We start from the raw sequence: 57671 nt of genomic DNA, 5'->3' as shown, positions 1-57671 counted from the left end.
CTTCCCCACCGAGATCGTCTCCACCGTCAAGGTCTACAAGACCCCGTCGGCGGACCTGATCGCCGGCGGCATCGCCGCCACCGTGGACATCTCCACGATCAACCCGCTCGATCACACCGGCCCGACCTTCGTCGCCACCGCCGGTCCGGTCTACTACGACGAGGCCAAGGACGCGCGCGACTACTCGCCGTGGGGCCAGCGCCTGGGCGCGAGCTGGATCCACCGCATCAACGACAACCTGGCGGTCGCGCTCGGCGCCACCTACCAGAAGCAGAAGAACGCCGGCGTCTCGATCGGCAGCTGGGGCTACACCGACGACAGCAACGCACGCGATGTGGATGGCGACGGCAAGGTCGACTACACCCCCTGGGGCGCGGCCGACCAGCTCAAGCTGACCGAGCAGACCCGCACCGGCGCCATGGGCACCGTGCAGTGGCGCTCGGGCAACCTGGAACTCAAGCTCGACGGCCTGTACTCGCGCATCCGCATCGACGAGGACCAGCGCCAGAACTGGTTCAACAACCTCGGCTACAGCATCTACTCGGCCAGCAATCCGTACACCACCCCGGGCTCGTCCTACACCATCGTCGACGGCGACGTCGTCGCCGGCACCCTGGCCAATTCCAACCTCCAGGTGGACCACGTCATCGCCAACTACAACGAGGTCAAGACGCTGGCGGCCGGCGGCCTCAACGCCAAGTGGAGCGGCGACGTGTGGACGCTGGGCAGCGACCTGTCGTTCTCGCAGGCCAAGCGCGACAACGACTGGCGCGCGGTGCGTTTCGGCAGCAACCCGGACACGGTGTCGTTCGACTTCCGTCATGGCGTCACCCCCACCATCAGCACCAGTTCCGACGCGCCGGAATGGGGCATCAGCGGCCAGACCGAGCCGCAGGCGCTGCGCGACCGCATCGCCGCGCTGGCGCTGAGCGCCAGCCGCGCGATCGAGAACTCGCCGGTCACCGCGCTGGAATTCGGCGCGCGCGCCTCACGCCGCGAGAAGCAGAACCGCCACTTCACCAGCTTCCAGTCCGGCTACAGCCAGCCGATCTCGGCCTACCAGGACCTGATCTATCCGGTGACGATGCCGGACCTCAACGTGCCGACCCTGACCGGCGGCGACCTGGACGCGATCGCCAAGCTCGGCTTCGGCGGTTTCGATCCGAGCCTGGCCACCGAGCAGCGCCTGGATCACTGGAATGTCGAGGAGAACGTGCGCGAGGCCTTCGCCAAGGCGGTGTTCAGTTCGCAGTGGTTCGGCGTCGACGTCACCGGCAACGCCGGCGTGCGCGTGGTCCATACCGACACCGACAGCCATGGCTACGACACCGTCGGCGGCGTGGTGCAGCCGAGCAGCGCCGGCAAGACCTACACCGACGTGCTGCCCAGCGCCACGGTCAACTTCCTGATCGATCCCGAGCGCATCCTGCGTGTGTCGGTAGCCAAGGTGATGGCGCGGCCGCCGCTGGACGAACTGCGCACCGGGCGCGCGCTCGACGACCCCAACACCACCGTCGGCCAGCTCACCGGCAGCGGCGGCAACCCGCAACTCAATCCGTTCCGCGCCACCCAGCTCGACCTGTCCTACGAGTGGTACTTCCACAAGGAAGCGCTGGCGGCGCTGGCGCTGTACCGCAAGTGGGTGGATTCGAGCATCGGCTACAAGACCCAGCACGAGACCATCGACGGCCGCGACTACCTGATCAGCGGCCCGTTCAATGGCGGCGGCGGCTACATCAACGGTGCCGAGCTGACCTTCCAGACCCCGTTCTTCTTCATCCCGCACATGGAGAACTTCGGCATCTACTCGAACTACTCGTACGTGGAATCCAACCTGCACGAGTTCTCGCCGGCGGACAATCCGCTGCCGCTCAGCGGCCTGGCGCGCAACACCGGCACGCTGGACCTCTGGTACAACAACAGCAAGTTCGAAGCGCGGATCGGCTACAAGTACCACAGCCCCTACACCGTGGTGTACGGCTGGAACGCGGCGCGACTGGCGCGACTGGAAAGCGAAGGCACGGTGGACCTGAGCCTGGCCTGGCGCTACAGCGAGCACCTGGGCTTCAAGTTCCAGGTCGGCAACCTGACCAACGAACCGCTGCGCGCCTACAGCGACAACAAGCGCAACCGGCTCGCCAACCAGGACGATGGCGGCTACCAGCTGTTCGGCCGCCGCTTCGCCCTGGAAGCGACCTACACGTTCTGAGCCGGTGGAGACCCGCATGCGATCCAGACGCACCTGGCTGCCGGCGCTCGCGCTGGCCCTCGCCACCGCCCTCGCCGCGCCCCTGGCCGGCGCCGGCACGCTGTACCTCGGCGCCGACCTGTCCTACGTCAACGAGATGGAGGATTGCGGCGTGCAGTACCGCGACCACGGCGCGGTGCGCGACCCGTTCGAGCTGTTCCACGCGCACGGCGCCAATCTGGTGCGCGTGCGCCTGTGGAACGATGCGCGCTGGACCCGCTACAGCGACCTGAGCGACGTCAAGAAGACCATCCGCCGCGCGCGCGCACAGGGCATGCAGGTGCTGCTGGACTTCCACTACTCCGACGACTGGGCCGACGGCGAGAAGCAACTGATCCCCAAGGCCTGGGCCAACATCACCGACCAGGACGAACTGGCGCGCACGCTGTACGGCTTCACCTACGACACGCTCAGCGCGCTGGACCGCGCCGGGCTGATGCCGGAACTGGTGCAGGTGGGCAACGAAAGCAATTCAGACCTGATGGACAGCCAGCCCTGGGACAAGCGCCGGCCGATCGACTGGACTCGCAACGCCAAGCTGTTCAACGCCGGCATCAAGGCGGTGCGCGACGCCGGCGCGCGCTCGTCGATCAAGCCCAAGGTGATGCTGCATATCGCCCAGCCGGAGAACGTGGAGCCGTGGTTCGCCGACGCCGCAAAGGCCGGCGTGCGCGACTTCGACTTCATCGGCATCAGCTACTACCGCAAGTGGTCGCGCGAGACCATGGACCAGCTTGGCGCCACCATCAAGCGCCTGCGCCAGCGCTATCCGGCCGAAGTGATGGTGGTGGAGACCGCCTATCCGTGGACGCTGGAAAGCGGCGACCCCTCGCCCAACCTGCTCGGCGCCGACTCGCTGATCAAGGGCTACCCGGCCACCCCGCAGGGCCAGTTGAACTACCTGGTCGACCTCACCCAACTGGTGGTCGACAACGGCGGCAGCGGCGTCGTGTATTGGGAGCCGGCCTGGACCAGCAACACCTGCAAGACCCGCTGGGGCGTCGGCTCCTCGTGGGAGAACGCCAGCTTCTTCGATTTCCGCCACGGCAACGAACTGCTGCCCGGCATCGGTTTCATGCAGCACGCCTACCGACCGGCGCCGGCGACGACGGCCGGCAAGAGTGCCGCGCCGGCGCAGGACGCGCAGCCATGATCGAACTGAGCCGCCGTGACCTGCTGCGCTCGCTGGTCGCCGGCGGCGTGCAGGTGGCGGTGCCCGGCGCCGCCGCGGCGCTGGCGCCGGCCGCGCTGGCGGCCACGCCCACCGGCAGCAATGCCATTGCGCCACTCTCGCTGGATCTGGACGACGATGCTCCGCGCCAGCGCCTGCTGTGCGACGGCGGCTGGCGCTTCCATCTCGGCCACGCCGACGACCCGGCACGCGACTTCAATTTCGGCACCTTCCAGCGCACCTACGCCAAGGCCGGCAAGGACACCGCCGATGCGGCCCTGCTCGGCTTCGACGACAGCGCATGGGAGCGCATCGACCTGCCGCACGACTGGGCGGTGGCACTGCCGCCGCGCCAGGATCCGACCTCCACCCTGATCGACGGCGAAGACCCGGCCGCCGCGCACGGCTACAAGCCGCTGGGCCGCACCGATCCGCAGACCAGCATCGGCTGGTACCGGCGCGTGCTGGAGATTCCGGCGGAGCATCTGGGCAAGCGGATCAGCCTGGAATTCGACGGCGTGTTCCGCGACTGCATCGTGTTCTGCAACGGCCACATCGTCGGCCGCAACGGCAGCGGCTACTGCGGCTTCGAAGTCGACCTCAGCGATGTGCTCGACTACGGCGCCAGCAACATCATCGCCGTGCGCGTGGACGCCACGCTCGGCGAAGGCTGGTTCTACGAAGGCGCCGGCATCTACCGCCACGTCTGGCTGCGCACCACCGACGCGCTGCACGTGCCGATGGACGGCGTGTACGTGCGCAGCGTCTGGGACGGCGGCGACGCGCAGGCGCTGGTGGAGACCGAACTCGGCAACCACGGCGCGACGCCGCGGCAGTGCAGCGTGGTCTCGGTGATCCGCGCGCCGGACGGGCGCATCGTCGCCCAGGCCAGCTCCGCGCCGATCACGGTCGAGCCCGGCGTGGTGCAACGCGTGCAGCAGACCCTGGACCTGGGCACGCCCGCGACGTGGTCGCCGGAACACCCGCAACGCTACACGCTGTCCACGCGCCTGCTCGGCGACGGCCGTCCCTGCGACGCGACCACCACCCGCTTCGGCGTGCGCCGCCTGCAGTTCGATCCGCAGCGCGGCCTGCTGCTCAATGGCGCGGCCTACAAGCTGCACGGCACCAACAACCACCAGGACCATGCCGGCGTCGGCACCGCCATTCCCGACCGCCTGCACGAATGGCGCCTGCGCCAGCTCAAGTCGATGGGCTGCAACGCCTACCGCAGCGCGCACAACCCGGCCTCGCCGGCGGTGCTGGAACTGTGCGACCGGCTGGGCCTGCTGCTGATCGACGAGACCCGGCGCATGTCCTCCGACGACGAGGCCATGGCCGAACTCACGTCGATGGTGCGGCGCGGCCGCAACCATCCCTGCGTGATGCTGTGGTCGCTGGGCAACGAAGAGCCGCAGATGGTCACCGCGCGCGGCGCACGCATCGTCGCGCGCATGCAGCGCCTGGTGCGGCGCCTGGACCCGAGTCGCCCCACCACCTTCGCCATGGACAAGGGCTTCGACGACGGCGTCGGCCAGGTCGTGGACGTGGTCGGCTTCAACTACCGCACCACGCAGATGGACGCCTTCCATGCGCGCCATCCGCAGATTCCGGTCTACGGCAGCGAGACCGGCAGCACCGTCGGCGTGCGCGGCAACTACCGCACCGACGACGTGCGCGGCTATGCCCGTGCCTACGACCTCGACTACCCCTGGTGGGCCAGCAGCGCCGAAGCCTGGTGGAGCTACGTCGCGCAGCGCCCGTACATCGCCGGCGGCTTCGTCTGGACCGGCTTCGACTACCGCGGCGAGCCGACCCCGTACAACCGCTGGCCGAACGTGGCCTCGCAGTTCGGCATCCTCGACAGTTGCGGTTTCCCTAAGGACAACTACTGGTACTACCGCGCGCAATGGACCGCCGCGCCGGTGCTGCACCTGTTCCCGCACTGGAACTGGGACGGCCTGCTGGACGAGCGCGACAACGGCATGGTCGACGTGTGGTGCCACAGCAACCTGGACGCGGTGGAACTGCTGGTCAATGGCGTCAGCCAGGGCCTGCAGCAGGTGCCGGCCTACGGGCACGTCGAGTGGCGCGTGCGCTACGCACCGGGCCGCATCGAAGCGCGCGGCTACCGCGGCGGCAAGCAGGTGCTGACGCAGCTGCGCGAGACCGTGGGCGCCCCGGCCGCGGTGCGCCTGCGCTGCGAACGGGCGAATCTGCTGGCCGACGCCGAGGACGTGGCCGTGGTCGCGGTGGAGATCGTCGACGCCAAGGGCCGCGTCGTCCCGACCGCCAGCGACGCCGTGCGCTTTGCGGTCCGCGGCCCTGGCCGCCTGATCGGCGTGGGCAACGGCGACCCGTCCAGCCACGAACCCGACAAGGCCGACCAGCGCCGCGCCTTCAACGGTCTGTGCATGGCCTTGCTGCAGACCACGCGCGATGCCGGCACGCTGACACTGGAAGCGACCGCGCCCGGATTGGCGCCTGCGCGGCTGGCGCTGAAGAGTGTGCGCACCAGGCCGCGGCCGTTCGTGGCCTGAGGCGGGCGCGCGCTTTCGAGGCGCTGCGCGGCGCCATCGTCATGCGCGCCCGACTCGGTGCTCCTACGACTCTTCATTCCGAAGCCGATCTACGACGCCTCGCCAGCATCGCCGCAGCCACGACGCTGCATCGCCCCGGCGATGCGCGCTCCCCCACCGCGCATCGCGGCGAGGGAGCGCCAGGCCTCACCGCAAGCGCGAGAAGGCACCGATCCCGGCGATCGCCAGCCGCTCGGCGGGCAGCGCCGTTTCGGCGAACGACAGCCGCAGGTAACGGATCTGCCGGACCTCGGGGAAATTCAGCCGCTGGGTCGAGAGCGCGTAGGCGATATTGGACAACTCGCCGCCGCCGGCCGGCTGCCAGTGCTGGCCATCCTCGCTGCTTTCGGCGCGATAGCCCTTCGGCGGCGCCGCACCGTTCATCACCGTGCGCGAGGGGGTGAGGCTGAAGCCGGCGACCTGGCGCAGCGCACCGAGGTCGATGGTCACCTGCACGGGATGGCCCGGCGTGGGAGCGGGCACGACCCAGATCGTGCCGGCATCGTCGTCGAGCAACTTCTCCGCTCCCGGCGCGCTGGCCGCGACGATGCGCCAACCCGCGGTGGACAGCACGTCCGGCGCGTTCGTCGCGGGCCGCGCGACCGCAACGGGCGCCACCGCGCGGAACAGCGCGAATTCGCTGATCGCCGGACAGACCGGTGCCTCAAGCACACGCAGGCGCACACGGCGCGCGGCGACCGGACGATCGAGCCGCAGGATCCGCTGCGCGCCGATGCATTGCGCTTCGGCCAAGCGCTGCCATTGCCCATCCACCTCGGCGTCGACCGCGAAGCGGGTGACGCGCACGCCCAGCGGCAGGTATTCGCGCAGCCGGATCAGGTCGAAGCTATGCGCCGCCGACAATTCCAGCGTCAGCGTCGGCGTGGTGACGTCGTCCGGCGTGGACCAGTAGCTGTCCGGCTGGCGGTCAAGCACACGCTCCGGCTCGAACCCCGAACCGCGCGACGCGCTGGCGCTGGCCTTGGCGCCCTTGGCCAGATCGATGGCGAAGCTGGCGCGGATCGCGTCGCCGAAGCTCTTCAACACCGCGACGTCGTGGTCGGCGATGCGGCCGCGTCGGTCCGGCGGAAGATTGAGGTTCATGTTGGTGCCGCGCGCGACCGAGGTATCGAAGTAGCGCACCAGATTCTCCGGGCTGCGCACCTTGCCGTCTTCGTCGGTATGGTAGAACCAGCCCGGGCGGATCGAGGTGTTGGTTTCCGCAGGCCACCACAGGGCCCCGCCACGCACGCCGGCGTTGCCGTTTTCCTGCGTGTAAGGCGCATTGGGCATGGTCGGCCAGCACGGATCGCCGGCCACGCCCTCCTCGTTGCCGACCCAACGGATATCTGCGCCCAGCGGGTCGAAGGTGCAGGCCATCGGCTGGTGTTGGTGCACCAGCTCGATCATCCGCGGCCAGTTGTAGTAGGCGGGGGCATCGATCTTGCGGGTTTCGCGCGCTCCACCGTAGTAACCGTCGCCACCATTGGCGCCGTCGAACCAGAACTCGAACAGGTCGCCATAACCCGTGCACAGCTCGACGATCTGCTTGCGGAAATAGTCGAGATAGCCGGGACGGCCATACTCGGCGTGGTTGCGATCCCAGGGCGAGAGATAGATGCCGAAGGCCAGACCGGCACGCCGGCACGCCGCGGCCATTTCGCCGACGATGTCGCCCTTGCCGTTCTTGTAGGGCGAATTGCGAATGCAATGCTCGGTCAGGCGCGTCGGCCACAGGCAGAAGCCATCGTGGTGCTTGGCGGTGAAGATGATCCCTTTGAGGTTGCCGGCCTTGGCCGCGGCGACGATCTGATCGGCGGAGAAATCGCTGGGATCGAATCTGCGCGGGTCTTCGTCGCCGTAGCCCCATTCCTTGTCGGTGAAGGTGTTCATCGCAAAATGCACGAAGGCGTATTGCTCCCACCGGTGCCACCGCAGCTGCCGCGCGCTTGGCACGGCGCCCCACGGTGCCGGCCCTTTCGGGCGCGGCGCGGCCACGATCTGGGCGGCGGATGCGCTGAAGCCCGCGGCGACGGCCACGACACCCGTGGCAAGAAAGGTACGACGATCGATCATGGACGCCTCCGGCTCTACACAAGCCCGGATCTTAGCTTTTCCAACGGCGAAACAGTCCTGCCCGAAGCGACACACAGGCATTCAAAGGACACAACGTCACCGTGTGGCCGATCCTCCGCCGCATGCTCGGGAATTGCACTGCGCACTGTCGCCGATCCACTTTTTTACGGACAATTGCAGCTGGCGCCGAGACGACTCGCACGCGGCTGCTGCGGACTCGGCATTGCACGTGCTGCGTGCGCACCGGACATTCGCTGTCTCGCGATTGACCTTCCTGCCGTTGCCCGTGGCAACGGTGCGACCCCGGCGTTGCACCGTTGATCGGCAGGTGGCGCATCGAACCATGCACCGGGCTGGCGCCGCGCCACGCTGTCATTTGCTGCGGGCACCCGTCCATACTTGTCCACGGAAAGCCACCCCGAAATTCATTAAGCCACTGAATCAGATGCAGAATCGAGAAAAAACCCAAGCTCCTGGAAGCGCAGCGGAGCACACCCCGCTGATGAAACAGTTCTTCGCCGCAAAGTCCGAGTACCCGGACCTGCTGCTGTTCTTCCGCATGGGCGATTTCTACGAACTGTTCTACGACGACGCGCGCAAGGCCGCGCGGCTGCTGGACATCACCCTGACCCAGCGCGGCAGTTCCGGCGGTGCACCGATTCCGATGGCCGGGGTGCCGGTGCATGCCTACGAGGGCTATCTGGCGCGGCTGGTGGCGTTGGGCGAGTCGGTGGCGATCTGCGAGCAGATCGGCGATCCGGCGCTGGCTAAGGGCCTGGTCGAGCGCAAGGTGGTGCGCATCGTCACCCCCGGCACGGTGACCGACGAGGCCCTGCTGGACGAGCGCCGCGACACCCTGCTGATGGCGATCGCACGCAACAAGCACGGCTACGGCCTGGCCTGGGCCGACCTGGCCGGCGGCCGCTTCCTGGTCAACGAGGTCGACAGCGAGGACGCGCTGGAAGCGGAACTGGCGCGGCTGGAGCCGGCCGAACTGCTGGTGCCCGACGAGGACCAGTGGCCGGAATTCCTGCGCGAGCGCCGCGGCGTGCGCCGCCGGCCGCCGTGGCTGTTCGATGCCGACAGCGGCCGTCGCCAGTTGCTGGCGTTCTTCCAGTTGCACGATCTGAGCGGCTTCGGCATCGACGACAAGCCACGCGCCACCGCCGCCGCCGGTGCCCTGCTCGGCTACGTGGAGGAAACCCAGAAACAGCGCCTGCCGCACCTGACCGCGATCGCGATGGAGACCGCCGGCGAGGCGATCGCGATGAACGCGGCCACGCGACGCCACCTGGAACTGGACACGCGCGTGGACGGCGACACCCGCAACACCCTGCTCGGCGTGCTCGACAGCACGGTCACGCCGATGGGCGGGCGCCTGCTGCGGCGTTGGCTGCACCGTCCGCTGCGCCTGCGCGAGGTGCTGGTGCAGCGCCACCACGCGGTTGGCACGCTGATCGACCGCGGCGCCGACGCCGACCTGCGCGAGGCATTCCGCGCGCTTGGCGACGTCGAGCGCATCCTCACCCGCGTCGCGCTGCGTTCGGCGCGCCCGCGCGACTTCTCCACCCTGCGCGACGGCCTGGGCCTGCTGCCGAAGGTGCGCGCGATCCTCGCCCCGCTGGATTCGCCGCGGCTGGCAGCGTTGGCGGCGGAACTGGGCCAGCACGACGAGATCGCGCACCTGCTGGCGGCGGCGATCGCCGAACAGCCGCCGCTCAAGCTCAGCGACGGCGGCGTCATCGCCGCCGACTACGACGCCGAACTGGACGAGCTGCGCCGGCTCAGCACCAACGCCGACCAGTTCCTGATCGACCTGGAAGCGCGCGAACGCGCCAACAGCGGCATCGCCACGCTGAAGGTCGGCTACAACCGCGTGCATGGCTACTACATCGAGATCAGCAAGGGCCAGGCCGACAAGGCACCGGTGCACTACAGCCGGCGCCAGACCCTGACCAACGCCGAGCGCTACATCACCGAGGAACTGAAGAACTTCGAGGACAAGGTGCTGTCGGCGCGCGAGCGCGCGCTGTCGCGCGAGAAACTGCTCTACGAAGGGTTGCTGGATACATTGGGCGAGCGCCTGGAGCCGCTCAAGCGCGCCGCCGCCGCGCTCAGCGAGCTGGACGTGCTGGCCGGCTTCGCCGAACGCGCACAGGCGCTGGACTGGACCCAGCCGGAACTCGAGACCGGCGCCTGCCTGCGCATCGAACGCGGCCGCCACCCGGTGGTGGAAGCGGTGCGCGAGCAGCCGTTCGAACCCAACGACCTGGACCTGCACCCGGATCGACGCATGCTGGTGATCACCGGCCCGAACATGGGCGGTAAATCGACCTACATGCGCCAGAACGCGCTGATCGTGCTGCTCGCGCACATCGGCAGCTACGTGCCGGCGCGGCGCGCGGTGATCGGCCCGATCGACCGCATCCTCACCCGCATCGGCGCCGGCGACGACCTGGCGCGCGGCCAGTCCACCTTCATGGTCGAGATGGCCGAGACCAGCTACATCCTGCATCACGCCACCGCGCAGTCGCTGGTGCTGATGGACGAGATCGGCCGCGGCACCTCCACCTACGATGGTCTGGCCCTGGCCGACGCGGTGGCGCGTCACCTCGCCCACCACAACCGCTGCTACACGCTGTTCGCCACGCACTATTTCGAACTGACCGCGCTGGCCGACGAATCGGTCGAGGGCGGCCCCAGCGGCATCGCCAACGTGCACCTGGACGCGGTCGAACACGGCGACCGCCTGGTGTTCATGCATGCGGTCAAGGACGGCCCGGCCAACCGCAGCTTCGGCCTGCAGGTGGCGGCGCTGGCCGGCATGCCCCGGACCACCGTGGCGCAGGCGCGGCGACGCCTGGCGGAACTGGAACAACGCGGCGGCGAGAGCCACGCCTCGCAGATGGCGCCACAGGCGCTGGACGCACCGCAGCAGTTCGGCCTGTTCGCGGCCACGCCGTCCGCCGCGCAGGAAGCGCTGGCCGCACTGGATCCGGACGAACTCACGCCCAAGCAGGCGCTGGAAGCACTGTACCGGCTCAAGTCGCTGCTGTAGGCGGCCTGCGGCTTTAGCCCCTCTCCCCCCGGGAGAGGGGTTGGGGTGAGGGTCCGGCGCGAAGCGTCTCGCAGCATTAGGACCCATGAGGCTGCGCCCGCACCCTCATCCGCCCCTTCGGGCACCTTCTCCCGATGGGAGAAAGGGAAGCGCCAAAGCCCCTCTCCCCTCGGGAGAGGGGTTGGGGTGAGGGTACGTCGCGAAGCGTCTCGCAGCGTCAGGACACACGAGGCTGCGCTCGCACCCTCATCCGCCCCTTCGGGGCACCTTCTCCCAATGGTAGAAGGGAAGCGCCAAAGCCCCTCTCCCCCCGGGAGAGGGGTTGGGTTGAGGGTACGGCGCGAAGCGCTTCGCAGCGTCAGGACACACGAGGCTGCGCCCGCACCCTCATCCGCCCCTTCGGGGCACCTTCTCCCAATGGGAGAAGGGAAACGCCAAAGCCCCTCTCCCCCCGGGAGAGGGGTTGGGGCGAGGGTCCGGCGCGAAGCGTCTCGCGGGGTCAGGACGCACGAGGCTGCGCCCGTACCCTCATCCGCCCCTTCGGGGCACCTTCTCCCGAGGGGAGAAGGGAAGCGCCGAAGCCCCTCTCCCCTCGGGAGAGGGGTTGGGGTGAGGGTCCGCCCACACGGCACACCTAACTGCCAGTAATCCAAATCCGCTAGGCGCTCGCCGGCACGGCGCTCGGACGCGGCATGAACGGATTCGGATGCGCCGCCAGCAGCGCATCGTCGATGGCCGCCGCCCGCTGCGCCGCCGGCCGCGCCATGTGCCGCTGCGCGAACGCGACGAACGCCGGCCGCGCCTGCAGCACGCCGATGCGCGTGTAGAAGCCGAGGAACGCGGCGGCATACAGGTCGGCCGCACTGAAGCGGTCGCCGGCCAAGTACTCGCGACCGGCGACGCCCTGCTCCAGCATGTCCAGCAGATCCTCGCCATGGCCGTAGCCGGCACTGTGCGCCGGTGCCAGCGTGCCGTGCTGCTTGGCGGTCAGGAAGGCTTCGGCCGGTCCGGCCAGCAGGAACAGCCAGCGATAGTAATCGCCCCGCGCCGGCGATCCCGGCGGCGGCGCCAGTTGCCGTTCCGGCACCAGGTCGGCCAGGTAGGCGCAGATCGCCGCGTTCTCGGTGACGACCGTGGTGCCGTGGACCAGCGCCGGCACCTTGCCCATCGGGTTGATCGCCAGATACGCCGGCGCCTTCATGCCGGTGCCGTAGTCGAGGATCTGCGCGCGGTACGCCAGGCCGGTTTCTTCGAGCATCCAGCGCGCGATGCGGCCGCGCGACATGGGGTGGGTGTAGAGCACAAGATCGTGGGACATGGTCGGACTCCGTGGTGGACGCCGCACAGTCTGCGCGGACCCTGCTGACACCTGCTGTCAGGAGCCGACGCCGTATCCGGTGGCGGCGCGCCAACGACGGATCAGCTGATGCCGCCGCGTCGGGTAGCGCTCGCCGTCGTCGCGCAGCGCCAGCACCCGGTCGGCACGGAAGTGGCGGAAATCGCCGCGCAGTTCGCACCACGCCGCGATCATGCCGTAGCCGCCCAGGAAGGCCATCGCGAACGGCCAGACGCGCCGTTGCGAGGCGCTGCCGCCGGCGTCGGCATAGTCCATGTGCAGCACGTGTTCCAGGCGGATGCCGCGGCGCAGGACCGGCAGCCACGGCGCCGCCGGCTGCGCTGGCGTGGCCGCGGGCACCAGCAGCCCGCTGGTCTCCAGCGCCAGCCGCAACGGCGCCGGCAGCGTCGCGCCGATCCGGGCGATGGCGCGCTGCGCGGCCTGCGCCAGTTCCGGGTCGGCCTGACTCGCCACCCAGCGCGCGCCCAGGGTCAGCGCTTCCAGTTCGTCCTCGCTGAAGTTCAGTTCCGGCAGCAGGAAGCCGGGGCGCAGCACGTAGCCCACGCCGGGATCGCCGAGGATGTCGGCGCCCTGCCCGCGCAGGCTGGCGATGTCGCGATACAGCGTGCGCAGGCTCACCCCCAGGTCGGCGGCGAGTTGCGCCCCGGCCACGGGCCGGCGGCGCCCGCGCAGGGCATCGAGCAGGCGCAGCAGGCGGGTGGCGCGTTGGGTCATCACGACAGGATAGCGAGCGCAGCCGACCCAGCGCACACGGGCCGGATACAGCGACACGTGCCCGGGGGTTCAAGCGGCCAGCCATTCCATCGAATGCAGCGATAGCCAATCGCTATCGATTGATTAGAAGAATTCGAATTCTATAGATGACCGCTTGCGCCTATCGTGTCTCCAGTTTCACCGCAGCGCCGCCGTATGATCGCGGCGCCACGCCACCACATCGTCCATCGAGACAGAGGCAGCCTCCAATGACCAGCGAATCGAAATGCCCGTTCCATCAGGCTGCCAGCGGCAGCGGCACCAGCAATCGCGACTGGTGGCCCAAGCAGTTGCGCGTGGACCTGCTCAACCAGCACTCCACCCGCTCCAACCCGCTGGATCCGCAGTTCGATTACGCCAAGGCGTTCAAGCAGCTCGATCTCGAAGCGCTCAAGCGCGACCTGCACGCGCTCATGACCGATTCGCAGGATTGGTGGCCGGCCGACTTCGGCCACTACGGCCCGCTGTTCGTGCGCATGGCCTGGCATAGCGCCGGCACCTACCGCACCGGCGACGGCCGCGGCGGCGGCGGCCGTGGCCAGCAGCGTTTCGCCCCGCTCAACAGCTGGCCGGACAACGTCAGCCTGGACAAGGCGCGGCGCCTGCTGTGGCCGATCAAGCAGAAGTACGGCCAGGCCATCTCCTGGGCCGACCTGATGATCCTCACCGGCAACGTCGCGCTGGAATCGATGGGCTTCAAGACCTTCGGCTTCGCCGGCGGTCGCGCCGACACCTGGGAGCCGGACCAGGACGTGTACTGGGGCCGCGAAACCAAGTGGCTGGGCGGCGACGAGCGCTATGCGCACGGCTCGCCGGGCGTGGACGAGGCGCACGGCGTGCTGGTGAAGGACGACGACAGCGAAGTGCGCCATACCCGCGACCTCGAGAACCCGCTGGCCGCGGTGCAGATGGGCCTGATCTACGTCAATCCGGAAGGCCCGGACGGCAATCCCGACCCGCTGCTGGCGGCCAAGGACATCCGCGACACCTTCGGCCGCATGGCGATGAACGACGAAGAGACCGTGGCGCTGATCGCCGGCGGCCACACCTTCGGCAAGACCCACGGCGCCGGCCCGGCCGACCACGTCGGCGCCGAGCCGGAAGCGTCCGACCTGGAGAGCCAGGGCCTGGGCTGGTCCAACAGCTTCGGCAGCGGCAAGGGCGGCGACACCATCACCAGCGGCCTGGAAGTCACCTGGACCACCAAGCCGGCGCAGTGGACCAACGAATTCTTCGAGCACCTGTTCAAGTTCGACTGGGAACTGAGCAAGAGCCCGGCCGGCGCGCACCAGTGGGTGGCCAAGAACGCCGAAGCGGTGATCCCGGACGCGCACGATCCGTCGAAGAAGCACCTGCCGACCATGCTCACCACCGACCTGGCGCTGCGCTTCGACCCGGCCTACGAGAAGATCTCGCGCCGCTTCCTGGAGAACCCGGAGCAGTTCGCCGATGCCTTCGCCCGCGCCTGGTTCAAGCTGACCCACCGCGACATGGGCCCGCGCGCGCGCTACCTCGGCCCCGACGTGCCGGCGGAAGAACTGCTGTGGCAGGACCCGATCCCGGCCGTGGACCACCCGCTGGTCGACGCGCAGGATATCGCCGCACTGAAGAAGACCCTGCTCGATTCCGGGCTGAGCGTGGCGCAATTGGTGTCCACCGCCTGGGCCGCGGCCTCCACCTTCCGCGGCTCGGACATGCGCGGCGGCGCCAACGGCGCACGGATCCGCCTGGCCCCGCAGAAGGATTGGGAGGTCAACGAGCCGGCGCAGCTGGCACAGGTGCTGGCCACGCTGGAGGACATCCAGGTGCGGTTCAACAGCGCCCAGCAGGGCGGCAAGCGGATCTCGCTGGCCGACCTGATCGTACTCGGCGGCGTCGCCGCGGTGGAACAGGCGGCCAAGCTGGCCGGGCAGACCGTCCAGGTGCCGTTCGTGCCCGGCCGCATGGACGCCTCGCAGGAACAGACCGACGTGGAATCGTTCGCGGTGCTGGAACCCATCGCCGACGGCTTCCGCAACTACGCCAAGCGCCGTTACGCGCTGTCGGCCGAAGCGCTGCTGATCGACAAGGCGCAGTTGCTGACCCTCACCGCGCCGGAGCTGACCGTGCTGGTCGGCGGCCTGCGCGTGCTCGGCGCCAACAGCGGCCAGTCCGCGCATGGCGTGCTTACCGATCGCCCGGGCGTGCTCAGCAACGACTTCTTCGCCAACCTGCTGGACATGGGCACCGAGTGGAAGGCGACCTCGGAGATGAAGGACGTCTACGAGGGCCGCGATCGCAAGAGCGGCGCGTTGAAGTGGACCGGCACCCGTGCCGACCTGGTGTTCGGCTCCAACTCGGTACTGCGCGCGGTGGCCGAGGTCTACGCCAGCGCCGACGCGCAGGCGAAGTTCGTGCGCGACTTCGTCGCCGCCTGGACCAAGGTGATGCAGCTGGATCGCTTCGACCTGGCCGCCTGACGGCCGCAGCGCGCGTCGCGACAACGCCCCGCTCGCCGGGGCGTTGTCGTTTCTGCGGCGGGCAATCGCCATGCTGCGACCGCATGGCGGAACAGCAGCGTGCGCCGATGCGGCGGAGGCGTGGTCGCCCGCCTCAGGCCGGCTTGAACCACAGCGTCGCCACGACGCCCTTGGTGGCGCCCGGGCGCACGTTGACCTGCCAACCATAGAGATCGCACAGCCGGCTGACGATCGACAGGCCGATGCCGCCGCCCTGCGAATGCCCGGCATGGGTGCCGCGATAGCCGCGCTGGAACAGCTTGGCCGCATCCTCCTCGCTCAGGCCGGGGCCGGAATCGATCACCTGCACCGCATCGCTCAGCACCCGCACCACCACCTGCCCTTCCTGGGTGTACTTGACCGCATTGCCGATCAGATTGCCCAGCGCCACCGACAGCGCCGCTTCCGGCGCGTCGATGGTGAGGTTGCGCTCGCCTTCCAGCAGCAACTGCAGGGGCTTGCCGCCCAGCTGCGCGCGATGCGACTCGATCAACTGCTCGGCGACCTTGGCGACGTTGCTGTGGCCCTGGCCGCGCTCGTTGCGCGACAGCAGCAGCAGCGATCCGATCAGGTCGCTGCACTGCTGTTCGGCGCGCTGGATGCGCTGCAGGCGCTGCAGCACCTTGTCGTCGAGATTGGGCCGGGTCAGCAGCAGTTCGGTGGCGCCACGGATCACCGCCAGCGGCGTGCGCAACTCGTGGCTGACGTCGGCATTGAACTCGCGATCGCGCTGCACCACTTCGGTCAGGCGCGCCGAGTAGTCGTCCAGCGCCTCGGCCAGCTGGCCGACCTCGTCATCGGGAAAATGCGGCGCCAGCGGCTTGGGATCGCTGCTGCCGCGATAGGCGCGCAGACGCGCGGCCAGGTCCGACACCGGCCGCATCACCCGCGACGCCGACCACCAGCCGATCACCAGCGACAACGCGCTGAACACCAGCACCGACAGGATCAGGGTGCGCTTGAGCTGCACCTCGCCCTGCATGGTCTGGGTCATGTCGTAGGCGAGGAAGAACCAGACATTCGGGGTCTTGCGCACCGCCACCTTGTAGGAGAACGGCTTGCCGGTTTCATCGCGACCGGACACGTTGTGGATGCCGTCGGAGAAGTTGTACCACTCCGGCTGCTCACGTCGCAGCGCTTCAAAGCGGTCGCTCTTCACCACCCGCCCGACCATCTGCTGCACCGGCAGATCCGGATTCTTCGACGGATCGGAGAAGAACCGGTGCGAGTATTCGTCGATGTTGCGGTTCAGCACCACCTCGACCAGCTGGTTCTCCACGCGCGCGCGCGCCCAGTTGGTGGCGAACGCGAACAGCGCGGTCAGGCCGAAGCCCAACAGCACGAACGAGAGGATGATGCGGCTGCGGAGACGGCGGCGGTAGCGCCCGCGCCGCCGCACGACCCGCGGCAACGCCGGCGTTTCAGGCATCGGGCGCGGCGATGCGGTAGCCGATGCCGTGGCGGGTCTGGATCATCGGCACGTCGAACGGCTTGTCCACCACCGCGCGCAGGCCATGGATGTGCACGCGCAGGGAGTCGGAGTCGGGCAATTCCTCGCCCCACACGCGGGTCTCCAGTTCCTGCCGGGTCACCACCGCCGGCGCGGCTTCCATCAGCGCCTGCAGGATCTTCAGCGCGGTGGGATTGAGCTGCAGCAGCTTGCCCTGGCGGCGCACTTCCAGCGTGTCCAGGTTGTATTCCAGGTCGCCGGTCTCCAGCACCCGGGTGTGCACGCCCTTGCCGCGGCGCGACAGCGCGTTGAGCCGCACTTCCACTTCCTGCAGCGCGAACGGCTTGATCAGGTAGTCGTCGGCGCCGGAATCGAAGCCGGCGAGCTTGTTGTCCAGCGAATCGCGCGCGGTGAGCATCAGCACCGGGGTCTGCTTGCGCGCTTCGTTGCGCAACTTGCGACACACCTCGATGCCGTCCATGCCCGGCAGGTTGAGATCGAGCACGATCGCATCGAACTCGTGCACCACCGCCAGGTGCAGGCCAGTGACGCCGTCGGCGGCGAAATCGACGGTGTGGCCGCGATCCTCGAGGTAGTCGCCCAGATTGGCAGCGATATCGCTGTTGTCTTCGATCACTAGAATTCGCACCAACATTTACCCCGTCAGTCGTACTTGCCAGTTGGATTGCGCCGCATCAGTTCCTGCGCATCCTCGTTGTCGCGGCGGCGTTCCGCCACGGTCTTGCATTGCGTGGTGGTGCGCAGCGAACCGGTGACGGCCTCGCGCCTGCATACCATCCGGCTGTCCGCCGCCGCCTTGGTCAGCAGCGTATTCACCGTTTCCTGATCGTTGAACAACGCGACCTTCTGCTCCTCTTTCAAGGTGCCCACGTCCTGGTGGGCATCGAGTATCGCAGCCATTCGCGCCAATGCAGCTTCGACCTTGCTGCGATCGTCAGCATTGATTTCGGAATAGGTCTTGCCGTCGTTCAATTGCTGCCGGATTGTACTGAGTTGCTGCGCGAACGCTTTCTTCACGTTCATGGGCGCCTCACCTTTGGGCGCTGCCACCGCCGCGCTCGCCAGGAGCATGCCCAACACCAATGCCATCGACCGTTTCATCCCCTTCCCCTTGCAGACTGGACCCAGCCGGCAATGTAGCCCCCGCCCAAACGCCGCGGCAAGCAGCACCCGCTGCGCGGCCCGGTGAGCGATCGCCAACAAAAAGACCCAGGCAGCGGGGCTGCCTGGGCCGAAAGTTTTCTATCCCGATTACCGTTCCTGCTGAGGAGGGCAGAGCTGCGGTCCGATGAAGCTTACGCAGGGCGGAATTAAACCGGTGTTAAGCCAGAACCCGCGGCCACAGATTCGGCTAAGCCACTGATTTCTTTCGCTTCAGGCAGGCTTCGAGGTGTTCGATGACCTTGCCGGCGATATCCAGCCCGCAGACCGTCTCGATCCCTTCCAGGCCCGGCGTGGAATTGACCTCCAGGACCAGCGGACCGCGTCGCGAGCGGATCAGGTCGACGCCGGCCACGCCCAGGCCCAGCGCCTTGGCCGAGCGTACCGCCACCTCCTGCTCGCCACGGCTGGCCGCAGTCTTCTCGGCGGTGCCGCCCAGATGCAGGTTGGAGCGGAAGTCGCCCTCGGGCGCGGTGCGGCGCATCGCCGCCACCACCTGGTTGCCGACCACGAAGCAGCGCAGGTCGGCGCCCTCGGCCTCGCCGATGAATTCCTGTACCAGGAAATTGGCGTACAGCCCGCGCAGCGCCTCGACCACGCCGCGCGAGGCGCTGGCCTTCTCGGTCAGGATCACCCCGGTGCCCTGGGTGCCCTCGTTCAACTTCACCACGTGCGGCGGCGGGCCGAGCATGGACAGCAGATCGCCGGTGTCGTCCGGGTTGTCGCCGAACACGGTCATCGGCATGTCGATGCCCTTGGCCGCCAGCAGCTGGTGCGCACGCAGCTTGTCGCGCGCGCGCAGGATCGCGTCGGACGGGTTGGGCGTGCACACGCCCATCATCTCCAGCTGCCGCAGCACCGCGGTGCCGTAGCGGGTCACCGAATTGCCGATGCGCGGGATCACCGCGTCGTAGCCGGTGATCGGCTTGCCCTTGTAATGCATGGTGAAGGCGCCGGCGGCGATGCGCATGTAGCAGCGCAGCGGGTCCAGCACGCGTACCGTGTGCCCGCGTTCGCGGCCGGCCTCGACCAGGCGCCGGGTCGAGTACAGCTTGGTGTTGCGGGACAGGATGGCGAGCTTCATCGAAGGCGGCGGCGGTGGCAGGCCCGGCATCATACGTCGCGCCACCGGCACTGCGATGCCGCGCGTCGCCGCCGCCGTCGCCCGCGCGGCAAGGCCGGGATCGGCGGTGATCGCCATCACCCACGTTCCGCGTGCTGTCCCACAGCCGACATCGGACCGCCCCGAAACGTTCACAAAACCGTTGCATCGTGGCGGGCGGGCCGCGTACCGGCCCGGTGCCGGCTGCCCGCGCCCCGCGCGGCAGGACCGGAACGTCTCCCCCTCATGATTGGTGACTTTCGATGACCCCCACTTCCAGATCCTTGCGCCCGCACGCGCTGGTGCTCGCCGTCGTGTCCGCCCTGCCGGCCTTCGCCGCGCTGGCCGAGACCGCGCCGGCCGACGCCACCGCAACCGCCGATGCGGCGGCCAGCGCGAGCGGCAACGATGCCACCATGCTCGACGCGATCACCGTCGTGTCCAGCGGCACCACCCGCCAGGTGCAGCGCATCACCCGTGAGGACATCGGAATCGCCGCCCCCGGCACCAGCGCGCTGAAGGTCCTGGACAAGCTGCCGGGCGTGCAGTTCCAGTCGGCCGACCCGTTCGGCGCCTACGAATGGTCCACCGCGATCAGCCTGCACGGGTTCGACCAGAGCCGCCTCGGCTTCACCCTGGACGGCGTGCCGCTGGGCAACATGAGCTACGGCGTCACCGACGGCCTGCAGGTGACCCGCGCGATCATTTCCGAGAACGTGGCCTCGGTGGAACTGGCGCAGGGCGCCGGCGGCCTGGGCACGCCGTCGAGCAGCAACCTCGGCGGCACCGTGCGCTACTACTCGGCCGATCCGGATGCCGACGCCGGCTTCCGCTTCAGCCAGACCCTCGGCTCCGACAGCACCCGCCGCACCTACCTGCGCGGCGACACCGGCGACATCCACGGCTTCTCGCTGTACACCTCGCTGGTGCACGGCGAAATGGACAAGTGGAAGGGCTACGGCAACAACGAGTACAACCAGGCCAACGCCAAGGCGCTGTACCAGTGGGGCGACGGCAACCGGGTCAGCCTGTACCTGGACAGCTCGCACCGCAAGGAATACGACATCATGGACCTGTCGCTGACCTCGCAGCGGGTCCTCGGCTGGGATTGGGACTACCTGATGCCGGACTGGAACAGCGCGGTGCAGATCGCCAACGCGCTCAACGGCAAGGGCAGCTACCCGGCCAGCCTCAACGGCCTGCCGGCCGACTACGACAAGGCCGACGCGTCCTACTACTCCGGCGCCGGCCTGCGCCGCGACAACCTGGCCGCGCTCAGCGGCACGTTCAACCTCGGCGGCAGCGCCACGCTGAACCTGACCGGCTACTACCACGACAACAACGGCGAAGGGCAGTGGACCACGCCGTACGTCGCGTCCTCGGCCAGCGTGCCGCTGTCGATGCGCACCACCGACTATCGCCTCAACCGCCATGGCGTCACCGGCTCGCTGAACTTCACCGTGGCCGGCAACGAGATCGAGGTCGGCGGCTGGTACCAGAACGCCAAGACCGTGCAGGAGCGCAACTACTTCCTGCTCGATGGCCCGTTCACCGATCTGTACTACTTCAACAAGAACGGCACCCTGTTCGCGCGCGGCTTCGCCCAGCACTACGACACCGATACCACCATGGTCTACGCGCAGGACACGCTGCGCCTGATGGACGAGCGTCTGACCCTGAACTTCGGCGCCAAGAAGCTGATCGTCGACACCACCGCGCAGTCGCAGGTGCCGTCCGCGTCCAACGCCGCCGGCGAGATCAAGGCCGACTCGGACCTGCTGCCGCAGGTGGGCGTGAACTTCAAGATCGACGAGCACCAGGAGGTCTACGCCTCCTACAACAAGAACATGGCCGGCTTCGGGTTTACCCCGTTCCAGGAATCGCAGGCCGCGTTCAACGCGATCAAGGGCTCGCTGGAGCCGGAGACCGCGCAGACCTACGAACTGGGCTACCGCGTGCGCGGTGCCGGCGTGGAAGCGTCGCTGGCGCTGTACCACACCACCTTCGACGACCGCCTGCTGGTGACCTCGCCGTGCAGCGCGATCCAGACCTGCTCGGCCACGCTCAACAACGTCGGTTCGGTGCGTAGCCAGGGTGCCGACCTGGCAGTGATCTGGCGCCCGATCGAACAGCTGCGCTGGCTGAACTCGCTGTCCTACGACGACTCGACCTACCAGGACGACTACCTCAACGGCGGCGTGGTGGCGACCTCCGGCAAGCGCGTGGTCGGCATCCCCGAGTGGATGTTCTCCAGCAGCCTGGCATACGAGAACGCCGGCTGGCACGCCTCGCTGGACGGCAAGTACACCGGCCGCCGCTACATCAGCTACCTCAACGACTCGTCGGTGCCCAGCTACTGGCGCTTCGACCTGAGCGCCGGCTACGACTTCGGCCAGGTCGGCATGTTCCAGAACCTGGGCCTGAGCGCGAACGTCACCAACCTGTTCGACAAGCGCTACTTCGCCACCGTCGGCACCAACGGCTATGTCATCTCCGACCCCAACGGCTACAACCAGACGCTGATGGCCGGCGCGCCGCGCCAGTTCTTCGTCACCTTCAGCGGCAAGTTCTGAGCCGACGCGACACGGCCAGGGAAGGCATCACGCGCCGCCGCTGCTCATGCAGCGGCGGCGTTTGCTTTTTGGGGCCAGGCAACCATGTGTCGTGCGATAGGCAGTCAAGCAGGATGGACCGGCGTTGCGATCGCATGCGTTCGGAGCCGTCGCGGCTGAAGCCGCTCCTTGTATCTGGACATGTCGCCCCTAGACAGGCGTCATGTCTTCCGACTGATCATCGGAGGAGGTGTGGGAGGTCCAGTCGCTCCTAAAGCTTCGAGCTTGCATCGTAGATCGGCTCCGCCCTCCACATGCTGGCCTTTGTGTGTCCGAACGGTATCCAGAGTCCGCCCCCGGGCGTGAACTCGCATCGACAAGGCAGGACCGGGCCCAGCGCCGATCATGACCCTGACACGATGGAGGAATCGCGTATGTCTCCCGTCATCGGCATCGACGTCGCCAAACGCAGTTTCGATGTGGCCATCGATCTGACCAATGGCAAGCACCGTACCAAGGCCAAGTTGTCCAACGACGCCAAGGGCTTCCAGGCTCTGCAGGCATGGCTGCAGACGCATGCGCAGCCCGATAGCTGGATCGCCATGGAGGCCACCGGCACCTACCACCAGGCGCTGGCCGAGTTCCTCCACGCACGCGGCTATCGGGTGTGCGTGCTCAACCCGGCGCAGACGGCCGCGTACGCACGCAGCCAGCTTAGCCGGGTCAAGACCGATCGCAGCGATGCCAAGCTGATCGCCAGTTATGCCCTGCGTCACCGCGAGCAGTTGCGCCGTTGGCACCCTGATCCGCCGGCGCTCAAGCAGCTCAAAGCGCTGGTGCGCCGGCGCCAGGATCTGCAACAGATGCTGCAGATGGAGCGCAACCGGCTGGAGGTCGCTCCGGCCCAGGTGAAGGACTCGATCCAGGTCCATCTGGCCGATCTGCAACACCACATCGCCCAGATCGAGCAGGCCATCGATGACCATATCGACCAGGATCCGACCTTGCGTGGGCAGCGCGAGCTGCTGGTGAGCATCCAGGGCATTGCCGACACCAGCGCGGCCTTGATGCTGGCCGAGCTTGGCGATGTGAGGCGCTTCGCCGATGCCTCGGCGGTTACCGCCTTCGCGGGCCTGAATCCGTGCCTGCAGGAGTCGGGCGAGCGCAAAGGCCACGTCTGCATCTCGCGCACCGGCTCGCCCCGCCTGCGCGCGGGCCTGTTCATGCCGGCCCTGGTGGCCATGACCCACAACCCGATCATCCGGACGCTGAAACAGCGGCTGAGCGAACGCGGCAAAGCCGGCAAGCAGATCGTGTGCGCCGCTATGCGCAAGCTCCTGCACCTGGCCTACGGGGTTCTCAAATCGGGCACCGCGTTCGATCCGAAAAGGGGCCTTGCCTGCTAGGGGGTAAGACGGTATCTACGACAGCCGCACGGCCCGTAGGAGCGGCTTCAGCCGCGACCGGATACAGCTAGAAATCGCGCGCCCGTGCTGGAACGCCGCGCGTGCTACGCGTCGACCGCGCGGCCGATCGCCGGGTCGCTCATGCTCGGACGGCCGGTTTCGATATGCCCGGCCAGGCGCCGCCGCCATTGCGGAAACGCCTCGCTGTCGATGGTCAGGTCGTACCAGTGGTGCTGCGCCTGCAACGGCAGACGCAGCACGGTGCGAGCGCCGGCGGCCAGCGTGAGCGCCTGCTCGCCGCCATCGCCACGATACCCGTCGTGCACCCGCAGCGTGCACGGCTGCGTGCCGGCATTGCCGAGCGTCAGCAGCAGGCACTGCGCGGCGGCATCGTAGTCGGCCTCCGCGTGCAGCCCGGCATCGCCGATCCCGTCGCCATGGAACTCGCGCAGGAACCCGTTGGGCCCGTGCACGCACAACGCGTAGCCGGCATCGGCGGCATCGCCGCGCCACGCGCGCACATCCTGCAACTCGCTGCCGGCGGCGAGCGTGTAGAACCACGGCCCGGCCATGCCACCGTCGGCATAGGCATTGAACGCCACGCCAGCGTCGCCGCGATTGCGCATGCGCAACACCCGCGCATCCGCCTGCACCTGCAGCCGCACGTCGAAATCGTAGGGCAACGCACGCGCCGGGCGCTGGCCGGGCTCCTGCACCGGCAGCGCCTGCTGCGCGGGACGCTGCGGCGGCGGCAGCGTCGCGGTGGCGTCGATACGGGCGATGTAGTCGCGGGTGTCCGGCAACGCCACCGGTGCCGGATCGTGGCCGACGAAATCCAGCGTGGAGGTCAGATCGCCGGCGACGGCGCGGCGCCAGGGATTGATGTTCGGCTCCATCACGCCGAAACGGCGTTCGAGGAAGCGCAGCACCGAGGTGTGGTCGAACACCTGCGAGTTCACCCAGCCACCGCGGCTCCATGGCGATACCACCAGCATCGGCACCCGCGGCCCCAGGCCGACCGGCACGCCGTGATAGTCCTCGCCATGCAGGTCCACGTTGCTGGCGCCCAGCTCCGGCCGGATCGCCGGCAACGCCGGCGGCACGTGGTCGAAGAAGCCGTCGTTCTCGTCGTAGTTGATCAGGAACACCGTCTTCGACCAGACCTCCGGCGAGGCCGCCAGCACTTCCAGCAGGCGTGCGCTCAAGGATTCGCCATAGGCCGGGGTGGCCTCGGGATGCTCGCTGAGCAGGTATGGCGCGACGATCCACGACACCTGCGGCAGCGTGCCGGCGCGCACGTCGCGCGCGAACGCCGCGACCAGGCGCTCGCCACGCGAGGCCTTGGCATTGTCGGCGGTGGAACCCGGCACGATCGCGCGACCACGGCGGTACAGCGGTGAGGCGCGGTCCAGCTTGCGAAAGTTGGCGAAGTACGGATGGCTGTTGTCGCCGTAGTTGTCGAACTCCTGATACACCTGCCAACTGATGCCCGCGGCCTGCAGGCGCTCGGAATAGGTGCTCCAGGTGTAACCGGGAAAGCGCGGATTGTCGCGCGCCATGTCCGCGGTCCAGTTGCCGTCGTCGCGGTTGTTCACCGCCTGCTCGCCATCGTTGCCGACGCTCAGGCCGCTGGTGCCGGTGAACATGTACATGCGGTTGGGATTGGTCGGGCCGAACAGCGAGGCGTGGTAGCCGTCGCAGATGGTGAAGGCGTCGGCCAGCGCGTAGTAGAACGGCAGGTCCTCGCGCTGGAAGTGGCCCATGCTCATCGCACTTTTCTGCGCGATCCAGGCGTCGTGATGCTTCCAAGTCTCGTGCGAGCCCTTCCAGTCGTGGTTGAGATCCTTCATCCACTGCGCGCTGCTGGTCTGGCTGTTGAGCCGGAACGGCAGCACATAGCGATCGCCGCCCTTGCGCTCGGGCTGGTACCAGACCGACTTGCCGCTTGGCAGCCGCAACGGCCGCGGATCGCCATAGCCGCGCACCCCGCGCAGGCAGCCGAAGTAATGATCGAAGGAGCGGTTCTCCTGCATCAGGATCACCACGTGCTGCACGTCCTGCAGCGTGCCGGTGACCCGCGCCGGCGGCACCGCCAGCGCGCTGCGGATGACGCCCGGCAGCAGCGGCATGGCCGCACCGGCGCCGAGAGCCACGGACGTGCGGGCGAGAAAACGACGACGGCTGTGATCGACCACGGGAAGCAGCACCGACAACGAGCGAACGCTCAGGCGTCGGCTAGCCTAGCGCTGGGAAATTAAAAGCATTTGACAGACTTTATATTTTTAAAAAACGCTCGCTTCACGCTCGCTTCGCAAAACATATAAATTACAAAAAATCTACGATTGCTGACCAGCAATATCACACAGACTCACTTGGCATTACCTGAATCGACTTAGTCCAGGTAGGGACTTGGGCACCCCGCTCATATACAGCAATAGAGATTGGACCAATCCTCTTAAAATGAATATCAAGCTCAGCAGGACCACTTCTTGCCTTAAAATTTTGTTGCGCGCCAATCTCAGAAGTAGCATGACGATAATGGCCAGACCGCCAATTTAGTGGCGCTGGCGCCAAGCTGTAAAACCAAGCACCGCCCATGCTCGACGCGAGGGGAATACTGATCGAACCATTGGACGAAGTGAGCTCAGGATCGCTGCTAATTGACACTAAGAGCTCTGCTCCTTCGGGAACCACAGCACTCATGGAAACATGCTCCCCAGCCCTCACGCGCTCTACATCCGGAGCCAAAATATTAGGTCCAACCTCACCTTGTGAAGGATATTTGAATCGGGAAAATCTCTTGAATTTTTTTGCAACAAAGATACAGCCCCCGGCAAGACCACCAACCAAACCAACTATGTGAACTCCAGCCTGCAGCCAATCCATGACTTTCCAACTCGCAAATTCACCATCCATAGCCCTAGTCCCCCACAGTCCAAATTAATAAGCTCGCAGCATAAGGATCCACGCCAAATTCTGCCAGAAACCAGATAATCAGCATGGAGGCGATTTTCCAAATCGCCGCCCCCTTTGATTGAGAGCCACCCAAGGCAAGGCCGATATAATCAGCACACTACAATACAATCCATCAATCTACATACTCATCAGTCATCACGACTGAATCAAAGCGAAAAGATTGAGAAGTTCTTTAGACCACACGAAGAGATGAATCACTCAGCAGAGTGGATCTCAGCGATCGCAACAATGCCACATCGATTGAAGTGGATGGAGCGGGCGATGGGAATCGAACCCACGTCAGTAGCTTGGGAAGCTACAGCTCTACCATTGAGCTACGCCCGCGTTGCCGGTGCAGTCTATGCGCTGGGCCGGGGGTTGCGCAAGAAATCGGCGCGATGCGGCTGCAGCGCGCCATGTTCCGAAGCGGCCGGCGATCATGATCCGGCAAATGCGAAAGGGGCTTCAGTCCCGACGGCTCGCATTCCGAGCGTCGGGGCTGAAGCCCCTTCCATAACAGGCATGGCTGCCCTGGTACGGCACGTCGCCCGTACTACCCTGCCCGGCGCGCAGCCGGGCAAGGCGGGCGAACTCGGCGTTGCTTAGAAGCTGCCGCCGAAGTTCACGAACAGCGAGGTGTCGTGCGCACGCGACTGGCCAGTGGTGGCGGCGATGCCGACGTTGCTCTCCAGGCCCCACATCTTGGTCCGCGCGCCCAGCACCACCGAGGCGTAGTTGCGGTCGAAGTTGATGCCCGGCACCGCGTACTCGCCCAGGTCGGACATGGTCTGCAGGTACGCGGTGGCTTCCTGGTTCTTCTTGAACTCGTGGTCGTAGGTGGCCTGCAGGTACGGCTTGACCATACCGGCGTCGATGCTGGCCTTCCAGCCGATGCGGCCGACCATCGACTCGACGTCGCGGTCGCTGTAGCCCAGCGCGCTGGAGTTCGGGTTGCTCTCGGCGTAGCCGTCGAGCTTGACCTTCTGCCAGATCGCCGCGGCCACCGGGCCGTGCCTGAAGCTGCCTTCGCCGAACTCGTAGCCGCCCTGCAGCGCCGCGGTCAGGTTGCTGCCGTCCGGCGAGCCCTTGTGCTCGATGGTGGCCGGGCCGAGGTTGACCTTGCGGGTGACGTCGTAGCTCAGCCAGGTGTAGCTGACCTGGGCGTTGACCCAGGCATGCTCGCCGTACCAGCCGGCGAAGCCGCCGAGGGTGCTGTCGTCCTGGGTGTAGTCGCCGCCGCGGTTGCCGAAATCGGCATCGGTGCGACCGAAGCCGCCGAAGCCGCCGAACACCCACTCGCCACGCGACCAGTCCACGCCGAACAGGCCGGCCGGGGCCAGACCGTCGTACAGGTCGCCGTGCTGGTAGCGCTGCATGTCGCCGCGCAGGTTGCCCCACCAGCGCACGCCATCCGCTTCCGGGCGGCCGTCGATGTGCCAGGCAACCTGGTCGGCGCGCGAGCGGCCGACCATCTGCGCCGAGTGGGTCAGGATCTGCTGGGTGCGCGGGCCTTCCAGGATCGACAGCGCGTACTGCGCCAGCAGTTCATGGGTGCGGCCGGTCGGGTGCACGCCGTCGGCGAACACATAGGTATCGGCGGCATCGGCGCTGACGTAGCTGGTCGGGTTGCAGGTCAGCGACTGCGCGGTGATCTGCGGCTGGCAGGCGGTGCCGGTGACGTTGGTGAAGCCGTAGGTGCCCGGGTTGGCCACCACTTCCTGCAGCAGGTGGAAGGTGTCGACCGGGATCACGCGCAGCCCGGCGCTCTTGAGGCCGGAGAACAGGGCGGTGTTGTACGCGGTGGCCAGGGCGGTGCCCTGCGCCATCGCCGCGGCGCCGCCGGCGCGGAAGCGCGGGGTGATGCCGACGTCGGGCAGGTTGTTGACCATGACATAGCGCGCGCCGGCGTTCTGCAGGCTGGCGACGATGCCGACTTCGGCGGTCACGGCGTTGCCGATGGTGGTCTGCACCGGCGCACCGCCGGCGATGGCGAACAGGTCGTTGGCACCGCCCCACACCGAGTACAGCGCATTCGGATCGGCCTTGCCGCCGTTGGCGGCCAGGTAGTTGCTGGCCTGGGTCGCCAGCGACGGCGCCACGCCCAGCGCGCTCGGGTTGGCCACGCCGACGCGGGCGTTGCCGGCGGCATAGTCGTCGCCGATCTGGCCATTGCCGTTGGCGGCGGCGTTGGTGCCGTAGTACTCGGCCACGTACTGCGCCCACACGAAGTCCGGGTTGGTGGTGAACTGGCCGGTCACCGCACGCACCGAGGCCGGCAGCAGCGGACGGTAGTAGCCGGCGTCGGTCAGGCTGTCGCCGAAGAACACGGTGCGGCTGTAGGTGGTGGACTGCGCGAACGCAGGCGCGGCGGCGAGCACGATCGCGGCGGCGAGCAGCGAGCGGAGCGGACGGATAGACGACGTCATGGAAGCCCTCCCGGGCAAAAATGGAACACGAAGTGGAGCGAAACTGGGGTGCGGCCGCACCATACGTTGCCGCATGGCCGACATCATTCCACCTCTGCCGGACACGCTCACGTTGCACTGCCGCAAATGACACGACTCGCGCGCCAGTGGCACGCATTGCACAATGATGGCATGAACATCGAATTGAACGGCAGACAATGCACGCTGGCGCCGGCCACCACGGTGGCCGCGCTGCTGCAGGCCGAAGGGCTGGGGCAGCGTCGGGTCGCGGTCGAGGTCAACGGCGAGATCGTGCCGCGCGGCGCACACGCCACGCACGAGCTGCACGCCGGCGACCGGGTCGAGATCGTGCACGCGCTCGGCGGGGGCTGAATCGGGCGGATGCGCGCCGCGGCGCGGACTCGGCAGGGCCGGTGCGATGGGCGATAATCCGCCGATGAACGCTCCCGCCCCCCACGATGCGCTGGTGATCGCCGGCAAACCCTATTGTTCGCGCCTGCTCACCGGCACCGGCAAGTTCGCCGATCTCGAACAGACCCGCCTGGCCACCGAGGCCGCCGCCGCGCAGATCGTCACCGTGGCGATCCGCCGCAGCAACATCGGCCAGAACCCGGGCGAGCCCAACCTGCTCGACGTGCTGCCGCCGGAGCAGTACACCATCCTGCCCAACACCGCCGGCTGCTACACCGCCGAGGACGCGGTGCGCACCTGCCGGCTGGCGCGCGAACTGCTCGACGGCCACAACCTGACCAAGCTGGAAGTGCTGGGCGACCAGCGCACCCTGTTCCCGGACGTGGTGCAAACCCTCAAGGCCGCGGAAATCCTGGTCGCCGACGGTTTCGAGGTGATGGTCTATACCAGCGACGACCCGATCCTGGCCAAGCGCCTGGAGGAGATCGGCTGCGTGGCGGTGATGCCGCTGGCCGCGCCGATCGGCTCCGGCCTGGGCATCCAGAACCGTTACAACCTGCTGGAGATCATCGACAACGCCAAGGTGCCGATCATCGTCGACGCGGGCGTCGGCACCGCCTCGGACGCGGCGATCGCGATGGAGCTGGGCTGCGACGGCGTGCTGATGAATACCGCCATCGCCGGCGCGCGCAACCCCGTGCTGATGGCCAGCGCCATGCGCAAGGCGGTGGAAGCCGGCCGCGAGGCGTTCCTGGCCGGGCGCATCCCGCGCAAGCGCTACGCCAGCGCCTCCTCGCCGGTCGACGGGCTGATCGGGTGAGGCCGCAGGCATGACCGATCCGTTCTCCAGCGCCGGCGCCAAGACCCCGCCGAAACCCTTCACCGTCGAGGAAGGCCATCGCCAGGTGCGCAGCTTCGTGCTGCGCCAGGGCCGCTTCACCCCGGCCCAGCAGCGCGCGTTCGACGCGCTGTGGCCGCGCTTCGGACTGGACTACCGCGGCCAGCCGCGCGACCTGGACGCCACCTTCGGTCGCAACGCGCCCAAGGTGCTGGAAATCGGCTTCGGCAACGGCGCGGCCTTGCGCCACGCCGCACAGCACGACCCCAGCCGCGACTACATCGGCATCGAGGTGCATGCGCCGGGCGTGGGCCGTCTGCTCAACGCCCTGGTCGAGGACGGCGCCGACCACGTGCGCCTGTACCACCACGATGCGGTGGAGGTGCTGCAGCACGAGATCGCCGACGGCAGCCTGGACGAGGTGCGCATCTACTTCCCCGACCCCTGGCACAAGAAGCGCCACAACAAGCGGCGCCTGCTGCAGCCAGCGTTCGCCGCGCTGCTGGTGCGCAAGCTGCGCGCCGGCGGCCGCCTGCACTGCGCCACCGACTGGGCCGACTACGCCGAACAGATGTGGGACGTGCTCGACGCCACCCCCGGCCTGGTCAACCGCGCCGGCCCGCGCGGCCACGTGCCGCGCCCGGACTGGCGCCCGCAGACCCACTTCGAGACCCGTGGCCAGAATCTGGGGCATGGGGTGTGGGATTTGTTGTATGACCGGGAATCGGGAACGGGGAATCGGGAATCGGAAGCGGGCTCGTCTGCCGCCCCCCGCTAGCGACGACCTGCGACGACCGGCCGCTTCTGCCATTCTCCATTCCCGATTCCCCATTCCCGGCCTCGCATGGATACCGCGCTGACGCTGACCACCGATATGAAGCTCGTGCTCGGGCTGGTCGGCTTCACCATGGCGATGTTCGTGTTCGAGCGGATCCGCGCCGACGTGGTGGCGCTGGTGGTGCTGGTGGTGCTCGGGGTGACCGGCCTGATCGCGCCGGAGGAGCTGTTCAGCGGCTTCTCCGGTAACGCGGTGATGAGCATCATCGCCACCACCATCCTCGGCGCCGGGCTGGAGCGCACCGGCGCGCTGAACCGGCTGGCGTCGTGGCTGCTGCGCCGGGCGCGCGGGGTCGAGGAACGGCTGATGCTGCTGACCACCGCCATCGCCGGGCTCAATTCCTCGTTCATGCAGAACCCCTCGGTGATGGCGCTGTACCTGCCGGTGGCCTCGCGCCTGGCCGGGCGCACCGGGCTGACCCTGCAGCGGCTGCTGCTGCCGATCGCCGCGGCCATCGTGATGGGCGGCGCGCTGACCATGGTCGGCAACTCGCCGCTGATCCTGCTCAACGACCTGCTGCAGTCGGCCAACAACAACCTGCCCTCGGGCATGGCCACCATCGAGCCGCTGCGCATGTTCGCGCCGCTGCCGATCGGCGTGGCGCTGCTGGCGGCATCGCTGATCTATTTCCGCGTGCGTGGCGACAAGGCGCTGGCCGAGGAAGAGCGGCTGATCAACGACGGCGTCACCCCGGCGCGCACCGAGAGCTATTTCGCCCGTACCTACGGCATCGAAGGCGACGTGTTCGAGCTGATCGTCAGCGCCGACAGCCCGCTGGTCGGCATGACCCTGGGCGAGGCCGAGACCGTGCACAACGCGCCGCTGCTGCTGGCGCTGAAGACCGGCAACGACACCCGCCTGGCGCCGCCAGCGGACATGCGCATCTGGGTCGGCAGCGTGCTCGGGGTGATGGGCGCGCGCCAGCAGGTCGCCGATTTCGCGCAGAACCAGTTCCTGCGCCTGTCCTCGCGCCTGCGCAACCTCGGCGACCTGTTCAACCCCAGCCGCGCCGGCATCTCCGAGGCGGTGATCCCGCCGACCTCGCGCTTCATCGGCAAGAGCGCGGCCGAGCTGCGCCTGCGCAAGCAGGCCGGGATCAGCCTGCTGGCGATCAACCGCGACAAGCAGGTGATCCGCGAGGACGTGCGCAAGGTGCCGCTTCGCGCCGGCGACATGCTGGTATTCCACAGCATCTGGCAGGACCTGGCGCAGGCCTCGGAAAGCCGCGATTTCGTGGTGGTCACCGACTACCCCAAGGGCGAGCACCGCCCGCACAAGTTCAAGATCGCGATGACGATCTTCGCCCTGACCATCCTGATCGCACTGACCTCCAGGCTGCCGGTGGCGCTGACCCTGATGACCGGCGTGGCCGGCATGCTGCTCACCGGCGTGCTGCGCATGGACGAGGCCTACGCGGCGATCAACTGGAAGACCGTGTTCCTGATGGCCGGGCTGATCCCGCTGGGCTGGGCGATGGACAGCAGCGGCGCCGCCGCCTGGGTCGCCGGCCATACCATCGCGCGCTTGCCCGAGGGCATGCCGGTGTGGGCGCTGGAGATCGCGCTGGGCCTGCTGACCACGGCGTTCTCGCTGGTGATCAGCCATGTCGGCGCGACCATCGTGATGGTGCCGATCGCGGTCAACCTGGCGCTGGCGGCCGGCGGCAATCCCACCGCGTTCGCGCTGATCGTGGCGCTGTCGGCGTCCAACAACCTGATGACCGCGTCCAATCCGGTGATCTCGATGATCACCGGCCCGGCCAACTACCAGCCGCGCGAACTGTGGCGCGTCGGCGGCCCGCTGTCGCTGGTCTACACCCTGGTGGTGGTGCTGATGGTCAACCTGATGTCGATGGGCTGGTGGCACGCGCTGTAGCGCGCCCCATCGCAAGCACCTGCGCTGCGCGCTAAACCAGCACCACCTGCCCGTCGCGCACGTCCACCGGCACCGCATGCAGGCTCTGGCCGCGGCAGGGGCCGGACACGCACTCGCCACCCTGCAGCTCGAACGCGGCGCCATGCGCGGCGCACACCACATGGCCCTCGCGGCTCTTCAGGAACTGGCCCGGCGCCCAGTCCAGGCGGCGCCCGGCGTGCGGGCACACGTTCAACCACGCGCGCACGCTGTCGCCCTCGCGGTACAGCAGCAGCGACTCGGACTCGCCGCCGATCAGCGCCTCGGCCTCGGCCAGTTCGCCGGAAACGAGGGCGTGCAGCGACGCCAGCACGGCGGAAGATTCGGTCATGGCTTACGGACACGCACGGCGATGGGGCCGCAATTCTGGCACGGACGCGCGTGGCCCGCGCCGGCGTGCGGCTTCACTCCGCGAGGACATGCAAGCGGTTGAACGGAAAGTGTTAATTTTTCGCTTAACGAAGTTTTCACTCCGTCACATAAAACAGCGTCGATACTGCGCGCCTTCGGTTCAAACTGAAACAGAGTTCTGCCATGCGCGCTCGCCTCTTCAATTTCGACCAATTCCGGCACCTGTTCGCGCCGCGCAAGCCGCGCCATCCGCTGGTGAAGCTGGCCGTGGGCCTGCTCGGCCTGGCGATCCTGGCCGGGCTGGTGTTCGTCAGCGTGTTCGTGGGCGCGGCGATGATCCTGGGCGGCATCGCCATGAAGCTGCTGAGCCAGCGCGGCAAGCGCCCGGCCACCGCGCGCCGGCATGTCGTCGATGGCGAATACCGGGTGGTGCGCAAGCCGGCGTTGCCGTTGTAAGGCGGGGATTGGGGAGTCGGGATTGGGGAATCGCGAGAGCGACATCCGCTTCCCTGTTGGAATCGGGTTGAACCCGACGCGCTAAACTGCTGCATCCCCCGTTCGTTGGATGCACGCTCATGAAAGACCTGTTCGCTGCTGCCGAGGCTCCGCGCGTTCCCGTGCGTGGGCAGGGCCTGTTTCCGGTGCATCGCATCTATTGCGTGGGCCGCAACTTCGCCGACCATGCGCGGGAGATGGGCGCCAGTGCGCCGGCGTCGAAGGCCGAGCGCGGCCAGCCGACCTTCTTCATGAAACCGGCCGATGCGCTGGTGATCGGCGAGGAGGCCATCCCCTACCCGTCCGCGACCCAGGACCTGCACCACGAGGTGGAACTGGTGGTGGCGCTGGGCCAGGACGCGCCGGCCGGCGTGCTGCCGGTGGACGCCGCCGAGTCGCTGATCCTGGCCTACGGCGTGGGCCTGGACCTGACCCGTCGCGACCTGCAGGCCGCGGCCAAGGCCAAGGGCCTGCCGTGGGACATCGCCAAGGGCTTCGACGCGTCCGCGCCGATCAGCGAGCTGATCCCGGCCGGCGAGGTCGGTGCGCTGGAAGCGCTGAACCTGTCGCTGGAGGTCAACGGCGAAGTCCGTCAGCAGTCGCTGCTGGAGCAGATGATCTGGAACGTGCCGGAGATCCTGCACGAGCTGTCCAAGCTGTTCGCGCTGCGCGCCGGCGACCTGGTGTTCATGGGCACGCCGGCCGGCGTGGCCGCGCTGCGTCCGGGCGACCGCTTCAGCGCGCGCCTGGAGAACGTGGCCGAACGGCATGGACGCATCGTCGGCTGAGTTGGTCGGCCGAGGACACCCGCGCGGTCGCGCGGCGGACGCAGGCCTGTGACCCGACGACCACAATCGCTGCGCTAGGCTAGCGCCGCGGCGACAGGCCCGCACTGACAAGAGAGGAGTTCCGATGAGCATGATCCGCGAATTCAAGGAATTCGCCATGCGCGGCAACGTGCTGGACCTGGCGGTCGGCGTGGTGCTCGGTGCCGCGTTCGGCAAGATCGTCACCGCGCTGGTGGAGAAGATCATCATGCCGCCGATCGGGTTGCTCGTCGGCGGCGTGGACTTCTCGCGCTGGGCGTGGACGCTGAAGGCGGCCACGGTGGACGCGGCGGGCAAGCCGGTGCCGGCCGTGGTGATCGGCATCGGCGATTTCCTCAACACCATCATCCAGTTCGTGATCGTGGCCTTCGCCATCTTCATGCTGGTCAAGGCGATCAACCGCATCGCACGCAAGGAACCGCCGGCGCCGAAGTCCCCGACCGAGGAAGTGCTGCTGCTGCGCGAGATCCGCGATTCGCTCAAGCACGAGCCGCGCGCGGAGTAAGCGCGACGGTGCGCGCGGCCTCTTCCATGGAGGCCGCGCCGTGCACGGCGGCAAGGCACTGTTAAGCTCCTCGTTCCTGTGTTCGCGGAGTTCTCCATGCGCCGTCTCGCTGTCCTCATCGCTGCCGTCCTGAGCCTGTCCTCCACCGCCGACGCGGCCGAGGCCACGCGCATTCCAGAGGCGGCGCTGCGCGATGCAGCGACCCTGCGCGAACGCGCGCTGGCCGACGACACCGGCTGGAAGGTGGTCGAATCGCTGACCACCGAGATTGGCCCGCGCATGGCCGGCAGCGAGGCCGATGCACGCGCGGTGGCCTGGGCCACGGCGAAATTCAAGGCGCTGGGCTTCGACAAGGTGTGGACCGAGCCGGTGACGTTCCCGAAGTGGGAGCGGCGCAGCGAACATGCGCAGGTGCTCGGCGCGCATGCGCAACCGCTGACCGTCACCGCGCTGGGCGGCAGCCCCGGCGGCACGGTCGAGGCCGAGGTGGTGCGCTTCGCCGACCTGGCCGCGTTGCAGGCGGCGCCGGCCGATGCGCTACGCGGCAAGATCGCCTTCGTCGACTACCAGATGCTGCGCACCCGCGACGGCAAGGACTACGGCAATGGCGGCGCAGTGCGCAGCAAGGGGCCGTCCGAAGCGATCCGCAAGGGCGCGATCGGTTTCGTGATGCGCTCGGCCGGCACCGATTCGCACCGCGTGCCGCATACCGGCATCACCCGCTTCGATGATGGTCTGACCCCGGTGCCGTCGGCGGCGCTGTCGGTGCCCGATGCCAACCAGCTGGCGCGCCTGCTCGCGCGCGGCCCGGTGCGCCTGCGCCTGGCGCTGGACTGCGGCTGGGACGGCACCGCCACCTCCTACAACGTGATAGGGCAGATCACCGGGCGCACGTTGCCGAACGAAGTCGTGCTGATCGGCGGGCACCTGGATTCGTGGGATCTGGGCACCGGCGCGATCGACGACGGCGCCGGCGTGGCGATCAGCATGGCCGCCGGGCATCTGATCGGCCAGCTCAAGCAAGCGCCCAAGCGCAGCATCCGCGTGATCGCCTTCGCCAACGAGGAGCAGGGGCTGTACGGCGGCAAGGCGTACGCGCAGGCGCATGCCAAGGACGTGGCGCGGCACCAGATCGCCGCCGAGAGCGATTTCGGCGCCGGCCGCATCTACGCCTTCAACACCGGCTCCGGCGACGCCGCCGGCTCGCGCGAAGCAACTCGGCAGATCGCCGAGGCGCTGGCGCCGCTCGGCATCGCCTACGCGCCGGACGCCGGCGGCCCCGGCCCGGATGTCGGCCCGCTCGCCGCCAAGGGCGGCGCCTGGGCCTGGCTGGCGCAGGACGGCAGCGATTACTTCGATCTGCATCACACCGCCGACGACACCCTGGACAAGATCGACCCGAAGGCGCTGGCGCAGAACGTGGCCGCGTATGCGGTGTTCGCGTATCTGGCGGCGCAGGCCGACGGCGGGTTCGGCAGCCAGGCCAAGACAGTGGAACCGCCCAGGGAGTAAAGTGCACCGGACCTGCGCAGGACGCGCGCAGGGGCTTCCCTTCCGCAGCTGCGCCAGGACCTTTGATGGGCATACGGCAACGTCGCGCGGGCTCAGCGGTGACGTTGCTGGATGTGGCCCGCCATGCGGGCGTGTCGCCGATGACTGCTTCGCGCGTGATCAACCGCCACCCGCGCGTGAGCGCGACCATGCGCGAGCGCGTCGAGGCGTCGATCCAGGCGCTCGGCTACCGCCCCAACCTCGCCGGCCGCTCGCTGCGCACTGCAGGACTGGCCCGCATCGGCGTGCTGTACAGCAACCCCAGCGCGGCCTACCTCAACCAGTTCATGCTCGGCGTGCTCGAACGCAGTAGCCTGGAAGGCTGCCAGGTGCTGGTGGAGAAGAGCGAGGACAGCGACAGCCAGCGCGCCGCCACCGAGCGCCTGCTCGATGCCGGCGCCGATGGCCTGATCCTGCCGCCGCCGCTGTGCGATGCGCGGCAGACCATCGCCGAACTGGAGGCGCGCGGCATCCCGCTGGTGGCGGTGGCCACCGGCGCGCCGCTGCCCGGGGTCAGTTCGGTGCGCATCGACGACTACGCGGCCGCATGCGCGCTCACCCAGCACCTGCTCGATCTGGGCCACCGCGACATCGGCTTCGTCAGCGGCGATCCCGGCCACACGCCCAGCGCGCTGCGCAGCCGCGGCTTCTTCGACACCATGGCGCGGGCCGGGCTGACGGTGGCGCCGGAGCGCGTGGCCGAAGGCCTGTTCACCTACCGCTCCGGCCTGCTCGCGGCCACCGCGCTGCTGCAGGCCGCGCCGCGCCCCAGCGCGATCCTGTGCAGCAACGACGACATGGCCGCGGCGGCGCTGGCGATCGCCCACGGCCTGCGCCTGCGCGTGCCCGAGGATCTGTCGATCGCCGGCTTCGACGACACCCCGGTGGCAACGACGATCTGGCCGGAGCTGACCACCATCCACCAGCCGGTCACGGCGATGGGCGGGGCGGCGGTGACGCTGCTGCTCGGCGAGATCCGCCAGCGCCGCGACGGCCTGCCCAGCCGCGGCATCCATCAGGTGCTGGACTACACCCTGGTCACCCGCGCCTCCACCGCGCCGCCTGCAGCGAGCTGATCGCTACGGCGTCGCGTGCGGCGTGCGCTGCCGCTCAGGCGCGCGTGTGCCGGACCACGTCGACCTGGGCGACGCCCAGCAGGCCGGTCAACGGCACCTCGGCGCGGCGTTGCCGCGGGTCGGCGACCAACCCCTGGTTGCGCAGCAGGTCCAGCAACCGTTCCGCCAGCGGCATCACCATGTGCCGGCCCCAGCAGCGCTCGGAGGCATGGCCGAACGGCAGGTAGCCGGGCAACGCATCCGGGTCCAGGCCGTCCCAGCGCTCGGGCCGGAACGCGTCCGGTTCCTCCCACAGCGCCGGATCGCGATGGCTGAGCAAGGGCAGTACCAGCACGTCGTCGCCGGCGCCGATGCGCGGATCCAGCGCGCCGTACTCGGGCGAGGCGTTGCGCAGGATGTTCCAGGACGGCGGCAGCAGGCGCAGGGTTTCGTAGAGGATGTTGCGGTTGGAGACATCCGGGTCGAACGGCGAGCCCAGCCACAGCGCGTTGGCGACCAGGGTGGAAATGGTGAAGCACACCGGCGCGGCGGTGCGCCGGTACAGCCCCATGGCGTCGCGGCGTTCGCGGTAGCCGTCGGCCGCGGACAGCAACGTGGCCAGTGCCGAGGCGTCCGCGCGCGGCGCCAGCGGTGCGAGCGCACCGGCGGCGATCACCGCCCAGGTCAGGCGCGGCGTCAGTTCCAGGGTGCGGTCCATCAGCAGGCGCAGCCGCCAGGGATCGCCGCCGAGCAGCAGGTCGCGCAGATAGACATGGCCGACATGCGGCCAGGGGCCGGACAGGTCGAGCGTCGCGGGGACCGGGCGCTTCAGCGCCTCGCGCACGTCGCGGCCGATCGCCTGCATCAGCTTGGCCGCTTCGCTGCGCGCGATCGAGCGGCCGTGCAGCGGTTTGAAGGTCGGGCGTTCGTGTTCGGTCGCGGGCCGGGCCGCGAGCAGGCGGTCGGTCAACGTCGGCCCGGCAACGCCGACCGTGTCGGCATCCAGGCGGAACGCCTCCTGCCCCACATGCGTGCGCAACAAGTCCTGCAGACGCGGCGCGAAGACCGTGGCGCGCGCGTGGCGATCGGCCAGGGTGGTGGACATCGCGAGTCTCCTGAAGGAACGGCGCCCGGCGCAGCGTCGTCGCCGCCGGGCACCGGCCGCACGCGACAGCGCGCGGCAACGCACGGGGCGCTCAGTACCAGATGTACCAGGCGTAGGACTTCAGCGGCTTCTTCGACGACAGCAGGTGCTTGATGGAGAACAGCAGCTTCATAGCGACATCTCCGCAGGAGTGACGATGGCCCTTTCGGGAGGGGGAACTGCGCGGTCTCGCTGGCACGCATCGCGCGGCGCGCGATCGCATCGACGAGGCGCGCCTGCACGCTACGCCGCCGACACGCGCCCCGCAAACCCGAAACCGGCAGACGCGCACACTATTTCGTAGCCAAATGCAGCCGGCCGCGGTGTTCAGCGCGTAGCGTGTTGGTGTGGATGCCGGCTGCGCCAGGTGCCCAGCAACACCGCGGTGGCGGCGGCGACATTGAGGCTTTCCACCGCGCCGCTGCCCGGGATCGACAGGCGCAGGTCGCAGGCCTGCGCGAAGTCGCGATCCATGCCGTCGCTCTCGGCGCCCATGACGTAGACCAGGCGTTGCGGCAAGGCGCCGGCGAACAGATCGTCGCCGCCGGCCACCAGCGTCGCCGCCAGGGCGAAGCCCGCGCCCCGCACCTGCGCCACTGCCTGCGCCGACGGCGGCAGCCGCACCAGCGGCACCGCCTCGGCGCCGCCCTCGGCCACGCGCGCGGCGGCACCGGACAGCGCCAGTGCGGCCTGCTCCGGCAACAGGATCGCGCCCACGCCGAAATGCGCCGCCGAGCGCAAAATCGCGCCGAAGTTGTGCGGATTGCCGACGCCGTCCAGCCACAGCGCCACTGCCGGTCCCGGCGCCAGCGTCTGCAGCCAGTCGGCCAAGCCCAGCGGCGCGACGCGCAGCACGTCGGCGACCACACCCTCGTGGTGGCTGCTGGCGGCGAGCTTGTGCAGGTCGGCCTCGTCCACCACGCGGTAGCCGACCCGATTGGCCACGCACCACTTCAGCAGCGGCTGCAGCGCCGGGATCCGCGCCTCGCTCAGGTACAGCTTGCGGATCGCCTCCGGCCGCCGCGCGTACACCGCGCGCACTGCGTTGAGGCCGTAGAGGCGCAGCTCGTTGCGGGGTGTGGCGGCCGCCGGACCCTCACCCCCGGCCCCTCTCGCGGGGGGAGAGGGGGGATTTCCACCGCGCGGGCGGTTGCCCCAGGGCGAGGTCATCGGCGCACGCCCGTGGCGCAGCGGGAACGAAGGGCATGACGCATGGCAATCTCCTGAAAAAAGCGCGGGCCGCTCGTCGGGAACGGCGGGCTGCGGGCATTTTCGCTCATCCGCGCGCCGCCGGCTGCCCCGGCGTGGTCCAGCGCGGCGCCGGCACTTGTCTACATCGCGGGACACGAAGCGCAAACCAGATCGCGGCGGCGACCGAGAAGCAGTTCACCCTCGCCCACACCATGCGGGATTCGCGGGGAGGCATGCGGAAATCCGACAAGCGCGCGCTGCGTGTTGGGTCCATCGTCGCCGCTTCCTCAGCGACCACGCAGGCCTCTATCGAGCACAGCCACGTCCCATCCCACTCGCTTCGCAGACGGGAGGCACGCCGCGACCGTAGGGCGCCGCAACGCGCCGCGCCGCCGCATGGCCTCCCGAGAACGCATTCCGCATTCTCACGACAAGGCGAACTCCCATGCACTCCGACTTCCGCACTTCTTCCTGGACCTCGCGTCACCGTGCCTGCACCGCATTGCTGCTGATGCTGGCGCTGTTCGGCCTCAGCGCCAGCGCGCTGGCGCAGACCGCCGCACCCGATGCGCGCCTGGCCCGGGCCGGCGCCCTGCGCGCCGCACACAAACCCGCCGAGGTTCCCGACGACTACATCCAGACCCCCTACGGCTACTTCGCGCCGGCCTGCGTGCGCCAGGTGCATCGCAACGAACGCGTCCTCGGCGACGGCGGCCTGCAGCGCGCCAACGGTGTGCGCGAACAGGCGCAGGCCTGCACCCAGGACAACTTCACGCCCAGCGGCATCCGGGTACGACCTGACGGACGCGGCGTGGATGGCCAGCAAGTCCGCGGCAACGCCGCACTGGCGGCCTCCAGCGCACGCCGCGCGGTGCCGCCGCCGATCACCCACGACTGGGTGCAGTCGGCCATCGACGTGACCGGCAACAAGATGGGCCGCATCGTGGCCAGCTGGACGGTGCCGCAGAACCCGACCAACGTGGCGCAGCAGACGGTGTATTTCTTCCCCGGCATGCAGAGCGACGATCCGACCATCCTGCAACCGGTGCTGGGCTACCGCGGCGACAGCAATACCTGGGATCTGAGCAGTTGGAATTGCTGCCAGGACGGCATGGTCTGGTACAGCGATTTCATCCCGGCCAAGGCCGGCGACCGGATCGTCGGCGACACCTATGCCACCTGCAACAACGGCAGCCCCTGCGCCAATTGGAACGTCGATACGCGCAACGTCACCACCGGCCAGAGCGTGCGGCTCAGCACCACCTACGACATCAATTCCCGGACGCACCTGGTGGTGGGCGGTGCGCTGGAAGTGTATGCGGTGGACAGTTGCGACCAGTATCCGCCCGACCGCCGCATCACCTTCGAGGCGATCGGCGTCTACGACTACCGCATGCAACAGGTGGCATCGCCGGCATGGGTGTCCTACAACGACAGTTCCGGCCTGGACGTGCAGTGCGATTACGCGGTGGATACCACCGCCACCTCGGCGACCATTTCCTACTGAGGCCGCATGATCGCCTGAGCCCCGCGTCGCTGCCCGACCGTGGCAGCGACGCGGCTCAGGCGCCGGGCCAACTGCGCGCGAACAGCCGCAGCGCGCGTCGTTGCCCGTCGCGTACCGAGACCTCAGGACGCACGCCGATCTCGGCGAAACCGTTCTTCTGCAGCACCCGCGCCGAGCCGTGATTGTCCGGCAGCGTCAGCGCCTCGATCCGCTGCAGGCCTAGCGCCGGCACCGCCCAATCCAGGTAGGCGGCGACGATGCGGGTCATCCGCCCCTGACCCCAATGCGCACTGCCGAGCCAGTAGCCGAGCTCGGCCAGCCCAGGCGCCGGCTGCGCCGCGGCGTGCAGGCCGATGCCGCCGCAGGCCTCGCCGCCGATCTCGATCGCCAGCACCGGGTCGCGCAGGTCGATGACCTGCCCGTCCAGAAACGCGGCGCCGTCGGCGCGCGTGTAGGGATGCGGAAAACGCCGGCTGAGCCCGCGCGCCACCTGGGCGTCGTCGGCGTGGCGGACCAATGCGTCCAGGTCGCTGGCGCGCCAGCGACGCAGCGCGATCCCGTCCAGTTGCAGCCGCAGGTCGTGCCAGCGGCCGGCCACGGCGGTCTCGGACATCGGCGGCTCCTGCGGCAACGGGACGCCCAGCATAGCCGCCGGCCGGGCCGTCCGCCGGGTCGCGCAAGCGTCTACGGCTGAGGGTTTTACCCGACAGACCAGCGAAAGCCAGCGCCGGTAGACTCCCGCGCCGCACCTCGCCCTTCCGTCCCAAGAGCCGTTCCCGATGCCCTCCGACACCGCCGCCACGGCCCGCATTCCAATCTTCATGTACCACAACGTGGCCGAGGCGCCGCGCCACCTGCAGGTGTACCGCAGCCTGTACGTGAGCCCGGGCCGCTTCGCCCGGCAGATGCGCCTGCTGCAGCGGCTGGGCTACCGCGGCGTGTCCATGTCCGACGCCATGCCGTACCTGCGCGGCGAGCGCCAGGGCAAGGTCGCGGTTGTCACCCTGGACGACGGCTACCTGGACAACCTGCACGCGGCGCTGCCGGTGCTGCAGCGGCTGGGCTTCACCGCCACCGTGTACATGGTCAGCGGCTGCATCGGCCGCCACAACGTGTGGGATGCGCAGAAGCTGGGCATCGAAAAGCCGCTGATGAACCTCGCCGAGCTGCGCCAGTGGCGCGCCGGCGGCATGGAGATCGGCGCGCATACCCGCTCGCACCCGCACCTGACCGGCTGCAGCGATGCGGCGCTGCGCGAGGAGATCGGCGGCTGCAAGCGCGAACTGGAGGACCTGCTCGGCGAGGCGGTGCCGCAGTTCTGCTACCCCTACGGCGATGTCGACGACCGCGTCGCCGACGTGGTGCGCGAGGCCGGCTACACCGCCGCCACCAGCACCCGCCGCGGCCGCGCCCCGGCCGGCTCGGACCCGATGCGCTATCCGCGCATCCAGGTCGCGCGCCACCACCTGCTGCCGCAGTTCGCGCTGCGCGCCTTCACCGCCTACGAGGACCGGCGCGGATGAAATTCCTGTTCGTCGGCACCAATCCCGAAAACACCGGCGCGGCCACGCATTTCGTGGCGCTGGCGCAGGCGCTGGCCGGCGTCGGCCACCAGGTCGAGGTCATCGCCTGCGAAGGCGGCCTGATCGCCGACGAGTTGCGCCGCAGCGGCATCACCGTGCATGTCGGGCACTTCCGCAACGTGCTGGACCCGGACGGCTACGGGCCGTTGCTGCGGGTGGCGCGGCGCAGCCGGCCGGACTGGCTGGTCGGCAACTTCGGCAAGGAATACTGGCCGCTGCTGCTGGCCGGACGTGCGCTGGGCATCCCCGTGGCGCTGTTCCGTCACCGCACCCCGGCGATGAGCGCGCTGTCCGGCTATGCGATCCCGCGCCTGGCCGCGCGCTTCTTCGCGGTGTCGCACTACGCGCGCCAGGCCTACCTGGAGCGCGGCGTGCCCGAGGCGCTGGTGCAGGTGCTGTACAACCCGGTGACCATGGAGCGGCTGCGCCCGGATCCGGAACGTGGCCGTGCCATCCGCGCCGCGCAGGGCTTGCCCGAGGATGCGATCGTGCTTGGCTACAGCGGGCGCATGCATGCCGGAAAGGGCATTTTCCCGTTGCTGGGGGCTGCAGGAGCGGCGATGGCGCAGGAACCGCGCCTGCACTGCCTGTGGCTGGGCGACGGCCCGGACGCGGCGCAACTGCAGGCGCAGGCCGCGGCGCAGCCGCACGGCGAACGCCACCGCTTCGTCGGCTGGGTCAACGACACCACCCCGTACTACAACGCGATGTCGATGCTGGCGTTTCCGTCGCTGGCGCCGGAAACCTTCGGCCGGGTCTCGGTGGAAGCGCAGGCCAGCGGCGTGCCGGTGCTGGCCAGCCACGTCGGCGGCACCGCGGAGACGCTGGACCCCGGCGTCAGCGGCGAACTGCTCACGCCCGGGGACATCGCTGACTGGCGCGACGCGATCCTGCGCCTGTGCGACAGCGAACGCCGCCAGCGCATGGGCCAGGCCGGGCGCGACTTCGTGCAACGCCATTTCGGCGGCGCGGTGATCGCCGCGCAGTTCGTGCACCTGCTACAGCAGCCGCGCTGCGCGCCGCGGCCGCTGGCGTCGTCGCGGGTCGATCCGGCCTGAAGCAAGCCGGCCCGAGCGCTCCCGCTCAGGCGTGGCCGCCGACCGACGGCGTCTGCGCCTCCAGTTGCTGCAGGCGCTGCTGCACCGCATCCGGCGACCGTGTGTACGGCGCCAGCAGCGCATAGAACGCCGGCACCACGAACAGCGACAGCAGCGTGGACACCGACACGCCGAAGATCACCACGATGCCGATGGTGGCGCGGCTGGCCGACCCGGGGCCGCCGGCGACCACCAGGGGGATGGCGCCGACCACGGTGGCCAGCGAGGTCATCAGGATCGGGCGCAGGCGCACCGCCGCCGCTTCGACGATGGCCTCTCGCACGCTGCGCCCGGCATCGCGCAACTGGTTGGCGAACTCGACGATCAGGATGCCGTTCTTGGCCGCCAACCCGACCAGCATGACGATGCCGATCTGGCTGAACAGGTTGAGGGTGCCGCCGCTGATCGCCAGGCCGATCAGCGCGCCGAGCACGCCCAGGGGCACGGTCAGCATGATCACCAGCGGGTGGATGAAGCTCTCGAACTGCGCCGCCAGCACCAGGTACACGATCAGCAGCGCCAGGGCGAAGGTCAGCAGCACCGCGCCGCCGGCCTTCTGGTACTCGCGCGATTCGCCCTTCCAGTCGAGCTGCGCGTAGTCGGGCAGTTCCTCGCGCGCCACCTGCTGCGCCCAGGCGATCGCCTCGCCGAGCGGATAGCCCGGGGCCAGGCCGGCGTTGATGGTGATCGCACGCAGGCGATTGAAGCGATGCAGGTTGCCCGGCTCGGCGACTTCGCGCAGGGTCACCAGGTTCGACAGCGGGATCAGCTGGCCGTTGTCGGCGCGCACCCGGATCGCCGCCAGGTCGTCGGGATTGGCGCGGCCGTCGCGACTGGCCTGCAGCATCACGTCGTACTCCTCGCCGTTGTCGACGAAGGTGGTGACCTGGCGCGAGCCCATCAGCGTCTCCAGCGCGCGGCCGATCTCGGTCACCGGCACGCCGAGGTCGGCCGCGCGCTGGCGGTCGATCTCCACGCGCATCTGCGGCCGGGTTTCCTTGTAGTCCGAGTCCGCCCCGACCAGGCCGGGGTTGTCGGCGATGCGCGCGAGCAGGCGGTCGCGCCATTGCGCGATCTCGGCGTAGTCGGGGCCGCCAAGCACGATCTGGAACGGCTGCCCGCGGCTGTTGACCAGGCCGCCGCCGACCTGAGTGCGCGCCCGCACGCCAGGCAGCGCGCGCAGTTCGTCCTGCAACTGGGCGGCGACGTCGGCGGTGGCCACGTCGCGCTCGCTCCAGTCGCGCAGGAACACGCTGACCCGGCCGGTGTGCATCTCCTCGCTGGCACCGAAACTGCCGGGCACGCGCGGATTGGCGCGCGCGATCGGCTGGCCGTCGCCGCGGTGGCGGTCGAGGATGGCCTCGACCTGGTGCATCTGCCCCACGGTGTAGTCGAAGCCGGCGCCTTCCGGCGCATCGATCATCACCTGGAACGAGCCGCGGTCCTCGGCCGGTGCCAGTTCCGAGGGAATCATCCGCGCCAGCAGCGCACTGGCCGCCAGCGCGGCCAGCAGCAGCGCGCCGAACAGCCAGGCGCGGCCGACATGGCGCTCGAGCACGCGCCGGTAGCGCGCGCTCAGCCCCTGCAGCCGCGCCTCGACCCAGCCATGCACGCGGTTGGGCTGCTCGCGCGCGTGCGCCTTGAGCAGCTTGGACGACATCATCGGGGTCAGGGTCAGCGCGACGAAGGCGGAGATCGCCACCGCCGCGGCCAGCGCCACCGCCAGTTCACGGAACAGGCGCCCGGTGTTGCCTTCGAGGAAGCCGACCGGCAGGAACACCGCCACCAGCACCGCGGTGGTGGCGATCACCGCGAAGGCGACCTGCGCGGTGCCGCGCCGCGCCGCCACCAGCGCCGGTTCGCCCAGATCGACGCGGCGCTGAATGTTCTCCACCACCACGATCGCATCGTCCACCACCAGGCCGATGCACAGCACCAAGGCGAGCAGGGTCAGCAGGTTGATCGAGAAGCCGAACGCATACAGCGCGATGAACGCGGCCACCAGGCACACCGGCACCGTCACCGCCGGAATCAGCGCCGCGCGCAAGCTGCCCAGGAACAGCCAGATCACCACCAGCACCAGCACCACCGCCTCGATCAGGGTGTGGTAGACGCGCTCCACCGAGGCATCGATGAACACGGTGGAATCGAAGGCGACGAAGATCTGCGTGCCCTTGGGCAGGGTCTGCTGGATCTGCTGCGCGGCTGCGCGTGCGGCGCGGGCCACGTCCAGGCTGTTGGCGGTGGAGGTCTTGACGATGCCCAGGCCGACGTTGGGCACGCCGTTGCTGCGGAAGTAGGCGCGGCGCTCGGCCGAGGCCAGTTCCACCTTGGCCACGTCGCCCAGTCGCACCACGTAGCCGTCGCGGCCCTTGCCCAGCGGAATGGCGGCGAAGTCCGCGGGAGTGCGGTAGTTGCGCTCTACGCGCAGGGTGAAGTCGCGATCGGCCGATTCCAGGCGGCCGGCCGGCAGTTCCACGTTCTCGCGGGCCAGGGCGTTCTCGACGTCGGCCACGGTGAGCGCGCGCGCGGCCAACTGGTCGCGGTCCAGCCAGATCCGCATGGCGTAGCGCTGCCGCCCGCCCAGCATCACCTGCGCCACGCCGTCGATGCTGGACAGGCGATCCACCACGTAGCGCTCGGCGTAATCGGACAGCTGCAGCGCGTCCATCGTGCTGGAGCTCATGTTGAGCCACAGGATGGCGTCGGCATCGGACTCGACCTTGGCGATCTCCGGCGCGTCGGCCTCGTCGGGCAGGCGGTCGAGCACGCGGCTGACCGCATCGCGCACGTCGTTGGCGGCGGCCTCGATGTCGCGGGTGGCGCGGAACTCCAGGCTGATGTCGGCCACGCCGTTGGAACTGCGCGCCTGGATCGTCTCGATGCCTTCGATGCCGGCCAGCGCGTCTTCCAGCACCTGGGTGATGCGGCTTTCCACCACCGCCGCCGAGGCGCCGGGATAGCGCACATCCACCGACACGATCGGCGGATCGATCGCCGGCAATTCGCGCAGGGTCAGCCGGCTGTACGCCATCACCCCCAGCACCACCAGCAACAGGCTCATCACCGCGGCGAATACCGGCCGGGTGATGGAAACGTCGGACAGCTTCATCGCGCCAGGTCCGCCGCGGCGCTGCCGCTGCGCGCGCCACCGCCGTCGACGCCGGCGGCGGCATCGACCACGGCCACGCCCGGGCGCAGCTTGCCGGTGCCCTCGACCACAATGCGCTGGCCGGGCTGCAGGCCCTCCACGATCTCGACCAGGCCGTCGCGGCGCGTGCCGGTGCGCACGTCGGCGCGGGCCACGGTGGCATCGGCACCGACCCGGTACACGAACGCATCGCGTCCCACCTGCACCACCGCGATCTCCGGGATCACCAGCGCCTGTCGCGCGGGCCGGTACAGGCGCACGTCCATCAGCATGCCCGGGCGCAGCGCGCGGTCGGCGTTGTCGAACGCGGCGCGCACGGTGACCGCGCGGGTGGCGCTGTCCACGCGCGCATCCACCGTGGCGACCTTGCCTTCGAAGGCGCGCCCCGGGTAGGCCACGCTGCGGCCGCCGACCACGTCGCCGGGCTTCACCGTCGACAGCGCCGCCTCCGGCACCTGGAAATCCACATAGACCTGGGCCACGTCGTCGAGCGTGGCGATTGTCGCGTCCGGCGTCAGCAGTGCGCCGGGGCTGACCTGGCGCAGGCCGAGGACGCCGGCGAACGGCGCGCGCACGCTGCGGTCGCCGATCTCCGCACGCATCTGCAGCACCCGCGCCTGCGCGGCGTCGCGCAGGGCGCGTTGCGTGTCCAGTTGCGCGCGCGACACCAGTTGCCGGCCGACCAGCTCGCTCTGCCGCCGGTACAGTTGCTCGGCCTCGGTGTAGGTGGCCTCGGCCTCGCGCAGCGCCGCCTGCTGGCCCTGCCCGCGCAGCGTCACCAGCGGCGCGCCGGCCGCCACTTCCTGGCCGCTCTCGAAATGCACACGCTCGACGATCTCGCTGACCTTGGCGGTCAGCGTCACCGACTCGCGCGCCTTGACCGTGCCCAGCGAGGACAGGCTGTCGTTCCAGTCGCGCAGCTGCACCGTCTGCAGCGTCACCGGAACCGCGGCATTGGCCTTGGCCGGCGCCGCGGGCTTGCCGCACCCGACAAGCGCGATCGACGACAACAGGAGATACACCAGGCGGACGCCGGCGCGTGGTCGGTGCGGCATGGAAATCCCGGACGCGTGGAGTTCGGCCCAGTCTAACGGCCCGGCGTGACCGGCGTTGAGACAGTTCGGGCATGACCGACGACCCTTGCCGGCGCGGGGAGGCGCTGCGCGATGAGACGCAGCGCACGCGTGGCGCGCCCTTGGGCGCTCACTCAATCCTTGGCGGCACGACGCCGGGTGAAGTACGGATAGGCCACCACGAAGGCGAGCGCCGATGCGGTCCCCAGCAGCATGCGCACCGCTTGCCCCAGGGTGTGCGGCACATACAGGGCATGCGCCGAGGCGTCATACCAGATCGCGTGCAGCATCATCAATCCGAACGAGGCCATCGGCAGTCCGAACACCAGCCAGCCGAAAAAGCGCAACGCCGGCGACGTACGCCCCTCGGCCAACTTGCCGACGATCTCGGTGCTGGCCAGGTGGTACTGAAACGGATCGGAGGTGGCGTACCTGGGCGGCGGTGGCGGCGCTGGCTCCGGCTGCACCGGCTGATGCGTCACCTGTTCGGCGCACGCCGGTTGGACCAGTTCGGCCACATTGGTTCTGGCCAGCACGTCATGCAGCTTCGGATCAATGCGTTCCCCCTGAACGTTGCCCGGCAGCGTCGTCCGCCACCGGATCCGCCATCCCTGCGCCAGGCGCGCGAGTGCGTGCCGCGTAGCATGCGGGCGGCGCAGGGGCCTGGCAACTGCGATCAGTGCGGCGGAAACGCGGCACGCTGCCGCGCCTGCAGCGCGCTGCACAGGCGAATGGTTTCGGCGGTCTGCGCCAGGCCGCGGTCGGCGCCACTGAGCGCCTTCAGGCGCGGGGTGAAGAATGCTTCCAGCCGGTCCGCTTCGGCGGCATCGCAGCCACCGCTGGCGGCCAGCGCCGGCAGGCGACCGCCGTCAAAGGACCCGGAGCGCGCCACGATGCGATCGAAATTGGCGGTGTACCAGGGCCACATCGAGGCATGCGTGGCCGGCTCGGCGTGCGCGCCCATCAGCAGGCTTTTCATCTCGCCGACCTTGATCGCATCGGTCAACGCGAAATCGCGCACCTTCTGCAGCTGCTGCGGGTCGCGAACGGCGCCGAGCGCCTCGATCATCGCGTTGCGCTGGGCCGGTTCGCCATGGCCGCGCAGGGCGGCGATCAACGCGTCCACGGCCGGCGCACCACGCGTCTGCACCGCCACGGTGAGCGCCGTGCCGAGCAGGTCCGGGTTGGCGGCGGCGAAGTCCAGCGCGCCGCCCTTGCCGGCCAGCACCGCATCGCCCTGGGCCAGCAGCGCCTGCCGCACCGCCGGCACGCCCATGGTCACCCCGAGCAGGTCGGCCAGGTGCGAGCGCAGCGCCACGTCGTCGTCGCTGTCGCCGGCACGGCGCTGATAGCCCAGCGCCTGCAGGCGTGCGCCGAACGCGGCCTCGGTCGCCTGGCGCAGCCTGGCGCGCTGCGCGTCGTCGCCCGCCAGCACCCGCCAGATCCAGCCGATGCGGTCGTTCAACGCGGTGGCCACGGCCGTGGCCTTGGCCGGCGCCAGCTGCTGCATGGCCGCGATCACGTCCGCGGTGTCAGCCTCGCCGGTGCGGAACGCGCTGTCGATGGCGTCGGCATAGGCCAGCTTCTCGGCATCGTCGAGCGCATCGAGATGGCGGCCGAGCGCGGCCAGTTGCGGCTTGGGCAGGGCGAAGCGGTAGTAGCCGGTGCCGCCGGCGTTGGGCATCACCCAACTGTTCGCATCGGCGCCGGCGAGCGTGAGGCGGCCGTCGCTGGAAGACAGCATCTGGCAGGCACGGCGCACGCCCTGGCGCGTGCCGTACTTGACGCACACCGGCACGCCCCAGGTCTGTGCGGCGTTGCCGCGCGAGCCCAGCGGCAGGAAGCGCTGCTGGTGCAGGTGCAGCACCGCGCCGCCCGCCTCGGGCTGCAGCTGCGCTTGCAGATAGGGCACCCCGGGCTGGTCGAGGAAGCTGCGGAACGCGGCCTTGAACTCCTCGTCCTTGCCGGCCGCGGCGGCGATGGCATCGACCAGGTCGTCGGCGGTGGCGTTGCCGAAACGGTGCGCACGGATGTAGGCGCGCATGCCGCTGCGGAAGGTGTCCTCGCCGACGAACTGCTCGAACATGCCCAGCACCGCGGCGCCCTTGCGGTAGGTGATGCTGTCGAAGGCGGTCTCGATGTCGCCGTTGCCGGTGATCGGCTGGCGGATCTTGCGCGCGCTGACCAGGCTGTCGTTGTCCATCGCCTCCTGCGCGGCACTGATGCGGTCCAGGTCGGCGCGGTACTGCGGACGCAGGCGCATGGTGATCTTCTGCTGCATCCAGGTGGCGAAGGCCTCGTTGAGCCACAGGTCGTCCCACCAGGCCATGGTCACCGTGTCGCCGGTCCACTGGTGCGCCAGCTCGTGCGCGGTGACGTTGAACGAGCCCTCGACGTTGTGCCGTGGCGAATGGTCGTCCAGCAACAGCAGCCAGTCGCGGAAGGTGACGAACCCGGGGTTCTCCATCGCGCCGGCGGAGAAGTCCGGCGCGGCCACCAGATCCAGCTTGTCGAACGGATAGCCGAAGTCGTAGTAGTCCTCCAGCGCGGTGATGATTTCCGGCGTCTGCTGCAGCGCGCGCTGGATGCGCGGCCCCTGCCCCTGTGCGGCCACGCCGCGCAGCGGGATGGCCTGCGGGCGCTGCGGCGTGGCCGGCAGCGCCGGCCCGTCGACCAGGTCCCACGGCCCGACCGCGTAGGCCACCAGGTAGGTCGGCAGCGGCACGGTCTCGGCGAAGCGCACGGTCTTCCAGCCCTTGCCGGCCGGCTCGGTGGACACGGCGCGGGTATTGGCCAGCGCCTGCTCGCCCTCGGGCACGGTCAGGCGCAGCGCGAACGGCGTCTTCAGCGCCGGCTCGTCGAAACCGGGGAAGGCGTAGCGCGCGCTGATCGGCTCCATCTGCGTCAAGGCATAGGCATGCCCCTGCGCCTTGACCTGGTAGAGGCCCTGCAACTGCTGGTTGAATGGCGCGCTGTAGACGATGGTCAGGGTCAGTTCCTGCGGCTGCAGCGTGCGCCCGAAGGCGATGCGGGCCACGCCGGCCTGCGCGTCGGCCTGGGTGTAGCGCACCGGCAACGACGCACCATCGGCGGTGCGCAACGTGGCCTTGCTCACGCGCAACTCCTTGCCGTGCAGCCACAGATGATCGGACGCGCGCTCCAGGCGCACGCGGACGGTGGCGGTGCCGTCGAAGCTGGTGCGCTCCGGATCGATCTTCAGGTCCAGCGCGTAGTGCTCGGGCACCGCCCACTCCGGCAGGCGCCCGCTCGGCACCGCGTCGGGCGCCTGCGCGCAGGCCGCGCCGCAGCACAGCGCGAGGACGGAGAACAGCACGCGACGGGACAGAGCTGGCATGGAAGGGCCTTCGCCGATGAGGAGGGCGACGACTTAAGCACGCGCGGCGGCGGCTGTCACGTCATGAACGCCAGTGATTTAGCACGCGGGCGTTGCGGAGGCTCTTCACGTCCGGCCCCTACATCTCAAGCAACAGCCAGGGCTTTCGCCTTGCGGCGAGTCACTTTTCTTTGCTTGTGCAAAGAAAAGTAACCAAAAGAAGCGCTTTACCACAGCCGAAGGCTGGTCAAGCACACCCTGCCTTGCGCCCTCCGCGCTGACGCGCTCCGGGTCCGCGTCCATCCCGGGGATTCGCGGAAGGGGCATCCTGCCCCTGCCGCGAACGGCGCACATCCATGTGCGCCGCCCCTGCGGGGTTTTTCCCCGCGATGGCCGCCGCTGCGGAAGGGAACCCGGTCAATCAAAAGCCAGAGCAACATCAACAGCAAAGGCCGAGGCAACTGCGACTGCTACGCACGCCTGGGTCATTGCCGTGTCCGCCAACAAATGCGCTGCGCGTGGTGGCGCTCATTGCCTGTTGATCCTGATGGACACACAAAAACGCCGATTTCCGCAACAGCGAGCGCTATTCGCGTGTGACGGAACATCTCCTGCTGAGACTTGCGACACGTTGGCTGGATGCACTGTGGAGGGACTTCAGTCCCGACGCCTTGAGGTCGGGTGCCTGGCGGGCGCCTTTCGGCGCGACTGCATGACAGTTGGCTCCTACAGTGCGGAGGCATCGGGAAGGTGATCGACCCTCGCAACGCCCCACTCCCGCCTCAGTCCTGCAGCCCCAGCGCCGCCAGCACCTGCGCGGCCAGCGCTTCGACGTTGTCGCCGTCGGCGTGCAGGTGCAGTTCCGGGCGCTCCGGCGCCTCGTACGGCGAATCGATGCCGGTGAAGTTGGGAATCAGGCCGGCGCGCGCCTTGGCGTACAGGCCCTTGACGTCGCGCGCCTCGGCCACCGGCAGCGGCACGTCGACGAACACTTCGAGGAATTCGCCCTCGCCGAAGCGCTCGCGCGCCAGTTGCCGCTCGGCGCGGAACGGCGAGATGAAGCTGACCAGCACGATCAGGCCGGCATCGGTCATCAACCTGGCCACTTCGGCGACGCGGCGGATGTTCTCCACACGGTCCTCGTCGGTGAAGCCCAGGTCGCGGTTGAGGCCATGGCGCACGTTGTCGCCGTCGAGGATGAAGGTGTGGTAGCCCAGCGCGTGCAGGCGCTTGTCGACCAGGTTGGCGATGGTCGACTTGCCGGCGCCGGACAGGCCGGTGAACCACAGCACCTTCGGCGTCTGCCCCTTGATTCGCGCACGCGCCGCCCTGTCCACGTCCAGGTGCTGCCAGTGCACGTTGCCGGCGCGGCGCAGCGCGAAATCCAGGGTGCCGGCGGCCACGGTAGCATTGCTGTGGCGGTCGATCAGGATGAAGCCACCGAGCGTGCGGTCCTGCGCATACGGGGCGAAGGCGATCGGCTGGTCCAGCGCCAGGTTGCAATAGCCGACCTCGTTGAGCTCCAGCCGCTTGGCCGCCAAGCGCTCCTGCGTGTTGACGTCGATGCGGTGCTTGATCTCGGTGACGCTGGCGGCCACGGTGCGCGCACCGATCTTCAGCCAGTATGGGCGGCCGGGCAGCAGCGCGGCATCGTCCATCCACAACAGGTGCGCGGCGAACTGGTCGGCCACTTCGGGTGGATCGCCGGCGGCGGCGATCACGTCGCCGCGGCTGACGTCGATCTCCTCGGTCAGGGTCAGGGTCACCGCCTGCCCGGCCACCGCACGCGGCACCGGCTCGGCGCCGACCAACACCTGCGCGACCTGCGCGCGCCGCGCCGACGGCAGCACCACCACCGCATCGCCGGGCTGCACCACGCCCGCCGCCACGGTGCCGGCAAAGCCGCGGAATTGCGCATGCGGGCGGTTGACCCACTGCACCGGCAGACGCAGCCCGCTGTCGGCGGTGCGCGCGTCCAGTTGTACGCTTTCCAGGTGTTCGAGCAGCGCCGGGCCGGCGTACCAGGGCGTGCGCGCCGAGCGCTGCGACAGGTTGTCGCCCTCCAGCGCCGACAGCGGAATGCACTGCACGTCGGCGATGCCCAACTGCGCGGCGAGCGCGCGGTACTCGGCGGCGATGGTCTCGAACGTCGCCTGTTCGAACTCGACCAGGTCCATCTTGTTGACCGCCAGCACCACGTGGCGGATGCCCAGCAGCGCGACGATGTAGCTGTGCCGGCGGGTCTGGGTCAGCACGCCCTTGGCGGCGTCGACCAGCACCACCGCCACGTCGGCGGTGGACGCACCGGTGGCCATGTTGCGGGTGTATTGCGCATGCCCGGGGCAGTCGGCGACGATGAACTTGCGTCGGTCGGTATCGAAATAGCGGTAGGCCACGTCGATGGTGATGCCCTGCTCGCGCTCGGCGGCCAGGCCGTCCAGCAGCAACGCATAGTCGATCGCCCCGCCGCGGGTACCGTGGCGCTTGCTGTCGGCGCCAAGCGCCGCCAGTTGGTCGTCGAACAGCCGCTTGCTGTCGTACAGCAGGCGTCCGATCAAGGTGCTCTTGCCATCGTCGACGCTGCCGCAGGTGATGAAGCGCAGCAGCGGCTTGTGTTCGTGTTGCTGCAGGTAGGCGGCGACGGCGTCGCCGCCTACGGGATTGGGGATTGGGGATTGGGGATTCGTCACATCGCTCCCTCTCGACACCAAATCAGCCGCCGACATCCGCTCTTGCGAATCCCCAATCCCAAATCCCGAATCCCGGCTCATCAGAAATACCCCTCCACCTTCTTCTGCTCCATCGAGGCGCCCGGGTCCTGGTCGATGATCCGGCCCTGGCGTTCGGAGGTGGTGGCCTGCAGCATCTCGGCGATGATCTTCTCCAGGGTATCGGCCTGCGACTCGATCGCGCCGGTCAACGGGTAGCAGCCGAGGGTGCGGAAGCGCACGCGCCGCAGTTGCGGGGTTTCGCCGGGACGCAGCGGCAGGCGCGCGTCGTCGACCATGATCAGCGCGCCGTCGCGTTCCACCACCGGACGCTCGGCGGCGAAGTACAGCGGCACCACCGGAATCGCTTCGCGGTAGATGTACAGCCAGATGTCCAGCTCGGTCCAGTTGGACAGCGGGAACACGCGCACGCTCTCGCCGGGATGGATCCGCGGGTTGTACAGATTCCACAGCTCCGGGCGCTGCTGCTTGGGATCCCAGCGGTGATGCGCGTTGCGGAACGAGAACACGCGCTCCTTGGCCCGCGCCTTCTCTTCGTCGCGGCGCGCGCCGCCGATGGCGGCGTCGAACTTCCACAGGTCCAGCGCCTGCTTCAGCGCCTGGGTCTTCATCACATCGGTGTGCACGCTGGCGCCGTGACTGAACGGGCCGACGTCCTGGGCGACGCCGTCGGGATTGATGTGCACGCGCAGTTCCACGCCAGTCTCGGCGGCGCGACGGTCGCGGAAGGCGATCATCTCGCGGAACTTCCAGCGCGTGTCCACGTGCAGCAGCGGGATCGGCGGCGGCGCCGGCGCGAACGCCTTGAGCAGCAGATGCAGCAGCACCGAACTGTCCTTGCCGACCGAATACAGCAATACCGGGTTGCGGAACTCGGCAGCGACCTCGCGCAGGATGTGGATGCTCTCGGCCTCGAGGCGGTCGAGGTGGGACAGGGAAAACGCACTCATCGAGACGGCGGCGGCAGGCAGTGGAGGGACGGACCCGAAGCGTAACAGCGGGCGTGACGATCGGGGCGGCAGTGTGCGCGGCGTCTACGGGCAGCAGAAATAAGCCACGGGCATGAGCCGATAACCCCTGTTCCTTTCTGTACCGCACAACGAATCCCTAACATCGGTCATCCCTTCCTCATCCCCGGACCGGCCATGACCGCCGCCTCGCCCGCGCTGCCACCCAGCCCCTTGCCCGAGGAGCGCAAGGCGCTGTTGGCGCGGACCGTGGAGGGCCTGGACGCGGCCGGCCTGTGGTGGCTGTCCGGCTACGCCGCCGGCCTGGCCCAGGCGCAGGGACCGGCGACGCCGGCGCTGGCCGTGGTCGCCGGCGCCACCGCGGCCCCCTCGCCGGCGCCGCAGCTGAGCATCGTCTACGGCAGCCAGACCGGCAACGCACGTCGCGCTGCCGAACAGGTGGCCGCCGAGGCCGAGGCGGCCGGGCTGGCGGTGCGCCTGCTGCGCGCCGACGCCTATCCCACCCGCGAGCTGGGTAACGAGCGCCTGCTGTACGTGGTCATCAGCACCCAGGGCGAGGGCGACCCGCCGGACGATGCGATCGGTTTCGTCGAGTTCCTGCAGGGCCGGCGCGCGCCGAAGCTGCCGCAGCTGCAGTACGCCGTGCTCGGCCTGGGCGATTCTAGCTACGCCGATTTCTGCGGCATCGCCCGGCGCCTGGATGCGCGCCTGGCCGAACTCGGCGCGCAGCGGCTGCTGCCGCTGGGCGAGGCCGACCTGGAGATCGAGACGGTGGCGGCACCGTGGCGCGCGCAGGCGCTGGCGCAGGCACGCGACATCCTGGGCCGCACGCCCGCGACGCCGTCGGCCACGGTGACGCCGCTGCGCGGCGCCGCCGCCGCGACCTGGAGCCGCACGCAACCGTTCGCCGCAGAGGTCCTGGCGAACCAGCCGATCAGCGGCCGCGACTTCAAGGGACCGCGCTACGCCGCGCATGGTCAGGCCGACAAGGACGTGCGCCACCTGGAACTGTCTCTGGCCGGCAGTGGCCTGCACTACGAACCCGGCGACGCCCTGGGCGTGCGCCATCGCAATCCGCCCGCGCTGGTCGAGGCGGTCCTGGCCGCGACGCGCCTGGACGGCGACGTCGCATTCACTGTCGATGGGCAGACACTGCCCCTGCACGATTGGCTCGCCAGCCATCGCGAACTGACCCGGGCCTCGCGCCCGTTGCTCGCCGCAGTGGCCGAACGCGCCGGCGACAACGCGCTGACCGAGCTGCTCGCCCCCACCCAGACCGCCGGCCTGGCGGCGTTGCTCGCCGATCACCAAGTGATCGACGTGCTGCGTCGCTGGCCGGCGGATTGGGACCACGCCGCGCTGCTGCAGGCGCTGCGGCCGATGGTCCCGCGCCTGTACTCAATCGCCTCCAGCCGCAAGCGGGTCGGCGACGAAGCCCACCTCACCGTCGACGTGCTGGCCTACGACGCCCACGGCCATGCCCACGGCGGCGCCGCCAGCGGCTATCTGGCCGCCCTGGCCGAAGGCGACAGCGCCCCGATCTACATCGAGCCCAACGAACGCTTCCGGGTGCCGACCGACGGCAGCCGCGACATCCTGATGATCGGCCCCGGCACCGGCGTGGCGCCGTTCCGCGGCTTCGTGCAGGAGCGCGCCGAAGGCGGCGCCAGCGGCCGCAACTGGCTGTTCTTCGGCGCCCGCCACTTCAACCGCGACTTCCTCTACCAGGCCGAATGGCAGCAGGCGCTGCGCAGCGGCGAACTGCACCGGCTGGACCTGGCGTTCTCGCGCGACGTGCAGCCGCTGCGCGGCACTGCCGCCCCGGCCAAGGTGTACGTGCAGCAGCGCCTGCGCGAACACGGCCGCGCGGTGTACGACTGGCTGCAGAACGGCGCGCACCTGTACGTGTGCGGCGCCATCGCCATGGGCAAGGACGTGCACGCCACCTTGCTGCACATCGTCGCCGAACACGGCGCCCGCAGCCCCGAGGACGCCGCCGCCTATCTCAGCCAACTGCAGCAGGAGGGGCGGTATGCGCGTGATGTCTATTGAGGCGGGGAATCGGGAAACGGGAATGGGGAATGGGCAACAGCCGGCCTCGACGGGCTTTCCGTAATCCGACGTACCCGCCCTTGCCATTCCCTATTCCCCATTCTCGATTCCCTGCCCAATGTCCCACTCCGTCGAAGACATCAAGCACCACAGCCAGCGCTTGCGCGGGTCGCTGCTGCAGAGCCTGGCCGACCCGGTCACCGGGGCGCTGCGCGAGGACGATCAGACCCTGATCAAGTACCAC

General features: G+C 69.0%; 40 protein-coding genes, 1 tRNA gene and 2 pseudogenes (2 of these 43 only partly in view). 21 read left to right on the top strand and 22 right to left on the bottom strand.

The genetic code is table 11. From position 1 onward, the window contains the following. The 3 genes in view from RAB71_RS06505 to galA are tightly spaced (at most 16 nt apart) and all read left to right on the top strand, a layout consistent with a single transcriptional unit that may run on beyond the window. Nucleotides 1-2209, top strand: partial view of a TonB-dependent receptor gene (locus tag RAB71_RS06505; protein ID WP_167397500.1) — the 3' portion only. The gene continues 488 nt to the left of window position 1, outside the view; 2209 of the gene's 2697 nt are visible here — the last part of the coding sequence; the start codon falls outside the window, past its left edge; the stop codon is at nt 2207-2209. A 16-nt stretch (nt 2210-2225) separates the two neighbouring features. Then, the gene (locus RAB71_RS06500; protein WP_010340485.1) at nt 2226-3401 is read left to right on the top strand and encodes an arabinogalactan endo-1,4-beta-galactosidase; all 1176 of its coding nucleotides are present in this window, start codon (nt 2226-2228) and stop codon (nt 3399-3401) included. Continuing rightward, nucleotides 3398-5959, top strand: a complete 2562-nt coding sequence (gene galA / locus RAB71_RS06495; RefSeq protein WP_010340484.1) for a beta-galactosidase GalA — start codon at nt 3398-3400, stop codon at nt 5957-5959. Before RAB71_RS06500 ends, galA begins: the two co-directional genes overlap by 4 nt. A 186-nt stretch (nt 5960-6145) precedes the next feature. Here the strand turns inward: galA and RAB71_RS06490 are convergent, their stop codons facing one another. Continuing rightward, a complete protein-coding gene (locus RAB71_RS06490; protein WP_029561754.1) occupies nt 6146-8074 on the bottom strand; it encodes an alpha-L-fucosidase in 1929 nt (642 codons plus the stop codon). A gap of 445 nt (nt 8075-8519) precedes the next feature. Here RAB71_RS06490 and mutS point away from each other — a divergent pair, with 445 nt between their 5' ends. Then, a complete protein-coding gene (gene mutS / locus RAB71_RS06485) occupies nt 8520-11132 on the top strand; it encodes a DNA mismatch repair protein MutS (RefSeq protein WP_050946518.1) in 2613 nt (870 codons plus the stop codon). Between the two features lie 658 nt (nt 11133-11790). Here mutS and RAB71_RS06480 read toward each other — a convergent pair. Both RAB71_RS06480 and RAB71_RS06475 read right to left on the bottom strand, forming a co-directional pair. Beyond that, nucleotides 11791-12450: a glutathione S-transferase family protein gene (locus RAB71_RS06480; RefSeq protein WP_029561763.1), complete on the bottom strand. Its 660-nt coding sequence runs from the start codon at nt 12448-12450 to the stop codon at nt 11791-11793. A gap of 57 nt (nt 12451-12507) precedes the next feature. Further along, nucleotides 12508-13203, bottom strand: coding sequence for a YafY family protein (locus RAB71_RS06475; protein WP_010340536.1), 696 nt, complete (start codon nt 13201-13203; stop codon nt 12508-12510). 248 nt (nt 13204-13451) lie between these two features. Here RAB71_RS06475 and katG point away from each other — a divergent pair, with 248 nt between their 5' ends. Then, nucleotides 13452-15701, top strand: coding sequence for a catalase/peroxidase HPI (gene katG, locus RAB71_RS06470; protein WP_010340535.1), 2250 nt, complete (start codon nt 13452-13454; stop codon nt 15699-15701). A gap of 133 nt (nt 15702-15834) precedes the next feature. Here katG and RAB71_RS06465 read toward each other — a convergent pair whose 3' ends face one another. From RAB71_RS06465 to rimK, 4 genes are all read right to left on the bottom strand, one after another. Beyond that, a complete protein-coding gene (locus tag RAB71_RS06465; RefSeq protein WP_029561762.1) occupies nt 15835-17169 on the bottom strand; it encodes a HAMP domain-containing sensor histidine kinase in 1335 nt (444 codons plus the stop codon). Continuing rightward, a complete protein-coding gene (locus RAB71_RS06460) occupies nt 17162-17839 on the bottom strand; it encodes a response regulator transcription factor (RefSeq protein WP_010340533.1) in 678 nt (225 codons plus the stop codon). Before RAB71_RS06460 ends, RAB71_RS06465 begins: the two co-directional genes overlap by 8 nt. A 14-nt stretch (nt 17840-17853) precedes the next feature. After that, the gene (locus tag RAB71_RS06455) at nt 17854-18300 is read right to left on the bottom strand and encodes a hypothetical protein (RefSeq protein WP_050946519.1); all 447 of its coding nucleotides are present in this window, start codon (nt 18298-18300) and stop codon (nt 17854-17856) included. 262 nt (nt 18301-18562) lie between these two features. Then, complete coding sequence (rimK, locus tag RAB71_RS06450) at nt 18563-19456, bottom strand: 30S ribosomal protein S6--L-glutamate ligase (RefSeq protein WP_029561760.1); 894 nt, start codon at nt 19454-19456, stop codon at nt 18563-18565. A 281-nt stretch (nt 19457-19737) separates the two neighbouring features. Here rimK and RAB71_RS06445 point away from each other — a divergent pair, with 281 nt between their 5' ends. Together RAB71_RS06445 and RAB71_RS06440 are read left to right on the top strand one after the other, a co-directional pair. Continuing rightward, nucleotides 19738-22047 (top strand): TonB-dependent receptor, encoded by a 2310-nt coding sequence (locus tag RAB71_RS06445; protein ID WP_029561759.1) that lies wholly within the window; start codon nt 19738-19740, stop codon nt 22045-22047. A 413-nt stretch (nt 22048-22460) separates the two neighbouring features. After that, nucleotides 22461-23432 (top strand): IS110 family transposase, encoded by a 972-nt coding sequence (locus tag RAB71_RS06440; RefSeq protein ID WP_043094910.1) that lies wholly within the window; start codon nt 22461-22463, stop codon nt 23430-23432. A gap of 104 nt (nt 23433-23536) precedes the next feature. Here RAB71_RS06440 and RAB71_RS06435 read toward each other — a convergent pair whose 3' ends face one another. The 4 genes from RAB71_RS06435 to RAB71_RS06420 form a co-directional block, all read right to left on the bottom strand. Continuing rightward, complete coding sequence (locus tag RAB71_RS06435) at nt 23537-25561, bottom strand: phosphocholine-specific phospholipase C (protein ID WP_010341816.1); 2025 nt, start codon at nt 25559-25561, stop codon at nt 23537-23539. A gap of 229 nt (nt 25562-25790) precedes the next feature. After that, nucleotides 25791-26318 carry a hypothetical protein gene (locus tag RAB71_RS06430; RefSeq protein WP_138985728.1) on the bottom strand — a complete coding sequence of 176 codons (528 nt, stop codon included), beginning with the start codon at nt 26316-26318 and terminating at the stop codon, nt 25791-25793. A 340-nt stretch (nt 26319-26658) separates the two neighbouring features. Next, nucleotides 26659-26732: transfer RNA gene (locus RAB71_RS06425), tRNA-Gly, on the bottom strand. Between the two features lie 257 nt (nt 26733-26989). After that, nucleotides 26990-28813 carry an autotransporter domain-containing esterase gene (locus RAB71_RS06420; protein WP_010341815.1) on the bottom strand — a complete coding sequence of 608 codons (1824 nt, stop codon included), beginning with the start codon at nt 28811-28813 and terminating at the stop codon, nt 26990-26992. Between the two features lie 171 nt (nt 28814-28984). Here RAB71_RS06420 and thiS point away from each other — a divergent pair, with 171 nt between their 5' ends. From thiS to RAB71_RS06400, 4 genes are all read left to right on the top strand, one after another. Next, complete coding sequence (gene thiS / locus RAB71_RS06415; protein ID WP_010341814.1) at nt 28985-29185, top strand: sulfur carrier protein ThiS; 201 nt, start codon at nt 28985-28987, stop codon at nt 29183-29185. A 64-nt stretch (nt 29186-29249) separates the two neighbouring features. Then, nucleotides 29250-30044: a thiazole synthase gene (locus RAB71_RS06410; protein ID WP_010341812.1), complete on the top strand. Its 795-nt coding sequence runs from the start codon at nt 29250-29252 to the stop codon at nt 30042-30044. Nucleotides 30045-30054: 10 nt separating this feature from the next. Continuing rightward, nucleotides 30055-30840, top strand: coding sequence for a tRNA (guanosine(46)-N7)-methyltransferase TrmB (trmB, locus tag RAB71_RS06405; protein ID WP_010341811.1), 786 nt, complete (start codon nt 30055-30057; stop codon nt 30838-30840). 66 nt (nt 30841-30906) lie between these two features. Beyond that, nucleotides 30907-32775 (top strand): SLC13 family permease, encoded by a 1869-nt coding sequence (locus RAB71_RS06400; protein WP_010341810.1) that lies wholly within the window; start codon nt 30907-30909, stop codon nt 32773-32775. Nucleotides 32776-32806: 31 nt separating this feature from the next. Here the strand turns inward: RAB71_RS06400 and RAB71_RS06395 are convergent, their stop codons facing one another. Further along, a complete protein-coding gene (locus tag RAB71_RS06395) occupies nt 32807-33145 on the bottom strand; it encodes a Rieske (2Fe-2S) protein (protein WP_010341809.1) in 339 nt (112 codons plus the stop codon). A 203-nt stretch (nt 33146-33348) separates the two neighbouring features. Here RAB71_RS06395 and RAB71_RS06390 point away from each other — a divergent pair, with 203 nt between their 5' ends. The 5 genes from RAB71_RS06390 (at nt 33349) to RAB71_RS06370 (ending at nt 37619) form a co-directional block, all read left to right on the top strand. Continuing rightward, nucleotides 33349-33621, top strand: coding sequence for a hypothetical protein (locus RAB71_RS06390; RefSeq protein ID WP_010341808.1), 273 nt, complete (start codon nt 33349-33351; stop codon nt 33619-33621). Nucleotides 33622-33740: 119 nt separating this feature from the next. Beyond that, nucleotides 33741-34448: a fumarylacetoacetate hydrolase family protein gene (locus RAB71_RS06385; RefSeq protein ID WP_010341807.1), complete on the top strand. Its 708-nt coding sequence runs from the start codon at nt 33741-33743 to the stop codon at nt 34446-34448. A gap of 124 nt (nt 34449-34572) precedes the next feature. After that, nucleotides 34573-34992 (top strand): large-conductance mechanosensitive channel protein MscL, encoded by a 420-nt coding sequence (mscL, locus tag RAB71_RS06380; protein WP_010341806.1) that lies wholly within the window; start codon nt 34573-34575, stop codon nt 34990-34992. 96 nt (nt 34993-35088) lie between these two features. Further along, nucleotides 35089-36504, top strand: coding sequence for a M28 family peptidase (locus tag RAB71_RS06375; protein ID WP_010341805.1), 1416 nt, complete (start codon nt 35089-35091; stop codon nt 36502-36504). A 62-nt stretch (nt 36505-36566) separates the two neighbouring features. Then, nucleotides 36567-37619 (top strand): LacI family DNA-binding transcriptional regulator, encoded by a 1053-nt coding sequence (locus RAB71_RS06370; RefSeq protein WP_010341804.1) that lies wholly within the window; start codon nt 36567-36569, stop codon nt 37617-37619. Between the two features lie 238 nt (nt 37620-37857). On the opposite strand, the pseudogene RAB71_RS06365 reads toward RAB71_RS06370, so the two are convergent. The 3 genes and pseudogenes from RAB71_RS06365 to RAB71_RS06355 all read right to left on the bottom strand — a co-directional run. After that, a pseudogene (locus RAB71_RS06365) lies at nt 37858-38703 on the bottom strand (cytochrome P450); the annotation flags it as partial. Nucleotides 38704-38794: 91 nt separating this feature from the next. Then, complete coding sequence (locus RAB71_RS06360; RefSeq protein WP_234006660.1) at nt 38795-38875, bottom strand: tryptorubin family RiPP precursor; 81 nt, start codon at nt 38873-38875, stop codon at nt 38795-38797. Nucleotides 38876-39069: 194 nt separating this feature from the next. Next, nucleotides 39070-39813, bottom strand: a pseudogene (locus RAB71_RS06355) (TrmH family RNA methyltransferase); the annotation flags it as partial. A 565-nt stretch (nt 39814-40378) separates the two neighbouring features. Here RAB71_RS06355 and RAB71_RS06350 point away from each other — a divergent pair. Continuing rightward, entirely contained in the window at nt 40379-41440 is a 1062-nt protein-coding gene (locus tag RAB71_RS06350; RefSeq protein ID WP_041500417.1) for a hypothetical protein, read from the top strand. Nucleotides 41441-41495: 55 nt separating this feature from the next. Here the strand turns inward: RAB71_RS06350 and RAB71_RS06345 are convergent, their stop codons facing one another. Continuing rightward, entirely contained in the window at nt 41496-42053 is a 558-nt protein-coding gene (locus tag RAB71_RS06345; RefSeq protein ID WP_167397501.1) for a GNAT family N-acetyltransferase, read from the bottom strand. 166 nt (nt 42054-42219) lie between these two features. On the opposite strand from RAB71_RS06345, the gene RAB71_RS06340 reads away from it, so the two are divergent. Beyond that, nucleotides 42220-42963: a polysaccharide deacetylase family protein gene (locus RAB71_RS06340; RefSeq protein ID WP_010341794.1), complete on the top strand. Its 744-nt coding sequence runs from the start codon at nt 42220-42222 to the stop codon at nt 42961-42963. Then, entirely contained in the window at nt 42960-44081 is a 1122-nt protein-coding gene (locus RAB71_RS06335) for a glycosyltransferase family 4 protein (RefSeq protein WP_010341793.1), read from the top strand. Before RAB71_RS06340 ends, RAB71_RS06335 begins: the two co-directional genes overlap by 4 nt. 25 nt (nt 44082-44106) lie before the next feature. Here the strand turns inward: RAB71_RS06335 and RAB71_RS06330 are convergent, their stop codons facing one another. The 6 genes from RAB71_RS06330 to cysD form a co-directional block, all read right to left on the bottom strand. Continuing rightward, on the bottom strand, nt 44107-47232 hold the full coding sequence (locus RAB71_RS06330; protein ID WP_010341792.1) for an efflux RND transporter permease subunit: 3126 nt from the start codon (nt 47230-47232) through the stop codon (nt 44107-44109). Further along, the gene (locus RAB71_RS06325) at nt 47229-48326 is read right to left on the bottom strand and encodes an efflux RND transporter periplasmic adaptor subunit (protein WP_010341790.1); all 1098 of its coding nucleotides are present in this window, start codon (nt 48324-48326) and stop codon (nt 47229-47231) included. Before RAB71_RS06325 ends, RAB71_RS06330 begins: the two co-directional genes overlap by 4 nt. 152 nt (nt 48327-48478) lie before the next feature. Further along, a complete protein-coding gene (locus tag RAB71_RS06320; RefSeq protein ID WP_234006592.1) occupies nt 48479-49069 on the bottom strand; it encodes a hypothetical protein in 591 nt (196 codons plus the stop codon). Then, the gene (locus RAB71_RS06315; protein ID WP_029561928.1) at nt 49021-51699 is read right to left on the bottom strand and encodes a M1 family metallopeptidase; all 2679 of its coding nucleotides are present in this window, start codon (nt 51697-51699) and stop codon (nt 49021-49023) included. Before RAB71_RS06315 ends, RAB71_RS06320 begins: the two co-directional genes overlap by 49 nt. A 761-nt stretch (nt 51700-52460) precedes the next feature. Next, nucleotides 52461-54449, bottom strand: coding sequence for a sulfate adenylyltransferase subunit CysN (gene cysN, locus RAB71_RS06310; RefSeq protein ID WP_050946547.1), 1989 nt, complete (start codon nt 54447-54449; stop codon nt 52461-52463). After that, entirely contained in the window at nt 54449-55357 is a 909-nt protein-coding gene (cysD, locus tag RAB71_RS06305) for a sulfate adenylyltransferase subunit CysD (protein WP_019799632.1), read from the bottom strand. The genes cysN and cysD overlap by 1 nt, the downstream gene beginning before the upstream one ends. A gap of 195 nt (nt 55358-55552) precedes the next feature. Between cysD and RAB71_RS06300 the strand changes: the two genes are divergently transcribed. After that, nucleotides 55553-57427: an assimilatory sulfite reductase (NADPH) flavoprotein subunit gene (locus RAB71_RS06300; protein ID WP_010341783.1), complete on the top strand. Its 1875-nt coding sequence runs from the start codon at nt 55553-55555 to the stop codon at nt 57425-57427. A gap of 118 nt (nt 57428-57545) precedes the next feature. Continuing rightward, a protein-coding gene (gene cysI, locus RAB71_RS06295; protein WP_010341782.1) for an assimilatory sulfite reductase (NADPH) hemoprotein subunit crosses the window boundary here: on the top strand, nt 57546-57671 show its start. Its footprint extends 1599 nt past the window's final position; the window shows 126 of its 1725 coding nt (coding positions 1-126); its start codon is at nt 57546-57548; its stop codon lies beyond the right edge, outside the window.

The organism is Xanthomonas sacchari (assembly GCF_040529065.1).
Classification (GTDB): Bacteria; Pseudomonadota; Gammaproteobacteria; order Xanthomonadales; family Xanthomonadaceae; genus Xanthomonas_A; species Xanthomonas_A sacchari.
The sequence above is the reverse complement of the archived record's forward strand: the minus strand, read 5'-3'. Positions and strand labels throughout refer to the sequence as shown.

What these genes read in the sequence shown, in the direction of transcription:
- RAB71_RS06500 (WP_010340485.1), top strand. Translation starts at nt 2,226, where the DNA reads ATGCGATCCAGACGCACCTGGCTGCCGGCGCTCGCGCTGGCCCTCGCC.
- galA (WP_010340484.1), top strand. Translation starts at nt 3,398, where the DNA reads ATGATCGAACTGAGCCGCCGTGACCTGCTGCGCTCGCTGGTCGCCGGC.
- RAB71_RS06490 (WP_029561754.1), bottom strand. Translation starts at nt 8,074, where the DNA reads ATGATCGATCGTCGTACCTTTCTTGCCACGGGTGTCGTGGCCGTCGCC.
- mutS (WP_050946518.1), top strand. Translation starts at nt 8,520, where the DNA reads ATGCAGAATCGAGAAAAAACCCAAGCTCCTGGAAGCGCAGCGGAGCAC.
- RAB71_RS06480 (WP_029561763.1), bottom strand. Translation starts at nt 12,450, where the DNA reads ATGTCCCACGATCTTGTGCTCTACACCCACCCCATGTCGCGCGGCCGC.
- RAB71_RS06475 (WP_010340536.1), bottom strand. Translation starts at nt 13,203, where the DNA reads ATGACCCAACGCGCCACCCGCCTGCTGCGCCTGCTCGATGCCCTGCGC.
- katG (WP_010340535.1), top strand. Translation starts at nt 13,452, where the DNA reads ATGACCAGCGAATCGAAATGCCCGTTCCATCAGGCTGCCAGCGGCAGC.
- RAB71_RS06465 (WP_029561762.1), bottom strand. Translation starts at nt 17,169, where the DNA reads ATGCCTGAAACGCCGGCGTTGCCGCGGGTCGTGCGGCGGCGCGGGCGC.
- RAB71_RS06455 (WP_050946519.1), bottom strand. Translation starts at nt 18,300, where the DNA reads ATGGCATTGGTGTTGGGCATGCTCCTGGCGAGCGCGGCGGTGGCAGCG.
- rimK (WP_029561760.1), bottom strand. Translation starts at nt 19,456, where the DNA reads ATGAAGCTCGCCATCCTGTCCCGCAACACCAAGCTGTACTCGACCCGG.
- RAB71_RS06445 (WP_029561759.1), top strand. Translation starts at nt 19,738, where the DNA reads ATGACCCCCACTTCCAGATCCTTGCGCCCGCACGCGCTGGTGCTCGCC.
- RAB71_RS06440 (WP_043094910.1), top strand. Translation starts at nt 22,461, where the DNA reads ATGTCTCCCGTCATCGGCATCGACGTCGCCAAACGCAGTTTCGATGTG.
- RAB71_RS06435 (WP_010341816.1), bottom strand. Translation starts at nt 25,561, where the DNA reads ATGCCGCTGCTGCCGGGCGTCATCCGCAGCGCGCTGGCGGTGCCGCCG.
- RAB71_RS06430 (WP_138985728.1), bottom strand. Translation starts at nt 26,318, where the DNA reads ATGGATTGGCTGCAGGCTGGAGTTCACATAGTTGGTTTGGTTGGTGGT.
- RAB71_RS06420 (WP_010341815.1), bottom strand. Translation starts at nt 28,813, where the DNA reads ATGACGTCGTCTATCCGTCCGCTCCGCTCGCTGCTCGCCGCCGCGATC.
- thiS (WP_010341814.1), top strand. Translation starts at nt 28,985, where the DNA reads ATGAACATCGAATTGAACGGCAGACAATGCACGCTGGCGCCGGCCACC.
- RAB71_RS06410 (WP_010341812.1), top strand. Translation starts at nt 29,250, where the DNA reads ATGAACGCTCCCGCCCCCCACGATGCGCTGGTGATCGCCGGCAAACCC.
- trmB (WP_010341811.1), top strand. Translation starts at nt 30,055, where the DNA reads ATGACCGATCCGTTCTCCAGCGCCGGCGCCAAGACCCCGCCGAAACCC.
- RAB71_RS06400 (WP_010341810.1), top strand. Translation starts at nt 30,907, where the DNA reads ATGGATACCGCGCTGACGCTGACCACCGATATGAAGCTCGTGCTCGGG.
- RAB71_RS06395 (WP_010341809.1), bottom strand. Translation starts at nt 33,145, where the DNA reads ATGACCGAATCTTCCGCCGTGCTGGCGTCGCTGCACGCCCTCGTTTCC.
- RAB71_RS06390 (WP_010341808.1), top strand. Translation starts at nt 33,349, where the DNA reads ATGCGCGCTCGCCTCTTCAATTTCGACCAATTCCGGCACCTGTTCGCG.
- RAB71_RS06385 (WP_010341807.1), top strand. Translation starts at nt 33,741, where the DNA reads ATGAAAGACCTGTTCGCTGCTGCCGAGGCTCCGCGCGTTCCCGTGCGT.
- mscL (WP_010341806.1), top strand. Translation starts at nt 34,573, where the DNA reads ATGAGCATGATCCGCGAATTCAAGGAATTCGCCATGCGCGGCAACGTG.
- RAB71_RS06375 (WP_010341805.1), top strand. Translation starts at nt 35,089, where the DNA reads ATGCGCCGTCTCGCTGTCCTCATCGCTGCCGTCCTGAGCCTGTCCTCC.
- RAB71_RS06360 (WP_234006660.1), bottom strand. Translation starts at nt 38,875, where the DNA reads ATGAAGCTGCTGTTCTCCATCAAGCACCTGCTGTCGTCGAAGAAGCCG.
- RAB71_RS06350 (WP_041500417.1), top strand. Translation starts at nt 40,379, where the DNA reads ATGCACTCCGACTTCCGCACTTCTTCCTGGACCTCGCGTCACCGTGCC.
- RAB71_RS06345 (WP_167397501.1), bottom strand. Translation starts at nt 42,053, where the DNA reads ATGTCCGAGACCGCCGTGGCCGGCCGCTGGCACGACCTGCGGCTGCAA.
- RAB71_RS06340 (WP_010341794.1), top strand. Translation starts at nt 42,220, where the DNA reads ATGCCCTCCGACACCGCCGCCACGGCCCGCATTCCAATCTTCATGTAC.
- RAB71_RS06335 (WP_010341793.1), top strand. Translation starts at nt 42,960, where the DNA reads ATGAAATTCCTGTTCGTCGGCACCAATCCCGAAAACACCGGCGCGGCC.
- RAB71_RS06330 (WP_010341792.1), bottom strand. Translation starts at nt 47,232, where the DNA reads ATGAAGCTGTCCGACGTTTCCATCACCCGGCCGGTATTCGCCGCGGTG.
- RAB71_RS06325 (WP_010341790.1), bottom strand. Translation starts at nt 48,326, where the DNA reads ATGCCGCACCGACCACGCGCCGGCGTCCGCCTGGTGTATCTCCTGTTG.
- RAB71_RS06315 (WP_029561928.1), bottom strand. Translation starts at nt 51,699, where the DNA reads ATGCCAGCTCTGTCCCGTCGCGTGCTGTTCTCCGTCCTCGCGCTGTGC.
- cysN (WP_050946547.1), bottom strand. Translation starts at nt 54,449, where the DNA reads ATGAGCCGGGATTCGGGATTTGGGATTGGGGATTCGCAAGAGCGGATG.
- cysD (WP_019799632.1), bottom strand. Translation starts at nt 55,357, where the DNA reads ATGAGTGCGTTTTCCCTGTCCCACCTCGACCGCCTCGAGGCCGAGAGC.
- RAB71_RS06300 (WP_010341783.1), top strand. Translation starts at nt 55,553, where the DNA reads ATGACCGCCGCCTCGCCCGCGCTGCCACCCAGCCCCTTGCCCGAGGAG.